The organism is Pseudoalteromonas sp. P1-26 (assembly GCF_001401795.1).
Lineage (GTDB): Bacteria > Pseudomonadota > Gammaproteobacteria > Enterobacterales > Alteromonadaceae > Pseudoalteromonas.
Map to the genome: position 1 here is coordinate 1 of NZ_LKDX01000023.1, position 57,671 is coordinate 57,671.

The window sequence follows — 57,671 nt, forward strand, 5'->3', positions numbered from 1 at the left end:
ATTATAGGGAGATCCGAATTGAGATCAACTGTTTTTTGAAGTTTTTATGAAAAAAATGACTGTTCGCGCAAAATACGAACGAAACGGGTAAAAATAGCACTAAAAAAGGCCCTGAAGGGCCTTTTAACGTTATTTTACTATGAGCTTCCAACCTACTTTTGCTTGTAGCTTGGACTCTAGTTGCAGTTCACTGGCCATTAATGGGTGATATTTTAACCAATCACCATCAAATGTCAGTGTGAGGGTGTTTTCATTAACACTGAGATCTATCGCTGGTAGTACATCATCTTGGCGACGCATTGATAAGATCACAGCGATCCGTACTACCCTTGTTAAACATTCTGCGAGTACTTGATGACAGCCTAAGTGAGCAAAGCTGTTTTTAACAAGATCAGCACGATGTTCACAAGCAACAGCGGTAATTAGTTTATGCTCAGATTGCGAGAAACCTGGCATATCAGTGTTTTCTATAATGTAAGCTGTGTGCTTATGATAAAGCTTGTACTCTATTAGTAAGCCAATCTCGTGCAATTTTGCTACTGTTCTTAGTAATGCGATTGCATTTTCATCGATTGATTGCCATTGCCCCATCACACTTTTTGCCAACTGCTCTGCAAGTTGCGCAACCCGACAAGCCTGTTTTTGATCTACATGATAGCGATTCATTAAACCATCAACTGTACGCTTGCGGATGTCGTGGTTATGAAGCTCTGGCACCATGCTATATAAAACGCCTTCACGCAATGCACCGCGAGCAAGACCCATTTGTCTTATATCTAGCGATTCAAATAAGGCGATCAATATAGCGAGACCAGAAACAAACACTAGACGACGCTCTTCACTCAAGCCTGGAAGCTCAAGATCAGCAATCGTTTCAAATTGCACTGATTGCTCTTTAATAGCGATAAGTTTATCAAGCGTTATAAGCTCATCTTGGTTTTGTGCAACCATTATCTCTTGAATCGCTTGAACTGTGCCTGACGCACCGCTCGCAATTTGCCATCCGGTTGCTTGGTATTCATCGACAATTTCAGCAACCACTTCACTTGCAGCTTTAATTGCAGCAGCAAAGTTTTCGTTACTGAGCTTTTGATCTTTGAAGTAGCGTTCTAGGAAGGTAACACAGCCCATGTGTAGGCTTTTATAATGCAGTGCATCAAAACCCTGACCGATAACAACCTCGGTACTGGCTCCGCCAATATCGATAACCAGTTGTTTACCGCTGCAAGCTGAGGTATGAGCCACGCCTTTATAGATTGTCTTAGCTTCTAGCTCACCACTGATAACATTGATTTTATGACCAAGGATCTGTTCAGCTTTATGCTTGAATACATCAGCATTGCTAGCAAGACGTAAAGTTGCGGTCGCAACAATTGTGATGTTTTTCTGTGGTATGTCTTGCAGACGTTCAGCAAACAAGGCTAGGCATTCCCAACCTCGTTGCATGGCTTCAGTGCTAAGGACGTTGTTTTCATCAAGCCCTGCAGCAAGCCTTACTTTACGTTTGACTCGACCGATCGTTTGTAGACCGCCAGCAATCGATTTAGCGATCAGCATATGAAAGCTATTTGATCCTAAGTCGATTACTGCATACACATTTTTTTGCGGTTGAAGTTGCCCCACCGTTCAAAAACCTCTAGTTACTACTAAGTCTTCAACAACGGCCGTTTATTACGACCGTGATTTCTGGTAACTATTATTTGGTCGACGTCCGTTGTTATTACGATTACGTGGGCCTGTAGAATAGTTCCGCTTTTTCTGAATAGTAGGCTTAGTTAAATCATCAAGCAATGCACTTTTATCATAATGTGATAATGGAATGCTGTGTTCTATATATTGCTCAATTTCGTGGAGATTATAGGCATACTGTTCACAGGCAAAGCTAATAGCGTGTCCTGATGCACCAGCACGTCCGGTACGACCAATACGGTGTACATAGTCTTCACAATCATCTGGCAAATCAAAATTAAATACATGACTTACTTCTGGGATATGCAAACCACGAGCTGCAACGTCTGTTGCTACTAAAAAGTCTAAATCGCCTTTGGTAAATTGAGCCAAAATTGATTGACGCTTTTTCTGGTTTACATCACCGGTTAATAATCCAACTCGGTGACCATCAGCTTTCATCCATGCATAAACATTCTCACAACTGTGTTTCGTATTTGCAAACACAATCGCTTTATCTGGCCATTCTTCTTCTATTAAAGTTAACAGTAACTTAATTTTGTCATCTTGTGATGGATGGAACAGCTCTTCCTGAATACGCTTACCTGTTTTTACATCAGGCTCGACTTGTACATGCTCAGGGTTAGTCATATGTTCAAACGCTAATTCCTGCACGCGATAAGACAAGGTTGCAGAGAATAATAGGTTTAAACGCTCAGACGTTTCTGGCATACGTCTAAACATATAACGAATATCTTTTATGAAGCCTAAATCGAACATACGATCTGCTTCATCAAGCACTACAACCTCGATTTCATTGAGGGTATAACAGCCCTGTTTATATAAATCGATTAGGCGTCCAGTAGTGCCAATTAAAATATCAACGCCTTTTTCTAGTTGTGCACGTTGTTTTTCGTAATCTTCGCCACCATATACTAATCCTAAGTTAAGATTACAGTGTGGCGCTAAAATTTTTGCATCTTTGTGTATCTGAATCGCCAGCTCCCTTGTTGGGGCCATGATCAGGGCTCTTGGATGTTTACTAGATGCTTTGCTAGATTGTAATAACCGATGGCACGTGGCAGTTAAAAACGCCAACGTTTTGCCTGTACCTGTTTGCGCTTGGCCCGCAATATCGCGGCCTTCACAAATAAAAGGTAGGCATTTCGCTTGAATGGGTGTGCAATATTCAAACCCATTTTCGGTTAAACCGGCAACCACTTCCGGTGCGATAGCAAAGTCTGAAAACTTTTTATCGGTCAAATGTGTCTTAGTCATAGCGTTTAAGCATAACGTTTAAACTTGCAATAAGAAACAAGAGTGTTTAAATACGCATTAAATATTTCGCCTAACTAATCGGAGATCGCAATGAGCGAGAAAATTATTCAATTAACTGACGATAGCTTTGAAGCTGACGTACTACAATCAGACAAACCTGTACTTGTTGATTTTTGGGCTGAATGGTGCGGACCTTGTAAAATGATCGCCCCTATTCTTGACGAAGTAGCTGGCGAGTTTGATGGCCGAGTTACCGTTGGTAAACTTAACATCGACCAAAATGCAGGCACACCACCAAAGTTTGGTATCCGTGGTATCCCTACATTACTTCTTTTCAAAGATGGTCAAGTTGCAGCAACTAAAGTTGGTGCACTTTCTAAAACTCAATTAGTAGAGTTTTTAGAAAACAACATCTAATGAAAATATAAAAAAAGGGCTTTTTGCCCTTTTTTTAGCTTTATTTTGTTTAAAGACTGGACGCCTTGCTAGTGACCTGCTAGTTTATAAAGCCAACTAATCCTTAGTTATACCAACAAACCTCACTCATGTATCAAACGATGATTTTGAGTATGACAATTGTAATAAAGAACCCACCAATATGCATTTACGCGAATTAAAAGACAAGTCTATCAAAGAGCTTGTAAACTTAGCTGAGTCCATGGGGCTCGAAAACGTAGCCCGTTTAAGAAAACAAGACATTATTTTCGCCATCCTTAAAGCGCACGCTAAAAGCGGTGAAAATATCTATGGCGGCGGTGTACTAGAGATCTTACAAGATGGTTTTGGTTTCTTAAGATCATCTGAAGCATCTTACTTAGCCGGCCCAGATGATATTTATGTATCACCGAGTCAAATCCGTCGATTCAGCATGCGTACTGGTGACTCAATTTCAGGCCTTATTCGTCCACCTAAAGACGGTGAACGTTACTTCGCACTATTAAAAGTAAATGAAGTAAACTTCGACAAACCTGAAAATTCTCGCACAAAAATCCTATTTGAAAACCTTACCCCACTGCACGCAAACGAACGTTTACGTATGGAGCGTGGTAACGGTAGTACTGAAGACATCACAGCACGTGTACTTGATTTAGCCTCACCAATTGGTAAAGGCCAACGTGCACTTATCGTTGCGCCGCCAAAAGCCGGTAAAACGATGCTACTGCAAAACATTGCGCAATCAATCAGCTATAACCAACCTGATTGTGAGCTAATGGTACTTCTAATCGACGAACGTCCAGAGGAAGTTACAGAGATGCAGCGCCTTGTAAAAGGTGAAGTAGTTGCTTCAACGTTTGATGAGCCTGCAAGCCGTCACGTTCAAGTTGCTGAGATGGTAATTGAAAAAGCGAAGCGCCTGGTTGAGCACAAAAAAGACGTGGTTATCTTACTTGATTCAATCACACGTCTTGCTCGTGCCTACAATACCGTAATCCCATCATCAGGTAAGGTATTAACTGGTGGTGTTGATGCAAACGCATTACACAAACCAAAACGTTTCTTTGGTGCAGCTCGTAACGTAGAAGAAGGCGGTAGCTTAACAATTATCGCAACAGCTCTTATCGATACTGGTTCGAAGATGGACGAAGTTATCTACGAAGAGTTCAAAGGTACAGGTAACATGGAATTACACTTAAATCGTAAGATTGCTGAAAAGCGTGTATTCCCAGCGATTGACTTTAACCGCTCAGGTACGCGTCGCGAAGAATTACTAACCAAACCTGATGAACTACAAAAGATGTGGATCTTACGTAAGATCGTTCATGAGATGTCAGAAATTGATGCCATGGAATTCTTAATTGATAAGCTTTCAATGAGCAAAACCAATGACGAGTTCTTTGACTCAATGAAACGTCAGTAACTATTCCTAGTTTTTAAAAAATGCCTGTTTAATACAGGCATTTTTTTTGCGTAAAACTAAGGACATAACACCTTAAAAGTTATACTTTTACAGAATAAGTTTATTGGTAATTAACAGAAATTTGTTCTATACATTATAGGATTAAAGGTAAGGACCCCTCAATGACTCGCATTAAAGTAGCTGTAGCTCTATTCTTAATAAGCTTACTTAGTTGTATTGCTAGTTTTACCGTATTTGAATTATCTGCAGCAGCAATGGTTGTATTTGCACTAATTGTTGTCGTTCCTTGGCTTGCTTTGATTGGCTACGTTTATACGACTGAGCACAAACAACAAGATCACCTAAGTTTTTTTGTTTCTAACATTACTTCTGAGCAAGGCATCGATTTCACTTTCCGTTTTGACGAAAATGATCGTCAATTACCACAAGCTTGTCATGCCCTAAATGCAAGTCTGACGATAGTTGAGCACATGCTTGGCGAAATATACTCGTCATCTGCCCGCTTATTACCTATGGCTGATGCACTTCGTGATACCTATGCATCGATGACTCAAAAAGCCACCATACAAGATGCTCATGGTATTGATTTAGCAGATACCATTACCCGCACCATTGAAGTATCGAAAGAGCTAGATAGAAGTTTAGAACAAATTTTTAATTCAGTATCTGATGCCACCAAATCAGTACAACAAACCCGTTTAGACACAGATAAAAGCCAGGCGAGTCTTATCAAGCTTGCCGATAATATTAACCTCACCAGTGAGCAGATTATTTTACTTAAGCAAGATAGTGATGCGATTGGCTCAGTTATTGATGTTATCAATAGTATTGCCGAACAAACTAATTTACTTGCGCTAAATGCTGCTATTGAAGCTGCGCGTGCTGGCGAGCAAGGGCGTGGCTTTGCGGTAGTCGCTGATGAAGTAAGAAACCTGGCTGCCCGCACCAGTAAATCAACACAAGAAGTGCGTGAGATGGTAGCTAAAATTCAGCACAGTACAGAGCAAGCATATCAATTAATGCAAACCGCACTGAAAGAAACCGAGCGCACGGTTGAGCTATCTGAGGCATCAACTAAAGAAACCAATAAAATTGAACAAGCGATGCTAGAAATTAATGCGTTTTCTGAGAGTGTTCATGAGCAGGTGGCGATGCAAAGCCAAATGTCAGATGAAGCACAAACCAGTATTGATGCAATGGTTGAGCTCAATTCCGATGCTCTTTCAAGTTCACAAATACAAGCTGTATCGAGTAAAGACTTGGTTCGCCTTGCCCATACCTTAGACGATAAGCTTTCGATGTTTCATATTACACCACCAGAAACCGATCACGAACAGCGCATCGATCGCTCACGCTTCGATACCAATCAAGAAATTGAAAAAATTCAAGACGGTGATATTGAACTGTTTTGATCAACCGAAGCATTATGTAGTTGCTCAAGTAGCTGAGCAACTAAGCTTGTTAAGTCAGTAAGCTTATCTTGCTTTAATGCCGACTCAAGTGCCATTGCACTCATCGCAACGTCATCTAACTCAAACATTTTAGCCGCGCCACCTATACGGTGAGCATCCTGCTGTAAATTAAACAATTCATAAGCTGCAAGGTGCTGTTGTATTAATGCGCTTTCATGCTCAAAGCTATTGATAAAGCTTGCCACTAAGTCACTCATATCATGCTGGGACTTAGTTGTGGCACTGTCTTTTTTGCAATGCTTAGCAAGTTGCGTGTAAAACACTTTTTTATCAATCGGTTTAGCAAGGTAACCTGTAAAACCAGCTTCAAGGTAACTGTCGATTTCGTGGCTAATTGCATTAGCCGTTAATGCATACACAGGCTGGGTAAAGCCACATTCTTGTAATAGCTTGAGCGCCTGTAAGCCATCCAATACTGGCATTTGAATATCCAGCAGCACCACATCAGGGAATTCCTTGAGACAATGCTCAACAGCTTGCTCACCATTTTCAACCGCAATCACCTCAAGGCCCATCGACTCTAAATAACGAGAAATTAAACGGCGGTTATCGGGATGATCTTCAGCAAGCAGCACTTTACCAGACAATCCCTTTGTTACTGGCTGCACAAACTTTGCAAGCTCAACTGTTTCCGTGCTTGGTGTATGCTCTTTACACGGCAAGTAAAACGAAAATATGCTGCCTTTATTTAGCTCACTTTCAACACTGATATAGCCACCCATCATCATCGCAAGCTGTTGCGATAGGCTTAAACCAAGCCCGGTGCCCCCAAAGCGACGGCTGATGCTATTGTCGCCTTGCCTAAAACATTCAAAGATTTGCTTAAGCTGCTCAGCGTTCATACCAATACCGGTGTCAGTTACACGAAACCATACGCCTTGCTCCACTTTATAGACTTTTAACTCTACTTCACCTTGATTGGTGAATTTAATTGCATTCGCGCATAGATTTATAAGAATCTGTTTAATGCGGGTAAAGTCGAGCTGACTGTAAAACTGTTCGCCAAGCTCATTATGAAATGAAAAGTTCAGCCCTTTATCTTTGGCTTGACCACTAAGCATAGAATGAACATCAGTAAGTAATCGAACTAAATCACCTTCCTTTAGGCTTAACTCTAGCTTGTTAGCTTCGATTTTACTGATATCAAGTACGTCATTAATCAGCTCTTTTAAGTGATCGCTTTGTTTTTGAATAACAGCCAGCTCATCGTTTAACTGCTCTGGTTTATAATAACCATTCATAAGATTATCGGTTTGGCCTAGGATTGCAGTTAAAGGTGTACGAATTTCATGGCTAATATTTGCTAAAAACTGACTTTTAATTTCATTAGCGCTGCGTAGTTGATCTGCGGTTTCTTCAAGCTCTTTGGTTCGTTTAGCAACCATTAACGAAAGTTGCTCTTTTGCCCCTTTTTCAATATTACGGCGATAAATAGTAATCCCCGTCACCACTATCATCACAAACAAGATAAATAGCATAATGCCCAACTGACGTTGTTTAGACATTTCGAGCTCTTGCACATTCTGTAGCTGCTTTAATTCAACAATTTCTTGATTAAGCTGACTTGCTTGGATTTGGCTTTGCAGCTCACCCATAGACTTTAATAATTTTAGGCTTTGCTCGCTTTTGAAAGCGCGAACAAACTCATCAAAACTAGCAACGGCTGCTGCATAGTCACCCTTACCTGACTTAATCAGGGCCATCATTCCGGCGCCGTCTTGTACTCTCAAATCATCTTTATATTGTTTAGCCATAAAAACTGAGGTAGTCAGAGTGGCCTCAGCTTCAGTGAGCTTTCCTTGTAATAACTCAATTTTTGCTTGCGACAATAAGCCAGCTAGCTCTAATGTTTTATTATCAATTCTTTTTGCAAACTCAACGGCTTTTTCTGCATGACTTAAGGCAAGCTCTAAATCACCGGTGCGCAAATACACATTAGCAATATTAGCGTGGCGTGAAGAGAGAAAGTAAGCGTTATTTGTTTCTTGGTAGTAGCGCAAGGCACGCTGATAGTAGTGTAAAGAAAGTTGATACTGGCCAAGCTCAGAGTAAGCCACTCCCATATTGCCATACGACTGAGCAACGCCATCTTCATCACCTAATTTTTGGAAAATCTCTAGCGTTTCTCGATACATATCAAGCGCAATATCATAGCTCGACAAACGAATATAAATACCCGCTATATTGTGTAAAATATCGGCTTTATCTTGCTCGCTACCATACTCTTCATATATTTCTTTCGCTTCTTTGTAATATTTAAGTGCTTGATCCATATTGAACATGTCAAAGTAAGCAAGGCCAATATTACTGAGTAAGTTTGCTTCGGCAATTGGCTCTGGTAGTTTTTCTGCAACGCTTAATGCCTTGCTATACGCAAGCACAGCTTGTTGCATCAAGCCTTGATAATAATAAGTGACGCCTTGCATTTTTAGACTACGAAAATAGCGATTTGGCGTTGCTGTAAAACTTGTTGCTTGCTCAGCCAATTGGTAGTTTTTCACAGCCGCCGAGAAATTACCTTTATCTAGAGCAAAGTCGGCAAGCTGCATGTATATATCGAGGCTTAGTTCTTGATTTGTCGTACTTTGGTTAAGCAGCTTTTTGGCAAGCTGTTGCTTTTCTTGCCATTGCTTGGATTGGCTAAATTGCTCAAGTAGCGAAGTGGATGCAAAGCTAGACTGCGAAACAAACAAACTACAGCTGAACAATAAAGCAGTGAGCAAGCTTACACGCAGTGATGTGAACATATGGCGAAATCCCTTAAAATCAACTTAGCCTGAAAATGAAGTTATTTAAGCTCGGCTAAATGCATTCCCTAGTATCTAAAAACATTAGCGTAGTTTCAAAAAAGCAGCTGTGATAGCGTATACCACTGTAGATTACACTAAAGATAGGCTTGCGAACAATGGTTAACCCACTGATTGATGAGATTTTTTACCTTCTTTTGGAACAGCCTATTTGGAAGGTTCATACGCTTGCCTGCGCACTTAGTGAATCAGGAAAAATAGAGCAATTAGACAATGACCCACAAAAAGATCTGTTTAAACGCAACTTTTTAGTTATGAATGGTCTTTATCAACTACAAGCACAACTTGCACCTGAGCAACAGCTACAGATTGCGTCACTTCACATTGAACTTGTTAGTAAGCAAACGGGTAACGCATTAGAAAGTCATGACCCACTACGGGATTACTATTTAGATTGGCAAAACTTTGATACAACGAGCGATGAAATAGATGCGTTGTTAAGTGATTTTTGGCAGCGTTTTTCGTCATTTAGCCCAAACAAGGGCATTCACTCATTACCTCAGCAGCAGCTATTAGAATTACAACAGGCGTGGCAGCTACCTACTGATTTTTCAGAAAAACAGTTACAAAAGCGTTGGCGACAACTGGCATTAAAACACCACCCAGACCGCCAAGGCTGTGCAACTGAGTTTAAGAAAATACAACTCGAATATGCGCAACTTAAAGCAAGCTGCTCATAACTCAACAATTTACCTGCTCAAACGTCGCGCACGGATCTTGCGTTTTTTAATATTACCTTCAGTCAATTTACGTAACGCAGGTTTTGCAGCAGCTCGCTCAACAGCAATAAAGGCCACATTATCAAGTACGTTAATTTTACCTACCTGATGACCGGCAACTCCCTCTTTGCCTGTTAATGCACCTAAAATATCACCGGCACGAATTTTTTGCTTCTTGCCAGCATCAATCATAATGGTTGCCATGGTTGGCTTATAAGCGGGCTTTTCTAGCAAGCTAAATGGCGGAATTGGTTCAGGGTCAAAATCACGCTCGTAGTGGTCGCCAATTTGTGCCACTTTAAATTGCTCAGCTTCACCATAAATAGAACATGCAATACCCTTTTTACCTGCTCGACCAGTACGGCCAACACGGTGTACATGGGTTTGTGGGTCATGCGCTAGGTGGTAATTCACTACCATGTCCATATCGTTGATATCTAAGCCACGCGCGGCAACATCCGTTGCAACAAGAATACAGGCGCTTTTATTAGCAAAGCGAATTAAAGTACGCTCACGTTCACGTTGATCTAAATCACCGTGTAAGGCAACAGCACTAAACCCTTCAGCATAAAGATCATCACAAATCTGCTGTGTTTCAACCTTGGTGTTACAAAAAACCACACAGCTTTCTGGTTGGAACTTCAACAACAACAGCTTCAATGTATTAAAGCGCTGTTTATTATTATCTAGCTTGTAAAAGTATTGCTTGATTGTGCTTTTTGTTTGCTCTTCTTCTACCTTAATCATTTCTGGGTTGCTAAGCACTCGCTCAGCTATCGCAGCAATTGATTTTGGATAAGTCGCACTAAACAATAATGTTTGGCGTTGGGTAGGAATGCACTCAACAATAGCATCAAGGGTATCCTGAAAACCCATGTCTAGCATTTGATCAGCTTCATCTAACACTAGGGTCTCGACATCATCTAAACGCAATGTGCCTTTGCGAATATGGTCATCAACACGACCAGGAGTACCAACTATGATATGCGCACCATGCTCTAATGAGCCAATTTGTGGACCAATAGAGACACCACCACATAAAGTTAAAACTTTAATGTTATGAATACCACGGGCAAGCTTACGAACTTCTTCAGCTACCTGCTCTGCTAACTCTCGGGTTGGACATAAAATGAGAGACTGAATACGAAAGCGTTTCACATTTAACTTAGCCAGCACACCTAAACTAAATGCAGCCGTTTTACCCGACCCCGTTTTGGCTTGGGCAATAATATCTTTGCCTTGCAAGATCACTGGCAAACTTTGCGCTTGCACTGGCGTCATTTGCGTATAACCTAAAGTTGATAAGTTATCGGTTAACTCTCGCGGCAAAGCCAAAGATGAAAAAGCAGTAGCAGTCACAGTAATATTCCAAACTTGATAATTGAGGGACATCCTCGAAGATGCTGTGGATCATAGCAGAGAATGTGCTGTTTCTCTAAACGAAAACACTGTTCAGCATATTTAATTCATATTTGCTTACAGTTTGCTGCTTTCTAACTCTCTGCATTTGTTCTAGTTTATTGATAGCAACCTTCAGGAAGAAACTATGCTTCTATTTAATACCGCTGCAGCTGATGTTTTCTATAAAAAACAAAAAACGTGCCCTCACTGTCATAGTGAACATTATTCTTTAAGCAATCACAGTAAAGTTTTGCGCTTTACTATTTTGCCCATCATGCCACTTTCTATTAATTATCAAAGACAATGTGATGACTGTGGCTATGTTACTCCTGCACCTTGGTATTCACTGCCCGCCTTAGAGTTAGCGTCGTTTATAAAATACTTTATTGGCCTATTCATTATCGTTTACCTATTAACAAATGCATTAATCGGTGCGAATGAACAAACTGAAAATGAGCAAAATTACTTAAACGAGCCAAAGTTATTTGATACCTATTTTGTCTATTCAGATAAATTTACTGGCAAACCAAAACGTATTAACAACTTAAAAGTAGCTCAGCTCGTTGAATTTGATGACAAGGACATGACTTTTAGAGTTGCTAACTACACTTACAAATACAATAAAGACATCGAAATTGCCATGCGTACCAGCATGCTAGTTCAAGATGATTACTTTTCTAGTAAAACCCTGACTTTCAGTAAGTCACAAATACAGCAGCTTTATGATGAAGGCAGCATTTATAAAATTATGCGACCTGAGCTTTATAGTTTATTTGGTGGTTTTGTTATGCACCCCCCTAGGCCTAAGCCTTTATATACGGGCGTTAAGCTCGATAAACATAATCAGGAAGGGATTACTTACTTCAAAGATGGCTTATACGAGGAAGCGTTGAAAAGTTTTACTCTGTCTGCGGAAGATGGTTATGCATGGGGGCAATTAAACTTGGGTCAGATGTATCGTGATGGCCAAGGGACAGAAGTGAATAACGAAAAAGCAGCTTACTGGCTCAACAAAGCTACCTTACAAGGGAATCCTAAAGCAAAGATTGAGCTCGCAGAGCTATGCTTGAGTTACGATTGTAGTAAATTGAATACTCAATAATCTATTACCCATAAATATCACACATAAGAAACCAGCCTAATTATATGGTTCTCACTATTTACTTTGGATTTGTTATGTTATAACATTTTTGTACTGACGTAGTATTTATACTCTTTTAAAGCCGAGTTACTCTCCCTGCTCTGCTTTTGAGATTACGCAGCCTGATGAAAGAATCATCTTTTGAGTTTGTATAACTTGAAGGAAGACCTTGCACACTAGCACGCTTACGTTCCCGTGCTAAATCCTTGCCGGCGAGCTTGCTCGCCGGCACTTTTCTTTTAAAGCTTTAAATGATCATCTAAGAAAGCCAATACTTTTTTATAGTAAAGAGTGCGGTGCTCTTCTTTATAAAAACCGTGGCCTTCATCATCTAGAATAGTGATTTCATATGGGTGCTTAGCTTTTTTCAACGCTGCTTCTAATGATTCTGCTTGCTCAATTGGCGCACGTTCATCTTCACCACCATGCACAATAAGCACAGGTGCTTTTAGCTTATCGACATTATAAGCAGGCGAGAATGCTTTTAACTCAGCCTCATCTGTACCAATCACTGTTTTTAGGAAATTAACACCATAGCTTCGGGCTTGCGTGTCACCTTCTTCATACATAAGAGGCAAGTCGTAAACCCCCATCAGGCCAATTGCACACTTGAACATATCCGGCTCGATAATCGCGCTTTGTAGTGCTGAGTAACCACCGAAGCTGGTTCCCATAATACAAATATTATCTTTATCAACTGTGCCGTCATTAATTAATAGTTTCACACCATCAATAATGTCGTGTTGAATATTTTGCCCCCACTGGCGATAGCCAGCTTCTTGGAAGTTCATACCAAACCCTTTCGAGCCTCGGAAGTTAACCTTTAATACCGCCATACCTTTATTGGCTAACATTTGTACTTCTGGATCGTAGCCCCAGTTATCACGTGCAATTGGGCCACCATGTGGCATAACAACTAAAGGTAAGTTTTTCTCAACTTTGCCATTTGGCACAGTTAAATAAGCAAGAATTGTTAAACCATCGCGGCTTTTAAAACGCAGTGGTGTGGTTTGCGCCATATCTTTTTGGTTTATCCAGCCACGCGCAGAGAATAACGCTCGTAATTTATTGGTATTCGCGTCATATAGATAATATTGCCCAGGGTTTATATCGCTCGATGCGAAAATAATATTTTTTGAATCATCTTCTGTACTGCTAACTAGCTGTACTTGACTGCCTGGCAGTGCGCCCAATAAATCTTTAAGACGCTGCGATTTAGGCGAATTGCTATCAACAAACGCATAGCTTGGGTAGTCAGCCTCGGTTTCTATGGCAAATAACTCTTTAGAGATTTCATCAACCCAAATATGTGACGGTGAAACATGCTTATCTTGAAAGATTTTCGTCACTTCTTTGGTTTTTAGGTTAATCTTAATAAGGCTTTCTGCTTCTCCACCCTTTGATGCAGTGGCATATACAGACTCGCCAGATTTATCAAATGCCTTTAATGAAATATCGGTGTAATTAATACCTTCTAAATCGAGCTCTTTCCAAAAACCGCCTTCGGGCTCTCGTACATGAAGTGTCGCATTGAGGTAATCGTCACTTGATTCAGCGATACGAACGTTACCATCATGGTCCGTTAGAAATTCACCCATAGGTGCTGGTGATCGCGTAATTAAAGTGCGCAGACCGCGATATACATCGACTTCATAAACAACGGTAGTTGGTTCATTGGTTGCAGTCCACGGGTAAGTGACAACCAAAACTTTTTTATCATCATGAAGTAAGGGATCTAAAAGGTATGACGTTCCTTGAACTGGTGTTTGCTTTTTTAACCGAGTACCAGTTTGCTGTTCACCATGGTAACCAATTACGTATGCGCCACGGCTACCATCGACGTTCACGGCAAATAACTCACCATAATAAATAGGGGTATCTTGCCAACCTTTTAAATACTCTTTTTCAAGAATAACACGCTCGTTGTTAACCCAATGGTATTCGCCAACCTGTGCATTACCCGGAAAAGCAACCGCATGGGTTACTGCAAACTTGGTTGTATCAACAATGATGAGTGAATTTTTACCTTCGTGTTTTTTTATAGCTGCGACGTAGTTGCCATCAGGAGAGATAGTTACACGACTAAAGTCATTACCTTTACTAAAGTCTTCTACTGATAATTTTGCAGGTTTAGCGAAGCTGGTAAATGATAGCGTAAATAACGCTAGTCCCAGCACAAAAGTGAGATATCGAGACATGATTAACTCCATTTAACGATTTAATTATTATTTTTAACTGAGCAATAATAAAGCAAAGACCCTATATTTGCTACAAAAATTTAACAAAACAACCCAATAATGGATGCTATTTAGCGACGAATTTTGTGCCAAAGTTCAACCACTAACACAACGATAACCCCGGCAATAACGCCTAATAAACCATCAAATATAATCGGCGTAGCCAGCTCACCCGTTTTACCAAGTAAACCCGTAATAAACTCTGTGCTGCCTTGCTGGGCGTGATGTAAAACGGGGATCCCATGTACCAATATGCCTCCGCCAACTAAAAACATAGCAACCGTTCCTGCAAAGGCTAAAAAGCGCATTAACTTAGGCGCTGCAGCAAGTAAAAACTTACCTACTAACTCTTTAAACTTACCGCCACTTTGCTGCGCTTTTTGCAGTAAATACAAACCAGCATCATCTAGTTTAACAATCCCTGCAACTAACCCATACACGCCAATGGTCATAATAATTGCTATTACACTAAGCACTAAAGCTTGATTCACCAGTGTAGCGCCAGCAACCGTGCCTAGCGTTATCACGATAATTTCTGCTGAGAGGATAAAATCAGTGCGGATCGCCCCTTTCACTTTTTGCTTTTCGTATTCTTGTAAGTCTTGTTGTTCAGCCAGAGTTTCATCTTCTTGTTGAGCATAACCAAACAGCTTTTCGATAATTTTCTCTGCACCTTCAAAGCACAAAAACAGCCCGCCAACCATTAACAGCGGAGTAATTAACCAAGGCAACCAAACACTAATCAATAATGCTGCGGGCACTAAGATGGCTTTGTTAATAAACGAGCCTTTTGCCACAGCCCAAACCACAGGCAACTCTCTATCGGCAGTTACCCCTGTGACTTGCTGAGCATTAAGAGCCAGATCATCACCTAACACCCCTGCTGTTTTTTTTGTTGCGACTTTACTCATCGTCGCAATGTCGTCTAAAAGTGTTGTAATATCATCAAGTAAGGTTAGTAAATTTGTGCCTGCCATGGTGGTTCCTTGCCCATTAAATACACTATCAACATAACTTATCCTGCCATTTTCACCAACGGTTAATTTTTCTTTGTTAGGCTTATAGCTCATTCAAAAATAGAGGTGTTTCTATGATTAAACCACTTCTCTCAGGGCTCGCTTTAGTTACCTTGTGCGCGTGTGCTGAGCAAAGTGCACCAAGCAATTATCTGTGCGATGAGACCCTCAGCGCCAGTATTGTTGAATACAGTGATGAGGAAGCAAGACTGACATTTAAGGAGAGTGAATTTTTACTCAATCGCCAAGTAAGCGGCTCAGGGGTTAAATACAGTGCCGATAATGTGCTGTTTTGGTCTAAAGGCGATGAAGCCATGCTGATTTTAAAAGGTAAAAAGTACCAATGTAGCTTAACTCAGTAATAGCAAAAGCTTTGCTTGCGAAATTAGCTTAATCAGTGGTTTTGAGTATAATAGCGACAGTTTATTCAGCGTTTAAGCGGCTATAATGAAATACAAAGATCTTCGCGAATTTATCGAGTTATTAGAACAAAAAGGTGAATTAAAACGGATCAAACAAGAAATTGATCCTTACCTTGAAATGACCGAAATTGCCGACCGTACTTTACGTGCCGAAGGCCCAGCTCTGTTATTCGAAAACCCTAAAGGCCACACTATTCCCGTTCTTGCCAACCTTTTTGGTACGCCTAAGCGCGTTGCAATGGGCATGGGGCAAGATGATGTTAGTGAACTGCGCGAAGTGGGTAAGTTATTAGCTTTTCTAAAAGAGCCTGAGCCACCAAAAGGCATTAAAGAGGCACTAGGGCAAATCCCAGTATTCAAACAAGTACTGAATATGCCAGCTAAAGAAGTAAAAAAAGCGCCTTGTCAGCAAGTTATACTTGAAGGCGATGATGTTGATTTAACTAAGTTACCTATCCAACATTGCTGGCCAGGTGATGCTGCTCCCTTGATCACATGGGGTCTAACGGTTACCAAAGGGCCTTATAAAAAGCGCCAAAACTTAGGTATTTACCGTCAGCAGCTATTGGGTAAAAACAAAATTATTATGCGTTGGCTATCGCACCGCGGTGGCGCATTAGATTTTCGTGAATGGTGTAAAGAGCACCCAGGCGAACCTTACCCTGTATCTGTCGCATTAGGTGCCGATCCTGCGACAATCCTAGGCGCTGTAACACCAGTACCAGACACCCTAAGCGAATATGCATTTGCTGGTTTACTACGCGGTAGTAAGACTGAAGTTGTTAAATCGGTTTCAAATGACCTACAAGTGCCTGCTACCGCAGAGTTCGTACTTGAAGGTTATATTATGCCGGGTGAAACAGCACCAGAAGGCCCTTATGGCGATCACACCGGTTACTACAACGAAGTAGACGAGTTTCCGGTGATGACGGTCACTCACATTACACATCGTGAAAACCCAATTTATCACAGCACTTACACTGGCCGTCCACCAGATGAGCCAGCAGTACTCGGGGTTGCTCTGAACGAAGTGTTCGTACCAATTCTGCAAAAGCAATTCCCTGAAATTGTAGATTTTTATCTGCCACCTGAAGGCTGTTCTTATCGTATGGCTGTGGTCACCATGAAAAAACAATACCCGGGTCATGCTAAGCGCGTAATGATGGGGGTGTGGTCTTTCTTGCGTCAATTCATGTATACCAAGTTCGTGATTGTTTGCGATGATGATGTAAACGCACGCGACTGGAACGACGTAATTTGGGCCATTACCACACGTATGGACCCTGCTCGCGATACGACGATGATCGAAAACACGCCAATTGATTATTTAGATTTTGCATCGCCAGTTTCTGGCCTTGGCTCAAAAATGGGCATGGATGCGACTAATAAATGGCCTGGCGAAACAGATCGTGAATGGGGTGAGCCCATTGTCATGGATCCAAAAATCAAAGAACGTGTTGATGAATTATGGGACAGCTTAGATATTCTCTAGGCTGTGACTATGTTAAACTGCTCAAAATTTAACGGTTATGAGTGCGATTCATAACCGAATTTGCTTCTGTGCTTATAAAGGTAAACTATGCAAACACTACTCGCTGACGTTGTTGCGATCAGCCCGCTTACAGACCATGTACATAAGGTCATTTTGAAACCACAGCAACCTGTGTCATTCGAGGCAGGCCAATATATGCAACTTGTATTAGGCGAAAAAGATAAGCGTGCCTTTTCTATTGCAAGCCGCCCGTCGCAAACTGAACAGATTGAACTACATATTGGTGCCGCGGGTGCTGATTCGTATGCAATGCAAGCGCTTGACCATTTACGTCAAGCTCATACAGAGCAACAGCAAGTTAATGTTGAAGTAGGCTTAGGTGTATCACAGCTGCGAGTTGAGGGTGAGCGCCCAATTATTCTACTTGCTGGCGGTACAGGTTTTTCTTATGCCAAATCAATGGCTGATCACCTTGCTGAAATCGGCTGTGAGCGTCCTGTATTATTTTACTGGGGTGTACGTGAGGAAGCTGCACTTTATGCTCATGATGAAATGCAAGCATGGGCAAACAGCAACCCACATTTCCAATACATTCCAGTAGTTGAAAATGCGCCGCAAAGCTGGAATGGCAAAACCGGTTACGTCCACAAGGCTGTTATGGAAGATATCGTGTCTTTAGAACCATATGATATATACATGGCAGGCCGCTTCGACATGATTGGCGTGGTTCGCGATGATTTTATTAATCATGGTGCGGTACGTGAGAACATGTACGCCGATGCATTTGCATTCATTAAATAACTAACTCATACCGGTTATTTTTAAGGCATCCAATTGGATGCCTTTTTTATTTGTTTTACCTATCGCCTTAATCCGTCTAAACGATTTCACAAACTGCATTTCCTTGACCATACTCTGATTAGAATAACGATGGGGAGAGACCCAAATGCTAAATACAAAAGTACAAGACTTTATGCAACGTAAGTTGCCACACATTACGCCTGAAACTGAAATGACCACCGCGATTAGCGAGCTGCAAAAGTTTAAATTACTAGGCGCACCTGTATTCGATGACAACAAAAGCCTAGTTGGCTTTATTTCTGAACAAGAGCTGCTGCAACCGCTCATGCAAAACAGTTATTTCTGTGATGGTGTAGTGAAGGTAAAACAGCTAATGCGCACCGATGTTGTCACGGTAAGTAGCGATCAAAACATCATAGAACTGGCAGATGGCATGCAAACTGGAAAGCCAAAAAACTACCCGGTTATCGAGGATGGTAAGGTTGTTGGCATGATCAGCCGAGGAGACGTGCTCAAGGCATTGTATGAAAACTATGTCTCATGCCAAGAGCACCAAGTGTAAGTTAGCTGCTTAACGATTAACAGCTAACTGTTTTAAAGCAGCTTTATCTGCATCGCTTAAATAAGCAATTTCAAGCGCATTAGCTTGCGCTTTTTCCATATCGGCTTGGCTTAAGCCTGCCGCAGGTGCTGCTACTTGATACTCATACGCTATTTCAATACCTTCAACTGCTGGATCATCAGTATTAATTGATGCCAAAATACCATGGTCTAAGAAGGTTTTTAACGGGTGTTTTGCAAGCTCAGCAACAGTGCTGGTTTGAATGTTACTGGTTAAGCAAGACTCAATACCAATGCGATTATCACGTAAGTAATCCATTAGTGCAGCATCTTCAATCGCTTTTACACCATGACCAATACGCGTTGCACCAAGCTCGTTAATTGCTTGCCAAATGCTTTCGCTACCTCGCGCTTCACCGGCATGAATCGTGGCAGCTAAGTATGCATCGTGAACTTGTTTAAAGTGATCAACAAATAGCTCACCCGGGAAACCTATTTCATCGCCAGCTAAATCAACCGCGACTAAATCATTTTTAAAAGCAAGAAGCGCATCAAGCTCTTGCTGACAGATTTTGGTGCCATATGTACGCGACATGATGCCGATTAAGTTAGCTTTAATTGGTGCGTTATGACACGCACTTTTTACACCATCAACCACTGCTTCAACAACACCTTGCGGGTGTAGGCCTTGGCTTTGCGCCATATAATATGGGCTAAAACGAAGCTCAACGTAATCGAGGTTTTGGGCAATCGCATCTTCAACGTTTTCGATAGCAATACGACGACAAGCATCGTAATCACCCAATACTTTTACACCCCAATCTAGCTTTTGTAAAAACGCCACTAAATTTGGTTCAGGGTCGATAACCTGTACGTGCGGAATAAGCGCTTCAATGTTGTCAGCAGGTAATTCAAGATTAAACTGACGACCAAGGTCTAAGATCGTTTGTGGGCGAACATTACCATCTAGATGACGGTGAATATCAAGCAAAGGGAGTTTGTTATTGATCATAATTAGCACTCAGGTTCAGTAAATTTGCGCGGATCATACGTACCCACGGCGATATTTCAAGTTTAGATGATTTTATTTACTTTTTAGAGGTCAAATGTCTGCTTTAATGGCTGCTAGCATTATGCAAAAAATGCCACAAAGTCTTAAAAAGTTTTTCTGCATCAATTGGTTTAGTTAAATAACCATTCATACCACTGGCTAAACCTTTCTTAAGGTCATCATCATGGGCATTTGCCGATAAGCCAATAATCGGTAAATCGGTGATCAGCAACTTATTACGAATAACCTTAGTCGCTTGTAAGCCATCCATATTCGGCATTTGAATATCCATAAGCACAAGGTCATAGCTTTTTTCACTGATCATCTTAATAGCCTCGTGGCCATCTTTAGCGATATCAGGTTGGCAGCCTTTAGTTTTTAAAATCGAACTCGCCACATGTTGATTCAATGGGTTATCTTCAACCAATAAAATTGCATCATTGGCAAATGAAACAGCAGTCACATCGATATCAGCTAACTCATCATCACTATGAATCACCTCTTCAAGAGGGGACTCAAATGGCAGCGAAATTGTAAACGTTGAACCTTGCCCCTCAGAGCTAGTTAGGCTTATCTCGCCTCCCATCATAACAATGAGTTTTTGACAAATACTCAAGCCTAAACCTGTGCCACCAAAGCGACGAGAGGTTGAGCTATCGGCTTGTGAGAATGGTTTAAACAGTCGCTGCTGGGCCTCTTTACTGATGCCGATACCCGTATCAATAACACTAAAATAAGTAAATTCACCCTGCTGCCAAATACGTAATGTAATCGTGCCTTCTTGAGTGAACTTCACCGCATTGTTTAACAAATTCAACAATACTTGTTTTAAACGAATTGGGTCGGTATGGATAAGTAGGTGTTCAGAAGCATCAAGCTCAACTCTAAATTCTAAAGAGCGAGAGTTAAGCTCAAACTGCAATAAGTTAGTCAGCTCACTAACCAACGCATTCACATCTATTGGTTCTTGATGTAGCTCCAATCGCCCCGCTTCTATTTTAGAAAAATCTAAAACATCATTGATTACCCGTAATAGTACATTCAGTGCACCATCGGCTTGATCAATATAACCACGGGCTTGTTGCCAGTCAGGCTCTTGCATTGCTAAATAATGCAAACCCTTAATACCATTAATAGGCGTGCGTATTTCATGGCTCATATTCGCCAAGAACTCACTTTTAATTTGGCTGGCTTTATCGGCTTTTAATTTTTCTTCGCGAAGGCTTTGAGTTTGCTTTGCCACTTGCTGACGAATTTGAATATTAGTACCAGTTACAGAAATCAAAAAGGTGATCAATAACCAAACAAACAGCATACCGACTATTTGCGCCAACCAATAAGGCAACCATGACGACTGTGCAACTGATTCCCATAATTTTACCTGCCAAACGCGCTCACCAATAATAAAGTTGAAGCTCGCAATAGCTGTTGTACCTACACGGTGTGGGCTGTAAATTTCGACAGGATTACTGCCGTCAGTAACGTCATAGAAGCTGGCATCGATATCAGTGTTCTGATTAAAATTAAGTGTTTGTGCTAACACTTCTAAATTGACCACGGCGACAACATAACCTCTAAATCCGACCTGGTGATTAATGTCTGAATAAACTGGGTTGAAGAATAAAACGCCCTTTTCGTTACCATCACCTTGCATCAGGGTAATAGGCTCACTGACGGTGACATTCTTAATTAACCGAGAGTCAGTTAACGCTTGTTTACGTAACTCGTTTGAGGCTAAATCAAAGCCTTGCGCTGGTTCGTTCCCTGCTAAAGGATGAATATATTGCACCGGAAAATAAACCGTTCGCTTACTCACCGGCTGCCACTGCCCTGCAGCATTTTTTTCTTTCACATAATAGTCAGCGCCCAGTTCATCACGCAGTAAATTTTGATAATTATTTAGTTGTGAGTGAATAACCTTAGGTGCCCACTCAAGGGCAAGAATTTCTTCGCTGTATTGTAGTTGCCTTGATGTGAAGCGCTTAAATTCGTCAAAATCAACCATGTCACTACTAGCAAAAAAAGTTGCGAGTAAGGCTAAGTGCGACTTAATTTCATCAACTTGGTGTTCAAGGTTCGTGTGAATAGCACTGACTTTAGCTTGCTGGCGCTGTAAGTCTTTGTCTTTTTTTACACTGGCTGCACCATAAAAGCTGACACAAATAACCACGTAAATTAATAGCGACGGCACAATGATTTGCAGCCGTTGGCGAGTATGATGGTAACTAAATGCCGCTAAAATTAATGGCGTGAATATCAGTACCCCAATGCTATCGCCAATCCACCATGCGATAAAATTATTAAGCGCCGCATAACTCGGAATAATATTGTTAATTACCAGTAAGCCGGTGCCAATTGATGCAGCAATCAAGCTACACAAAGGGCCGCCAATCATTAAACCAAGCATACTTTGCTTTAATGATGATAATTCAATCGGGCGTTTAACGACATGAATGATAATGTAATAGGCAAGCCAAGCTTGGAATGTAGATGCAGTTGTTACGCCAATTGCCTGCAGCATCATTTGCCAGTGAAAAATATCAGTGGCTTTATCAAGGTGAATAAGGTTTACAAAGAATGCCCCTAGCAGAACCCCTGGCAAGGCACGATTTCTAAGTAGCAAGATACTGGCAAGCGCAATACCTGAAGGCGGCCATGCTGCAACCGCATAGCCATCAATCGCCAGCAATGAATTACTTAAGTACCCTGTAAGAAAGTAAGCAAGTGCAATGCTTATTGTCAGTGTAAATAAGTTCTTCAAGCCATCGCTCCTTTGCTGGCTGGAGTAAAATTATTGATAGAGTACCAATGCTTTTTCTGGTTGGGCACTCTTACTGTAGCTTAGCACCGCTTGCTGCAAATAAGCATGGCGATTATCTGCATTAAGCGCTTTATCAAACACTCGCGCGGCTAAGTCGTATTCACCGTGAGCATTAGCTAAACATGCAAGGGCTAGTAATAAGTCTGTATTTTCGGCGTCTTTTTTTAATACATCCTGCAAACTTGATTGCAGCTTGAGTGCATCGCCAGCGCTACTAGTACGTAAAATACGTGCTAAATCTTTATGCTGTAGCGGTTTTTTGATCATTTTAATTAAGCTTAGCTCAATTTTGTTTAACTCACCTGCCTTCGCCATCGCCGTTAAATAGCTTACCTCTGCGTGTGGCTTCAAGTTTTTGGCTAATTGCTCATAACGCTCAGTTAAATCCCCGTTTGACTGAGCTGCAAAGTAACGGTCGAACAATTGTTGCCACTCTTGCTCTGAAAGTACTTTTTTGCGTAATAAACGTGGCATAAAGTCATTAAGTGCCGCCCACTTTTGCTCTTGCACTAAAACATGGGCATACATTTTAAGCTCTAAACGAGAGGCTTTTTTGCGTTCAGCTAACGCTTTAAGGTCAGCAAAAATAGTGCTGGTTTCGCCGCTAGCAATCCATAAATTAGCCACCTTTAGCTGCTTATCTTGGCTTATTTTATCAAGATAGCTAATTGCTTTTTCATTTTCATTATTCGCCAGTGCCGCTTTAGCTAGAAGCGCAAAACGTATATCGCTCCACTTTTGTGCAACACTGTTGTTATCAAGTGCAAGCTCAAGCTCCGTATAATCGTTATTTATTAAGCTCCATACACCTTGCTCAATAGCCGCTTGTTTACGCTCTTCACTGCGCGCAAAGAAACCATGGCGTGTATGGCTATATAAAGATATTACGTAACGGCAAAGCTTATAAAGTAAAAACAGTGCAGCGAATGCCAATATTAAAAGTGCAGTAACGCCCCAAATAGTCCCTTCAATGGTTGTTTTATTAAAGGCAATTAGTACATAACCCTTTTGATCTATAAAAAAAGGGGCAATCCCTAAGCAGACTGCTATTGCAATAATGATTAATAAAAAGCGGATCATTGTGCCCACTCCTTCACCTGCTCAGTACTTTGTAATGACACTTTTGGACTAAAATTGAGCTGCTCTTTCGAAAGCTCAGCAAGACTTTTTAAGGCCGCTTTTGTTTGCGCATCATCTTGTTTGAAGTAATCTTTTACCAAGCTATGAGCAGCATCAACAGCACTAAAATACACACTGCTTTGTTTACTTAATACAGCATCTTGTGCTTGAGCTAAGTATAAACTTAAGCGCTGTTTTACTAGGTGACGCTCTTGCTCACTTAAAAATGGTGCGATAACCATATCTTCACGTGTGCGTACTTCTACAAAGAAGTCTTTAAACTGCTGCCACGACTTCGCAAGGTTTTGACGCCACTCACTCACATTTTCACTTAATTGATTTGGGTCTTCTTTGACGACCTCTTCAGGGAGTGAAATAGCATTAAATACCAGTTCATCAACTTTTTGATTAATGCCATGCAGTTTTAAATAAATTGCTTCAACAGCCACAGGTTCTATGGCATTCAAGGTTTGTAAATCTTGGTGAATTGCTTGGCGAATAGCGCCTGTACCCGGGTGTTCTGCAAGTAAGCTATCTAAGCGAGATAGCACAGCAGCAGCCCCTTGGTAATCGTGCTCTGCCCACAATTTAAACTCGGCCATACGCTGCAGGCTTGTGACTTCTTGCGGATTAAGCGTGAAAGTTTGCTGCTCGGCGCGCTTTAAAGCCGCTTGTAATTGCTGCTGTGTTTGCTCTGCACTTTCATTTAGTGCATCAGAGACCTTTTGTTCACTGTTATAAAGCGAGTGCTGCATTGTTTGTTGGGCACTTTTTAATGCATCAATTTGCTGCTGTAAGCGTAGGTTTTCATCTGTCAGCTCAGTCAATGCCACAGCCGATTGCTGATCGCTATTTAATTTTAGATAAAACTCATAGCCAACTGCACCAGCCACTAAAAGTGAAATAAGTAACGCTAAGCTACCTGTTTTGCTGATGCCTCTTTTAGCTTGTACAGGCGCTTTCGCCCCAATATTTGCCGTTTGCGCTTTTTTCTCTGGCTTTGCAGTCACTGGCTTTGCGGGTTGTTTTGATTCTGCTTCACTCATTTTGCTACCTTGCTGATTAATGCAGGTGAACATAGCGCTGTCGCTCGCCCCTGCAGCAATATGTATCTGTGTTCTTGCGACATTCTGTTGCTTTAAATAATCAGCGATACGCTCACTGGCAACGAAAAATTGTCGCTCTTTCAACCATGCAAGCTGAGGCTCATTTAGGCCATTAAAAATGGCATCCACCGCTGCATTACTGGTAATGACTATACCTTCTACATCAATTGTTTGCCAGTGGTCCATCCACTTGCCCGGTTCGCTCTCAATTGCGCTCCGCTTGTAAACAACCAACTGATTTAATAAAGCACCACGTTGTTTTAAGGTTTTTGCTATGGTCGTGCGCCCACCTTCACCTTTCACTAAAACGATGTTACTTAGTTCAACATCTTGTAGTGTTTTTAATTCAAGCAGACCTTCTGAATCATGCTGTTTGGGCACTGCGGCTCGTCGCCCAAAGGCTTCATAAACCGCATCAGCCGTTTGCTGACCGACCGCATAAAGTTGCGCTGCTTTGTTGATGGTTGGTGTGAGTTTTAATAAGGCATGCACGGCATCTTGCGAGATAAAAATGATTTTATCGGCATTTTCTAGCGGCGCGAGCTCACTACTATTTACGGTGAGGTAATCTAAGGTAAGGACTGGACACAGGGTTGTTTGATAACCCGCCTGCTGAAGCTCAAGAGCAAGCTCAGTGCCTTTTCCTTCTGGACGAGTTATCAAAATATGCATATTAAGCGTCTCTATATACTTCAGCTAAAATTTTATCAGCACCTTGCTCAAGTAGCTTTTCAGCAAGTGTAATACCTAACTGCTCTGCGTCAGCCACAGGGCCTGTCACTTCATCACGCAGCATTTGGCTGCCATCAATAGCGCCCACTAAACCACGTAAATGCACTTGCTCACCATCAACCAATGCAAATGCACCAATTGGCACTTGGCAACCACCTTCTAAACGGCGATTCATAGCACGCTCAGCATTAACACGAATACGTGTTTCATTATGTTCGAGTGGCGCTAACAGTGCTTTTGTCACTTCATCATCAATACGGCACTCAATACCCACAGCACCTTGACCATTTGCAGGTAATGATACCTCTGGCTCGATAAAAGCTGTAATACGCTCAGGCATTTCTAAACGAATTAGACCCGCTGCAGCTAGGATGATTGCATCATATTGACCATCATCTAGTTTTGCTAAACGAGTATTAACATTACCGCGTAAATCACGAATGTCTAAATCTGGGCGAGCTTCGCGAATTTGGCATTGGCGGCGTAAGCTTGATGTACCAACAATAGCGCTTTGTGGTAACTCATCTAAGCTTTTGTAGTTGTTTGATACAAACGCATCGCGCGGGTCTTCACGCTCACAAATTGTGTGTAACGCTAACCCTTCAGGAAACTCAACAGGCACATCTTTCATTGAATGCACCGCGATATCTGCACGACCATCAAGCATGGCTTGCTCAAGCTCTTTTACGAATAAGCCTTTACCACCAATCTTGGCCAGTGGTGTATCAAGGATAATATCGCCTTGCGTCGACATAGGAACCAACTCTACCGTTACATCGTCGTGGAAGTGCTCTAGTTGAGCTTTTACAAATTCAGCCTGCCATAAAGCAAGTGCACTTTTACGGGTAGCGATACGAACTAGTTTTGTTGTCTGTGTCATGAAAAATCCAATTAATTATCAGGCTGATACTAAATATTACTCAGCTAAAATTCTAAATTCTTTTTGGGCCAGTAAGTTGCCATCTGCGTCAATAACTTCAACACGCCAATCACCCAGTTGTTCTGGCATAATGTTTTTCGTTGAATAAGTACGAAAACGTGGACTACTTACGGCCAATTCAATCGAAGCAAGCTGTTGACCTTGGTAATACCATTGGTGACGAACAGCTTGTCCCTGCATATTTCTAAGCTCGCTAAAAAAGCTCAGGCTATTGCTTATTTGCGCTAATTTTACATCGTTTTTTAAAACGTTTACTGGTTCTCGATCAACAACATCGGTTGTTAATACCGCGCGGCTTACTTTATCTGTGTCTATTTTAGCGCCAATTGCGACACTGGCAATATGTGCTGACTGCGAAAACTGCTGCTGAGCATCAGGAGCAGCAGCAATCTCTACTTGCTGTTCAGTTTGTGGTGCTTCTTCACCATCAGGGGTGACAGCTGGTGTTTCAGGTTGTTGCTCATCAACAACCTCTTCACTGTCGAACTCAGTCTCTGCTGTTGTAACGTCAGGTTCTACAATGTTTGAACTCACAACCTCTGCTTTAGTAGTTTCTGTGCTATCAGCCTGCGGTGTTTGCTCATTCATTAACGAAGCATCGACTTCTTTTGGCTCTTCTTGCTCAGCGTCATTTAAAGAAGCTTGTAATTCAGCATTTGTAAACTCTGCTTGCGGTTCATCTTGCGGAGATTGTTCAGCATTTACAGCACCAGTAAAGCTATACACTAAAATAGCCAATGCTACTAAGATAACACTGCTAACCATAAAAATGCGTCGCCAATGCCATTGGTAAGTCACTGCTGTCGGTGTTGAACTTGCCGATTCAACGGCATTCATATTTGCTGTAATTACAAGTTTCTTTGTCATGTTGGCCTCTAAAACCAAAAAATTAACTCAAGCGAGCAATTAACCACTCTCGAATAGCCATCAGTTCTTCACCACAAACTTGGTGCGCCATCGGATAGTCTTGCCAGCTTACTTCCATGTTGTTAGCGCTAAGCACGTCAAATGCTTGTCTGCCTGCACTATGCGGTACCACATCGTCAAATCGACCATGTGCCATAAAAATATTTAACCCCTGCTGCTTGGCTTCATCAGCAAATTTTGCAGGTACACACATATAGGTTGAAAGTGCCATTACACCCGCTAATTTATAATCTAGACGTGGCGCTAAGTGCAGCGATACCACACCTCCTTGCGAAAAACCGGCAAGAATAATTTTGTTTGGGGCGATACCATTTGCTATTTCTTGATCAATAATTGCTGCCACTTTTGCAGCAGATTCACGCACTCCTTGCTCATCAGCACGCTTATCTAAATCCATCGATTTAATATCGTACCAAGAACGCATTGCCATACCACCATTTATGGTGACCGGCTGCATTGGCGCATGTGGAAACACAAAACGTACGCCAAGCTCTTTTGGTAGAGCAAGTTGCGGTGCAACGGGAGCAAAACCATCACCCGAATCACCTAAACCATGTAGCCAGATAACCGTTGCTTTGTGGTCGCCTTGTGCTGAGTACTCAACAAACTCTAAACTCATAGTTCAGAACGCCATTCAATTGTTTGACCTGCTTGGCGAGTTGCCGCATCACACATAAATTGCCAAAACTCTGCACCTGAACGGTTATCAATCCACTTATCGTCGCGTAGTTCAAAATGGTGACCATTAAATTTAGTCGCAACCCAAACTTGGTGTAATGGTGCTTGCTTGTTGATCACAATTTTACTGCGATCAGGAAAGATGATTTCTAAAATACCTGACGCTGATTCATAGTCTAAATCGGCATCACATTCATCGATTTGCTCTTCAATAGTTAGCATTAATGCATCGGCTAGTGTGTGGTATTCATGATCAGTCATTTTAGTGTCCTTTAACTGGCTTTAAGCCTAGATCTGGGGGCAGATTGTGTACATCAAGTGTAACAGGAATAAATTCATCCGCGAATAGCTGCATTTTTTAAATATTCTGTTACTCTGCGATTATAAAGCCAGCAACCGTATTAATCTAATGAAAGAGACTCATAGCCAAAAATTAAAAACCATTTTACCTCTAAGCGCCCTTCTACTAACCCTAGCAGGTTGCGGACAAAGTGGTGCTCTTTATCTGCCAGATGATACTAAGCCGCCTGCAAAGTCTCAGCCGCAAGCTGATCCATCCGAACAACCAGAGCAAAAACAGGACCAATAGATGGACTTTTTTAACTACAATAATAATCAGCTGTTCGCTGAAGACATCGCTGTCAAAGAGCTTGCCGAACAATATGGTACGCCTTGTTATATCTATTCTCGCAAAACCTTTGAACGTCATTATCTAGCATTCGCTGAAGCTGCTAAGTCACATAAGAGCTTGGTGTGCTATGCCGTAAAAGCCAACTCAAATATTGCCGTGCTGAATATTTTAGCGCGACTTGGGTCTGGTTTTGATATTGTCTCAAAAGGTGAGCTTGCGCGCGTTATCCAAGCAGGCGGAGACGCAAGTAAGGTTGTTTTTTCTGGCGTTGCAAAAACCGCTGACGAAATTGCCTATGCACTTGAATTGGGGATCAAGTGTTTTAACGTTGAGTCAGTGGCTGAGCTTGAGCGTATTTCAAAAGTGGCAACGGATCTTAACTTAGTGGCACCGATTTCGATTCGCGTAAACCCAGATATAGATGCAAAAACGCACCCTTATATCTCAACCGGCTTAAAAGAGAATAAGTTTGGTATTGATATTCAAACTGCGGTAACTGTGTATCAACATGCAGCATCATTACCCGGTTTAAAAATTACCGGTGTAGATTGCCACATCGGTTCGCAGCTAACGGAAATAAAACCTTTCTTAGCAGCCCTTGAAAAAGTACTGACTCTTATCGAAGAGTTAAAAGCGGTTGGCATCAAGCTAACTCACCTAGATATCGGTGGTGGTCTTGGCGTGCCTTATAATGGCGAAACACCTCCTCACCCGAGCGAGTATGTTGATAAAATTACCGCTCGATTAGCAGACTACCAAGATTTAGAACTTATTTTTGAACCTGGTCGTGCGATTGCAGCCAACGCAGGTATTTTAGTTACTAAAGTTGAGTTTATAAAACAAAACCAAGATAAGTTCTTTGCTATTGTTGATGCAGGCATGAACGATATGTTGCGTCCATCGCTGTATCAAGCTTGGCAAAGTATTGTACCAGTTGAACCTCGCGCAGATGATACGCCTACTTACAACTACGACATTGTCGGCCCTGTCTGTGAAACCGGTGACTTTTTAGGTAAAGACCGTGAGCTTGCACTTCAAGCCGGTGACCTTTTAGCGCAGCGCAGCGCTGGCGCATATGGTTTCACTATGAGCTCAAACTACAACTCACGCCCGCGTGTTGCAGAGATTATGGTGGATGGTCAGCAAAGCCATTTAATTCGCCAACGCGAAACCTTAGAAAGCCTTTGGCAAGGTGAGAAAATTTTACCATAAACGTTTTTATAACCGCCCTGCTCTGTGGCATGATTAGCTCAGAGCAAACCCGAATTAGAGCGTTATGTTAGTTAATTTTTCAAAAATGCACGGCCTAGGTAATGACTTTGTCGTTATTGATAACATTACTCAAAATGTTTTTTTATCACGTGATCAAATAAAGAAGCTGGCAGATCGCCATTTCGGCATTGGCTTCGATCAACTGCTTATGGTTGAAGCCCCTTACTCTCCTGATCTCGATTTTCATTATCGTATTTTCAATGCCGATGGTAACGAAGTTGAACAGTGCGGCAACGGTGCGCGCTGTTTCGCCCGCTTTGTACGTATGAAAGGCCTGACCAATAAGCATAAAATATCGGTTTCAACAAAATCTGGTAACCTCACGCTTTATATAGAGAAAGATGGCCAAGTAACGGTAAATATGGGCCACCCCAATTTTGAACCGAATAAAATCCCATTAAAAGCCAGCAAGCGTGAGTTGACCTATATTCTTCGCACGGAAGAACATACGGTATTTAGTGGCGCAGTATCGATGGGTAACCCGCATTGCGTGTTAGAAGTTGATGACATTCATAGCGCAGAAGTAACAACCTTAGGCCCACTGCTTGAAAATCATGAACGCTTTCCACAACGCGCAAATGTTGGTTTTATGCAGGTAATTTCGCAAGATCACATTAAACTAAGAGTGTGGGAACGTGGCGTTAGTGAAACCTTGGCCTGTGGTACAGGTGCCTGTGCTGCGGTCGTGGTTGGTCAAATTCAGAGTAAACTTGCTACTACCGTACAAGTTGACTTACCCGGCGGCAGTTTGCAAGTACGCTGGCAAGGCGAAGGCCACCCTGTACGAATGACAGGCCCTGCTGAGCATGTTTTTGATGGACAAGTGGCACTATGAGCAAACTAACAGAACAACAAATTGCTGAATATTTAAAAGCACACCCTGATTTTTTTATTAAAAACCCTGATGTGCTCGCTGAAGTTGAACTACAACAGCAAACGGCTGGAACAACGTCTTTGGTGCATATTCAACAGCGCCAATTACGTGAACACAATACGTTATTAAAAAATAAAATTGAGCAGCTCGTTGAACAAGCAAAAGAAAACGAGTTAATTTACCGCTTATTTAGCGACTGTCATCGTCAGTTATGGACTAACTACGACTTCACGACACTGGCTAGCAACTTGCGCAATATTATCTGCACGAATCCATCCATTAACGAATGCCACTTAGTTAAGTACGATAAAAAGTTTGATGAGTTAATTGCTCACCGCTTACAAAACGACGGCATTTACTTGGGTCGAGTAAGCCAACAAGAAAGAGACTTACTGTTTTCAGACACGACTCAATCGACTGCTTTATATCTAATTGGTAACACGAAACACCCTGTGGCTATTTTGGCGTTTGGTAGTGATGACGTAAATCACTTCGAACCGGCAAAAGACAGCTTTTTTGTCCTTGAGTTTGTGCGCTCATTGCAACTGCGCTTATTGGAACTTGCATGAGCGATGTGACAACGCCAGACATTAATGAATTAAGTGATGCTTGGCGAACACCCATCCAACTTTTTGCAGACTACTTACGCTACGAAAAACAATACTCAGCGCACACAGTAAACCAATATACGAGCCAACTAGGCTTCGCAGCTTTGTACTTTAGTAAACTATGTGAAGACTGGTTTGCTGTTCAAGGTGAGCATATTCGCCGTTACAGCATGCAAATGCGCAGCAAACAATTGAGTGGTCGCACAATCAGTTTAAAACTAAGCTGTATTCGCAGTTTATATAAATTCTTAAAAGCCAAGAATATAGCCAGACAGGTACATTATCACAATCCGGCAGAGGCCATTAAAGGGCCAAAATTTTCCAAGCCTTTACCCAAAAATTTAGACGTAGATCAAATGGCTAAGCTTCTAGAACTGCCAGATGATGAGCCTTTAGCTATTCGTGACAAAGCCATGATGGAATTAATGTACTCTTCGGGTCTGCGCATTAGCGAGTTAGTTGGTGCTAACATACAGGATATAAATCCAACTGAAGGCGAAATTTTAGTCCGTGGTAAAGGTAACAAAGAACGCTTATTACCTGTAGGCAGCAAAGCGCTCAGTGCATTAAAAGCATGGCTGAAAATTCGCCCTCAATTTGCACATCCTGATGAAATAGCCGTGTTTGTTAGCAGCCAAAAAAAGCGAATTTCCGTACGCCAAGTTCGCTTACGGATGCAAGAATGGGGAATTAAGCAAGGGATCAGCTCGCAAGTGCACCCACATAAATTACGCCACTCGTTTGCATCACATATCTTAGAATCATCAGGGGATCTGCGTGCCGTACAAGAACTCTTAGGACACAGTAGTTTGTCTGCAACGCAAGTTTATACGCATTTAGATTTTCAGCATTTAGCTAAAGTGTACGATAACACCCATCCACGCGCTAAAAAGCGCTCAACATCAGAGTAAACCCTTGTCATTATGATCCGATTTAACCGTGCCCTATCGCCAGTTTCTGTTTTAAGTTTTGATTTAGACGACACACTTTACAACAACCATCCGATCATAAAATCAGCCTTGCAAGCACAAGCTGATTACCTCGAAGCGCTAGAACAATGGCCCACCGATAGCATGAGCTACTGGTTAACATGCCGCGATAATGCTTTAAAACATGATGCAACTTTAATTGATGACGTTACACGCTGGCGACAAGCAGCATTACACTATGCCATGACCGATCTGGGTTTTTCAGCAGAGCAAGCTCAATTGCATGCCGTAAACGCTTATCAGGCATTCGCTGATGCCCGCAGTCAAATAACCGTGACTGATGAAGTGCTTGAATTACTTGCTAACCTCAGTAAACACTACCACCTCATCGCCATCACCAATGGTAATGTCGAAGTAGAAAAGTTTAACCTTAATGGTGTGTTTGAGTTAGTTTTACAAGCAGGCCCACACGGAAAAGCAAAGCCGCACAGCGCCTTATTTGATAGCGCAGCCAAAAAATTAGAAGTGCCTCACAAGGAAATTTTGCACATTGGCGATAGCCTAGATACTGATGTCCAAGGTGCCAATAATGCCGGATGCCAAAGCGTTTGGCTAAATAACCAAGCAACGCAATATCGTTATCAAGGATTAGCAGATATTGAAATAAGCAATATCATGGCGCTCAATCATTTGATTAAAAAGTAACGACTTTGAGAAATTTGTTTTATGCTGAGCAAGTAGGCAACGAAGATTTAAAACTGGTGGGCGAAACGGATGAATGCTTTTCTTAAATTAATATTGCTACTTTCTCTTAGTTTAAATGGTTACTTTATTTGGCAGCTTTTTAACCCAGCAAAGCCTATAGAAATAGAAACTGTCGCACCAGCGCCTAAAGTACAAAAAGGCACGGTCTTACCTGCCCACTTCCAGCAAGCAGTTGCACTATTTAGCAATCAGTTATTTGATAAAGCCGTCGCTGAGTACACTCAATTACTTGTGAATGAACCTCGCTATGCAAGGCAGCTAAAGCAAGCTTGGCAACAGCAACTAGAATCATGGCTTTCCCATAAAAAGTTCACTTTAAGTGAGCAATTTTTAACGGCCTTTTTAAATAGCCACCCTTACGATGTCACCATGCTTGAACTTGAAGCTAAGCGTTTAATCGCACAAGGTGATACCCAACAAGGAATCATCAATTTACTGGCTCTTAGCAACCAGTTAGACAGCAATGATAAACAACAACTTAACAAACAAATAGACGAGCTAAGCACATCCTATATTGATGAACTTATTGCGACGCAACAATGGCAAGCCCTGCTTAATATTAGTCAACAATGGCTTGATTACACGCCTGGCAATGCGCAGTACTTATATAACTATGCATTAGCTAACTATCATTTAGAAGATTACGTCGCGAGCCAAATAACCCTAGATCAACTGCCTGAAGATCATGACTATAAACAACAGGCCGAGCAATTACACCTATTGATTCAACAAGCCTTAGCAGGTGTTGAAGTTATAAAATTAACCGCTCGAGGTTCACATTATTTAGTAAACAGTATTATCAACGATGATATTGAAACCGAACTGATGATCGACACAGGCGCTAGCTTTACTGTAATCAACCAAACATTATTAAACTCGCTTAACACTCCAGCAAATTTTCTTGGCGCACTTAAGGTAAACACAGCTAATGGCATTGTTGAAGCACAGCGGTATCAGCTCGAATCCTTTCAAGTCGGACAACAACGTATTCGTAATTTTGAAGTGCTGGTAATAGAAAATCATGCTGGCTATGGCTTATTAGGTATGAACTTTTTAGAGAATTTTAAGTTTAATATCAATCAGCAAGTGAATGAGTTAGAGTTGATAAAGAACAATTTTTAAGGACAAGCAATGACTCTTAACGAATTTCTTTCGAAATTAGCAAGCACACCACAGCAAATTGAGTTTACCGATACCATGGCGGTAATTGACAGCAATTATGATTTTACCCCAAGCGCTTTTAATAATCATGGCTTGCTTAGCGAGGCAAATGAAAATAATGGCTCATGTAAAATTTTTGCCTTTGCAAAGCTTAATCAACTAAGCAAACAAAACACCCTCGATTGTTTTGGCGCGTTTTATCGTGATGATGTGTTGCCCAATCCTGAAGGGCAAGACCACATGAACATTCGAACCTTTATGCTTGCCCCTGAAGCGACTCCTTTCTTAGGAATTACATTTACCGAGCAAGACGTGCTTAAAGCGAAGTGATTAAAACCAATAATTAAAGGGTTTTTTCCATAAAATAACGGCAGCCGTCGAGTGGGTAGTTACTCATTTCGTATTTGACTTGGTAGCCGTTTTTTTCGTAAAAGGGTTTGGCTTGAAAATCGAGCGTATCAAGTTGAGCGGTATTTGCACCAAACGCTTTAGCTTTGCTCTCTAATTCGGCTAACAACCGTGTCGCAAGCCCTTTACCACGCGTCTTATCATCACACCAAAGCCAACTAATAAGCAGCCAATTACCAAATACTTGGCCATGAATACCAGCTACAACACTGTTATGTTTATTAACGAACTTAAAGCCTAAAGGAATACGCTCGGCATTAAAACGCGCGGCGTTGAAAGCCACAATATGTTCTCTTAGCTGATTGTTTAGATCAGCTGAGTCATCACTTTTTAATTGATACATAGCATACCTATAAAATGTTATGACTCAGTATACGCTTATATCGTTAATCAGTATAAGTGGTTCTTGCCATAAGGTACTTCGAGCATGTTACTCGCGAGCTTTTCGGGCTGACCGCACATTTCATCATAAGCACTGGTGTGGCGTAAAACCATATCACCATAACTTAAGTGTTCGAGGCGCTTTTGAATGTGCAACGGGCTAATATCGCGAATAAACTCACCTTGCTCATCAGTGACATAATACTCAACGTTATTTATTAGCACAGACACTTGATACAGCGCCATTTCCAACGAATGAAGGATAACTTTTTGCAGTGGCTGATGGTCTGCAAGCTCTGATAACTTGATAGGCATGTGCGTTCCTCTTTGATGGTGGAACTATCTATACGTGATTTTGGTATACTGTGATCAAATTAATTGTACAAAAATCACTCATGCCAGAAAAAGTACGACTTGCTAAATTTATTGCCCATGCGGGTGTTTGCTCTCGAAAGCAAGCATCGCGTTTGATAGATCAAGGTGAGGTAACAGTAAATGGCCGTGCCGCAAATCATATAGATCATGTTGATGAGCACGATGATGTGATTGTACTTGGCGAAAAAATTTCAGCAAAAGCGCCACTCACCTACTTTGCGTATCACAAACCCGTTGGTATAGATTGCAAATTAAATGCTGACGACCCAACCAGTCTTATTCATAGTCTGCCTAAAACTACCCGGGTTTACCCAATTGGCCGGCTCGACAAAGACTCCCGAGGTTTGTTGATTTTGACCAATGACGGTGAGTTTTGTAATCAACTTATCCACCCTGATTACCACCAACCCAAGCGCTATTTAGTCACCGTAGATAAACCTCTTGATAGTGATTTTTGTAAAAAAATGGCAAACGGTGTGCCTGTAGATAAACAAATAACCCTTCCTTGTGAGGTGGCTCAAGTCACCGAAACACAGTTTTGCATCGTCTTAAAACAAGGTTTAAACCGGCAAATACGTAAAATGGCACGTTTTTGTGGCTACAAAGTCATCGACCTGTACCGCACTGATATCGCAAAACTGTCACTCACCACGCTGAATTTGCCCGAAGGGCAGATAGTCAGTATCAAAAAAAGTGACATTCTCTAACAAAAAAGTTTGCATTAATTGATTACGCGTGTAATCTTAAATCAAAGATTACATCTGTAGGCATAAAAATGATTGAACTTTCTAAAGCTGAATTCGAAGTATTAGATGCGGTATGGCTTGGCTACCCAGCCACGGCTAGTGAAGTAATTGCGCGTTTAAGTGACGATAAAGAATGGCACGAAAAAACCATCAAAACGCTACTAAGCCGTTTAGTTAAAAAAGGCGCACTTAGCTTCGAGAAACAAGGCCGCCAATATAACTACACTCCTTGCATCGCCCGTGAAGAATACACATTAAAAGAAAGCCAAAGCTTTATTGAACGCTTTTTTAATGGCCGTATTGCGCCACTGGTGAGTGGCTTTGCTAAATCAGAGCAACTCTCGCAACATGATATTGATGAGCTGAAAAAGGTCATTGATGATTGGGAAAAACAGCAAAAATAAGGCTTGTTATGTTAGATGCATTTTTTAATTGGCTGTTAGATCAACAACTTTTGATCTCATCTGCAATAATGTTTTTATTGCTGCTAGAGCGAAAGTTGCTAAGCCAGCTGTCGGCACGCTTGGTTTATACACTGTGGGCGCTTTTACCAATTAGTTTATTGTTAGCGAACCTACCAGAACACTTAAAACCAATTCAAAACGACTTTATCAGTAAGCTGACTATCACACCAAACACAGCAATAATGCCGCAGTTTACGCTCACTTGGTTTGCTATTTATGGCTTTATTAGTGCCGCACTGCTGATCACTGCCGTATATTTTCATTACCGTTTTCTAGCAAAACTGCAATTAGTACCAATTACGCTTGATCGTCACAACAACCAAAGTATACGCATATACCAAAGCAACCAAGTGAGCTCACCTATGGTTGTAGGAGTTATAAACACCAAGCTAGTAATGCCTACAAACTATCAAAGCCATTACAACAGCCATGCTTTAGCGCTTATTTTAGAACATGAATCAGTGCACATTAAACGCAAAGATAACCTAATTAATGCCATCGCTTTAAGTGCCACTATTTTGCTGTGGTTTAACCCTGTCGCTTGGCTTGGTTATGCAAGTCTGCGCCGCATTCAAGAGCTTTCATGTGATGAGCAAGTACTCAAAAATAAATCAACTGAACAACGAATTCTATACAGTAAGGCATTAGTGCACTGTGCAAGCTTTAGCAGAACAGGCTTAATGGCTTATTCACAATACGGAGATAAAAACACCATGTTACAACGTCTAAATCAAATAAAGCAGATCGACAACAGCTCATTTATTGCAAAAACAGCGTTAGTTATTTTTACAGCGGGCATGCTTAGCAGCTTTGCGATTGCAAAACAGCCGATGTCCGTTGAAAAGACAAAGGACTATCAAGCGGTTATGCGTGTAGAGCCGATATACCCAATTCAAGCTGCAGAGCAAGGTATTAGCGGTTCAGTCGTTTTGAAATACGATATTTTACCAAGCGGCGCCACCAGCAATGTTAGTGTAGTAAGTGCAGAGCCTGAAGGTGTTTTCAATCGAGAAGCGAAAAGAGCCTTAAAACAATGGCAATATGCGCCGTCTGAATCTGGCTTTCAAAACGCCTTAGTACAACTCGATTTCGCCTTAGACGAAAACTATCAAGCAAAGGATTTAATAGAAAAAATTAAAGTTAGCTCTAAGTAAAAGTAACCACTTAAGACCCTAAAGCAAGCGCCTTATTTAAGCCGCTTGCTTTGTGGTTTTTGAATATTTGCTCTTAGCTAAAGACAAAGAGCAATCATAGCCACAGCACAAACATAGCCAACAAGCCAAACTAATGAACGTAAAATATCCTGGTTTATGTAGTAGAAAATACAATACAACACACGGGCAATAACATGCACAATCGCTAGGGTCTCAGTTACCTGATAGACATTATTGCTACCTATAACGACTGCCAGAGCGACAGCAAAAATAATCAGCGATTCAAAGCTATTTTGATGTGCTGCCAACGCACGAGCACCAAAGCCGGTTAGTTTAGCTTGTTGCTCGCGTGGGTGCTTATTGTCGTAGCCTGCCAACTTATTTTGTGCAAAAGCCACAGGCGCTTTGGCTAAATAGGGTATGAGTACTGCGATGAGTGCACAGATAATCAGTGTGGTCATGATATTTCCTTATCTTTTAACTGTAATACCCTACCCTAGCGTAAACAAAAAAAAGCCGCTACTTAAAACAGCAGCGGCCAGCAATAGCATCATTGTCACTATAGTCTAATGACGGCATAAAAGCCCTGCGGCATATTGTCACAGCTGAGTTTTTCTCAAGTTGGTCGATAAGCTAATGCTCTCATACTTTGGTTTTGTTACTCTAAGCGCCTCTCCTCATTAATTTATTTTCAATATGACTTGGATTTTCTTAACTATTTTTGCGGCATTTATGCAGTCGTGGCGCAATGCACTGCAAAGTAAACTGAGTGCAACAGTGAGCGTTGCAGGGGTAACGCTTGCTCGCTTTATTATTGCCAGCCCGATTGCTGCCCTGTATTTATTTGTACTTTATCAGTATCAAGACGCCGCACTCCCTGACTTTAATCTGGCTTTTATTGGCTACATTGTTGGCGCCAGTATCGTCCAAATCGTTGCCACCGGTTTGATGGTAAAACTGTTTAAAATGAATAACTTTGCAGTCGGTGCCGGGCTTGCAAAAAGTGAAGCGCTGATGGCGGCCATTTTAGGCGTTATGTTCTTCGGCTCAGCACTCTCACTGCTAGGTTGGGTTGGCGTATTTATTGGTGCAATTGCGGTATTGCTATTAAGTGGCATCGCGAATGTTAAACACTTTAATTTGGGCACCGCACTGCTTGGGCTTGCTTGCGGCACTTCTTTTGCTCTTTCATCGTCATGGATCCGTGAGGCAAGTTTAAATTCAGGGCTGACTTTCCCACACTCGGCCGCTTGGGTGTTGTTACTGATTATCAGCTTACAAACCTTGATGCTGTGCGTGTATATTGCATTCAAAGAACGCGATACATTTAAGAAAATGTGGCATCACAAAGGCACTACTACCGCTGTTAGTGTTTGTAGCTGTTTAGGTTCAATCGGTTGGTTTAGCGCTATGAGCTTGCAGCATGTTGCTTATGTAAAAACACTGGGGCAGATAGAAGTATTCTTTACCATTTTGGTATCGATTCTTTGGTTAAAACAACCTTTAAAGCGCCAAGACACGGCTGGGCTTGTGTTGATTGCACTGGCAGCCATCCTGGTAATGCTACCAAATTAGGCTTATTCCTAGTCATTAAAAAAGCGGCTATGCCGCTTTTTTAATGACTAATTTTTAGGGTTATTACACCGCTAATTATCAGCAATACTCCGGCAATACGGCCAAATGTGGCGGCATCCCCATAAAATAAAATACCAACTAAGAAAGTGCCTGCTGCTCCTATGCCTGTCCATACCGCATAAGATGTTCCCATCGGAATATCCTTTTGCGCCAACCACAGCATAAAACCACTAGCGACCATAAATGCGACGGCTATCGCAATGCCTAACCAGCGACTGTCTGCCTGTTGAGACATTTTAAGGCCAACAGGCCAGCCAATTTCTAAAAGACCTGCGACAATTAAATACAACCACGCCATTAGTGATCTCGCTTTTTCAAGATCACGTCATACAGATCTTCACGGCGGTCTTTTAAGTTTCTAACAGTACCTTCACTGTGAAGGATTTTCAGTTTATCCATATCTAAATCACTGAATAACAGCATTTCGGTATTCGGTGTTGCTTCATTCAAGGTTGCATCATGCGGGAACGAAAAGTCAGAAGGGGTAAGCACTGCTGATTGCGAATACTGTACGTCTAAGCTTTCTACTTCAGGTAAGTTACCAACCGAGCCTGCAATCACAACATAACATTCATTTTCAATTGCGCGTGCTTGTGCACAATGGCGTACACGTAAGTAACTATTTTTTGTATCCGTCCAAAATGGCACGAACAAAATATCTAACCCTTGCTTAGCGAGAATACGTGACAGCTCAGGGAACTCTACATCGTAACAAATTTGAATACCAATACGACCCGCATCCGTTTCAAATACAGCAATTTTGTCACCGCCTTGGATCACCCAGTCATTTTGCTCGTGAGGGGTAATATGAATTTTGCGCTGCTCATCAATTTTACCGCTGCGGTGGCACAAATAGCTGACATTATAAATCTTGTCATCTTCTGCGAGTGGCATGGAGCCTGTGATAATATTGGCATTGTATTCAACCGCCATGCGTGACATTGCATCACGGAAGGTTTCTGTGTACTCGGCCAAATAGCGAATAGCTTCCGTTTGATTACTTTGTTCGGTAAGACCCATTAACGGGGCATTGAAAAATTCCGGAAACAGAATAAAGTCACTCTTATAGTCAGACACCGTATCAACAAAGTATTCCACTTGCTTGAGCAGCTCTTCAACAGACTCAACACAGCGCATTTGCCACTGTACAGCACCGACACGCACAATTGATTTAGTCGACTCAAGTACCGTATCCGTCGGCTCAAACATAATGTTATTCCACTCTAGTAAAGTGGCATAACCTACTGACTCCTGATCTTCAGGAAGGTATTTTTTAAGTAAACGTTTAACTTGGAAATCATTAGATAACTGAAAGCTTAAAATCGGATCGTACAGCTCTTTGTGGTCAACTTTTTCGATGTACTCCATCGGCGACATCTCTGCACTGTGATTGTAATAACGCGGAATACGCCCACCCGCTAAAATAGCGCGTAAGTTATACTGACGACATAGCTCTTTACGTGCATCGTATAAGCGACGACCCAGTCGCATCCCTCGGTGAGTTGATGAAATCACCACATCTAAACCATAAAGTGCATCACCTTCAGGATCACTAAATACACGGTCATGACCATCAACAATGTCTTCGTAGGTATGTGGGTTAGAAAAGCGCGCGTAATCAACCTGTACACTCAAGGCAATGCCCACTAAAACACCATCGTCAACAATACCTATTTGCCCTTCCGGAAACTGGTCTATTAGCCTAAAAATAGTATGGCTTGGCCAAGCACCACCAAGCCCTGGGTACGCTTGATCCATGAGGGTCTTTATTTGTGGGTACTGTTCTTTGGTTAGATTACAGATCTCTAAATGCGTTTTTTCCGCCGGCATAGCTACTCCTTTTTAGGCACGAGAGAATAATCACAGCAAACATTGCTCAGCATGTTTCTAGATTAGCTTTAACTAGAGTGGCATCAAATGCCCACTCTGCCAAGCCCCAAGCTTAACAAACATGATGTGAACAGGCGCTTAGCCTCATTCATAAACATCAGTGACATGCGTTTACAAAGCAAAAGCTAGCAATTATAAACCTGCATTGCTCAACTTTTCATCTATAATTACGCTACTCTCCATGTGTATTTGAGGTTGGATTGATCAAACACTTATTAAAACAATCAAAGCAATCTGGCTTAGAAGAGATTGAACACGTTAAATTTCTGATTATTTCTAAAATCGCCTATTTCGCGTTGATTGTTCATGTCTTGCTGATCCCCGTATTTGCTCACATAGGTGCAAATACGCTTGCTTTAGTGAATATTTTGAGTGTGCTTGCTTGGGCAAGCGGCATCTTTTTAATTAAGCAAGGACTAACTTCGCTAGCACTTAGAGTATTTTGTCTTGAAGTAATTATTCATGCAGTAATTGTCTGTGCCACCCTTGGCTTAGGCGCAGGGTTCCAGTTTTACCTTTGGACTGTGTCTTGTATTTTAATGATCGATTATCAATTAACCTTTAAGCGTGCAGCTTTATATAGCTTAGTGATGATTGCGATATTCGCCCTGCTATATGTATTTTTTTCAGATGTTCAGTACAGCTTTGCTTACCCAGAATTACTACCACATGTAAATGTAATCAATATTATTATTGCCGGTTTACCTATGGTCTATGGCATGGGTCTAATCAGAGAAATCACTTTGTCGCAACGGGTTGAGTTAACAGAAATGGCAGCCCGCGATCCACTCACTAAGCTCTACAACCGCCGTTTTGCAAAAAAATTAATCACTGCTGCACATCAAAAAAGTATTGAGCAAGAGAGCAGTCTTTGTATTGTTATGGCTGACATCGATAAGTTTAAAAGTATTAACGACAATTATGGCCATGAAAAAGGTGATACGGTGCTCGTTAATGTTGCAAGGCTAATTCGCCAATTTATTGATGATGAAGATATAGCGGTACGCTGGGGTGGTGAAGAATTTTTAATTTTATTAACTAATACAGATGCAAAGCAGGCCTTTACAAAAATTGAAACCTTACGTTTAAGAATCGCCGAACTAGAGGCGCATCATGAATTCCCCGATCTCAATGTCACGATGAGTTTTGGGCTTATTGAATGGCAACCGCTCGCTTCAATAGAAAAAATGCTACAACACGCTGATGAAGCGCTGTATAAAAGTAAGCATGCAGGGCGCAACCAAACAACTATTGCTAAAGGCCATCGCCCTGCTTTCAAAGATGCTGATGCGGTTAATTAACCGCATCTATAGTGATACTGTGGGCAATCTCCTGCGGTAATAATGGCGTTAAACCATTACTGACATAATCGTTAAACCCGGCACGATAAAATTCTGACAATGGATGCCCCGACTGCCCACCCGGAATAGCCATGATCGCTTCATCTAAGTGCCCAGGTTGAACAATAAAGCGCTGTGAAGCACCAAAGCTACGTCCTTGCACCGAAGGCATAAAAGTATCACCAAACCCAGGCTCCGTAGGCATATTCAATAAGCTTTTCAGTGCGGGTATTTGCTTGGCAAATGGGTGCTCAATCACTAATTCGTTAACCTTGCCCCACTCCCAGCTATGCGGGTTGTTACCGTATTGCTCGGTTAGTTTAGTGATAACGCGATCAAAAGCTCCTATCATTTGCTGTTGCCAGTTTGCATACTCAGGGTTTAACCATGCCTGAGGCTGCGCTTCGATAAGTTGCCAAACAGCAGGTTCTAAGTCTCGTTTTACTGGTTTTAAGCTACTATCGAGAGCTTTTAGCTTATTCTCTAACGGGCTAAATAAGCCGTTAATCACTTCACTGCGGTAGCGCTTTACTAAGGTGTAGCCAATTGAGTCGCTACAAGCACACGCCTGCCAATTATTTAGCTCTTTTAAATACAGGGCATATTTATCGCCTGCAGTGCTAAGCTGTTTGACCAGCAGTTTATGCCAAGCCGTTAAGAAACGCGCTTCGTTATCATGTTGTAAGTCATAAAAATCTTGTTCGTTGAACTGTTGTTTTTCAAATAAGCGGTCGCGAATTTGTGCCGAGCGAGCCCCCATGGCATAAGCACCATTACCAAAGCGCTGGTCATCCTCTGCGGAAACAACTCGTGAGTTGCCCGTCCATAAACGGCCACTTTCTGGGTTTTTAACAAATGGACGCTGGGTTTCGTTTTCGTGCCACTGTGCAGGATACGCTTGCTCAGCCACAGCTAATTGATGGGGCTCTTTACGGGCAGGCACGGCTCCCATATTCTTCCAAGCTGCATTACCTTTATCATCAACAACCATCAGATTTTGTACAGGAATACCCACCTCAGCAGCAAGCGCTAGTGCATCATCAACCGTGTTTGCTTGCTCAAGCTTAAGTAACTCCATATCAACCGCATACTCATGGTGGGCAACCCAACTTAGCGCATAAGGTTTGCCATTAATTTCTTTAACTGGGCCATACTCGCTCATGGTTAAAGCGTAATTTTCGCTGTTGCCGTCATTGAGTAAGATAGGTTCATCTATCTGCCAGGTTTTCTCTTTATTCTCAAGTGCTATCCAATCGGCTGTATCTAAATAACCATTGGTGAATCCCCAAGCTATCTTATTATTGGTACCAACAACAATGGCAGGAGCCCCTGGTAATGACACACCGGTGATTTGCTGCATTTCACCATTGAGTGGGTAATTGAGCTGGGCACGGTACCAAATGATTGGCACAGCAAACGATAAATGCATATCGTCAGACAACATTGCAGCACCAGTTTCAGTTAACTGCCCAGTAACCGCCCAGTTATTACTGCCAAGCTCCTTTCGTTCTGCAATCTCAGTCATAGCCCATTGAGGGTCTTTGAGATTAGGAATACCGCCGTCATAAGGCGCTAATTGGCTGTTGTCGAGTGCCGCTTGATAAAGGCTAGGCTGAGTAATAAAGTCGACCATCGCCTTACCATATAAATCTTCGATTTCGATCAGTGTTTTGTCGCGCTCAAAGGTGGCCGTTTGTAAATCTAAATACATACTAAAAATGATTAGTAAGCTGTCTTCGCTTTGCCAAGGTTTTGCTTCAGCGCCTGTGAGTAAATATTCAAAGCTATCGAAACCCACTTGCGCATGGCCTTCATTAACCCCATTCGCGTACGCTTTTAATAGCGCTTTATCTTTAGCAGGTAACTGCGCGACAGCAATCTGACTGCGTTTACGTAACTGATGAAAGCGCATTTTTTTATCAAGCCCAACGGCAGCTTTACCAAATAACTCACTAAGCTCACCTGCAGCATTACGGCGCAGTAAATCCATTTGAAAGAATCGGTCCTGACCATGAGCAAAACCAAGAGCATAGGCTGCATCTAATCGGTTTTCGGCATGAATAACAGCCTGTCCTAAGGTATCTCGCTCAATCTTAACTGATTGCGAAATAGCGTCGCTTTTACCGCGACCATCAAGTGCCGGTAAACTTAAGTTTAATACGCCATAAACAAGCCCCGTTGCGAGTAACATTACAACGAACAAACCTATTAGTAACCATTTGATTATCTTAAACATGCCAATTATCCTTGCGCTAAAGTAACACTATATTAACCTGAGTTTTGTGAAAGAATAGTGTTGCGATACAAATAATTGAAATTAGGTTTATAGATTTGCTGTTCATTGTTAATTACCACAGAAATTGTCTATAGTAGGTAAATAGTATAAAACCTGATATTTCTCATGCCGCTAGCGACCGAAACAGATAATAAAAAACTACAAAAACTGAAGCTAGCCTTCTGGTTTTCACTTGCCTGGATCATCGTGATTGGTCTTGTAATCGACCAAATTAATTACAGCCGCGAGAAAGATGCTTTTCGTGCACAGGAACTGGCAAAAGTAAGTGCCTATCGTGCAGAGCTCGAAGCAACCTTAATATCTAACATTCAACTTGTGCGAGGGCTTGCAGTTGCTGTAGCTGCCGAACCCAATTTAGACCAAGCCCGCTTCACGCAAATTGCCAGCCCTTTATTTTCAACGTCTTCAGAGCTTAGAAACATCGGCGCGGCCCCTGATATGGTTATTCAGATGACTTATCCTCTTGTGGGTAATGAGAAATCTATCGGGCTAAACTTTTTAGAAAACCCAGCGCAGCGTGACGACGCAATTAGAGCACGAGATGAAAACCGTATTGTTATGGCCGGCCCCTTAGAGTTGGTGCAAGGTGGTCAAGCATTAATAGCAAGAATGCCCGTATTCACTCCACCAGAACTCACTTTTTGGGGGCTCCTCTCTGTTGTTCTCGACATAGATAAAATCTACACAAACTCGGGGTTAATCGCGCTAAGTCAGCATTATGATGTTGCCCTACAAGGCAGAAATGGCCTTGGTGCTAAAGGTGATTTTTTCTTCGGCTCTAAGGACGTGCTCAATACCAACCCTCTGAGCTTTAGAATTAACTTTCCAGGTGGTGAGTGGCAGATGTACGCCACACCAAAATCTGGATGGCAGCCACCAAGTTCTGCTATTTGGCCGCTAAGACTGGCCATTATTTTATTCTGTATCTTGTTTGCTGGCGCCTCTGTATTCTTTTTACGCATGGTTGAAAGACAGTACAAAAGCGAACGTATGTTAGAAACTATGAGTAGCCTTGCTAAAGTCGGCGCTTGGTCTTTTAATCTAGAGACAAGAACCGTCTATTGGTCTGATATGACCAAGCAAATTTTTAAGTTTCCTCTTAATGTACAACCAGAGTGGCCTGCTAACTTTACACATTTTAAGGCTGGTGAAAGCCGGGATAAAATTCGTCGCCTTAACGAGCGTGCAATCAAGTATGGTGAGAGTTTTGAGACTCAAGTGCAAATCATCACTGCTGAAGGTGATGAAGTTTGGGTGCTGCTACATGGTGAAGCCGAGCATAAAAATGGCCGTTGTATAAAGCTTTTTGGTTCACTACAAAATATTGATACCCGTAAACGAGGTGAGCTAGAAAACAACAAAATAGCCTTACATAATGAGATTTTAGCCTCTCTTACCGTTAATGATGCGGTACTGACGGGTAACCTTAACTTATCTAAACATGTGATTGTGCAAGCAATTTGTCACGCTTTTGATATTGATCGCGCGAGTATTTGGCTATTTAGTGACGATCGCCAATCGCTCAATACTTTTGCTATTCACGACCAAAGCCAGCCTGAATTTAACGAGCCGATTTCACTGCAACAATTTGAATTTCAAAATTATTTTGATGCCATTAACAATCATGCTGTAATTAATGCCAGTGATGCACAGCAACATCCACTGACTAGTGACCTACGTAGCAACTACCTTGATTGGTATAATATACGCTCAATGCTGACTGTGATAATCCCCACAGGTAGCAAAACAATGGGGGTTGTGTGCGCCGAAAAATGTCATAACCGCAGACATTGGAGTAAAAATGAAGAAAGCTTTTTAATCGCAGTTGCGGCACTCATTGGTAGTTTACACGCAAGTCAGCGCCGTATAGAGACCGAACAACAACTCGTTCAAGCAAAAGAAGCTGCTGAACAAGCAGTAAAAGCCAAAAGTGAATTTTTAGCAAGCATGAGTCATGAGATCCGCACCCCTATGAATGGCGTGATCGGGATGCTCAATATCATCAAACAAACCAAACTAGACACCCAGCAAAACCACCATATAGATTTGGCGCAATCATCGGCTGAATCACTATTGCATATCATTAACGATATTTTAGATTTCTCCAAAATTGAGGCCGGTAAGCTCGATATTGAAAATGTTAGCTTTAATGTATCAAAACTACTTGGCGATACTATCGAATCGTTTGCCATTAAAGCAGAACAAAACAATACCAAGTTGCTGCTAGATACCACACACCTTAATCACGGCTTTATCATTAGCGACCCTAATCGGATTAGGCAAATCATCAATAACCTAGTTAGCAATGCGGTTAAATTCACGAAAGATGGTGAGATAATTGTTATCGCCAAACTCGAAACAAACAACGAAGAATTGTTCTTGAACTGCTCTGTTATTGATTCAGGTGTAGGTATTAAGCCTGAAAAACAAGCCGCTCTATTTGACTCATTCACGCAAGCTGATGCATCAACTACACGCCAATACGGCGGTACAGGGCTTGGCCTTGCAATAGTAAAACAGCTGTGTCAGTTAATGGATGGTGATGTCAGTGTGGTTAGTTCATACGGGGAAGGCAGCACCTTTAATTTTACTGTAAAAGTTAAACGTGATCATACAAAGCAAGCGCCAGAGCCAAGCCACATTATAGATAAAAAGCATATTTTAATTGCTGATAATTGTAAGCTCAGTATCAATATTGCCAAAAAGCAATTACAACTATGGGGAGCAGAGGTCGAGACCTATACTGATATGCCAAGCTTACTCAATCGTGCTGCAATGCCAACCGATAATGGCTGCGATGCAATTTTAGTGGATTATCTTTTTTATAGCAGCGCAACAAAAGAGCACCAACAAGCATTCTTAAAATACTTTAATGCCACCAGCTGTAAACGAATTTTAATGGCCCCAATGAGCCTTACTGAAAAACAAACGAGACAAACATTAAAAGTTGAGAGTATTATCTTTAAACCATTAACGCAGTCTGATTTATTTAATTCACTGGCGAACGACAAATACATTGAACAGCAGCAGGTTAATAAAGAGGCCTTAATAACCAAGGTCGTGACCAGTAGCGATAATACTGAGTCGCAAGTCTTGCTGGTTGAAGATAATAAAGTGAATCAGATGGTGGCAGGTTCGTTGCTAAAGCAAGCAGGCATTAGTTTTGATATCGCTGAAAATGGCCTTGAAGCGATTGCAAAACTTTCAAGCCGAGAGCAAAGCCCCTACCAATTAGTGTTAATGGATTGCCAAATGCCAGAAATGGATGGTTACCAAGCAACGCGAGCCATTCGGGCAGGTGAAGCAGGCGCAGCTCATCAGGGGGTTAATATCGTCGCACTCACTGCAAATGCGATGCAAGGTGACAAAGAGCGTTGTTTAAACGCAGGTATGAACGACTATGTCACCAAACCCCTTAAATTTGACTCGCTCAATAAAAAGTTAACAGTGTGGCTAAGCACTGAAGAATAAAAAGAGAGTAAAACCATGCAATTATCATCAATTCAACAACGTGTTATTGGCTGTTTACTCGAAAAGCAAAGTACAACACCCGAACATTACCCGTTATCTTTAAACTCACTGACTAATGCATGTAATCAAAAATCTAACCGTGAGCCAGTATTGTCTCTCACTGAAGCACAAGTACAAGATACCCTCGATGAGCTTATTGCATCACGGTTAGTCACTGTTGATGAAGGGCTGTCAGGGCGTGTAAATAAATATGCTCACCGCTTTTGTAATACCGAATTTGGCAGTTTGCAATTTACTGAGCAGCAACGCGCCATTATCTGTTTGTTACTGTTACGTGGCCCGCAAACACCAGGCGAACTGAGAACTCGCAGCAACCGCCTCGCTGAGTTCAGTAATGTAAATGAAGTCGAAGCCGCATTAAATGCACTTATAGAGCAAGAACATGTGGCACGCTTAGCACGAGAGCCTGGCAAGCGAGAGAGCCGCTACATGCACTTATTTGTTGACCCAGACAGCATTACTGAAGAAATGGCTGCTAAAGAGCCTGTTCAAGATAACAGTAGTGAAGTGCAACAATTACGAAGCGAAATCGAAGATCTTAAGCAACAAATTAACGCAATAAAAGCGCATTTAGGTCTTTAATAAAAACCGCGCCCGTAACATAATGTACAAGACGCTGACAACCACAACGAAAATAGGAGCTCTACCATGCGTGCCGACATTCTGGCGGAAATGAAAGTCCAACCAACTATTGATGTAAAAGCGGAAATCACCCGTCGTGTTAACTTTCTTAAAAGCCGACTTATTGCTGCGCACTCTCGCTCACTTGTATTAGGGATCAGTGGCGGTGTTGACTCATCAACCTGTGGCCGTTTATGCCAATTAGCGGTGGATGAATTAAACCAAGAACATAACACGAACGAATATCAATTTATTGCCGTGCGCTTACCTTACGGCGTACAAGCAGATGAAGACGAAGCACAACTAGCCGTAGATTTTATTCAACCAAGTAAGCGTATGACGGTTAACATTAAAGCGGCTGTTGATGGCATGCATGAACAAGCAATGGCAGCTGTAGTTGGTGGTGGTGCTGAATTACCAGAGCAAGCTAAAATCGACTTTATCAAAGGTAATGTAAAAGCACGCCAACGCATGGTTGCGCAGTATGAAATTGCCGGTTTCAGCCAAGGCTTAGTTGTTGGTACCGATCACAGTGCTGAAAACATCACTGGCTTCTACACAAAATTTGGTGACGGAGCATGTGACTTAGCACCTTTATTTGGTTTATCAAAGCGTCAAGTTCGTGCGCTTGCTGAGCACTTGGGAGCGCCAGCTGTACTTGTGCATAAAGCCCCAACGGCCGACTTAGAATGTGATCGCCCAGGTCTAACTGACGAAGAAGCGCTTGGCCTCACTTACGATCAAATTGATGATTTCTTAGAAGGTAAAGAAGTCAGCAATGAAGTAGAAGAAAAGCTAACAGCAATTTACTTACGTACTCAACATAAGCGCCAAGCGATCCCAACGGTATACGACGAGCTTTAAAAACAGTTAAAACACTAAAAGGGCAATAATCATTGCCCTTTTTCCTTCCTCGTACAGACCCTTAGCAATATTCAAAACCTTCAATCACTCATTATCGGCCGCGCTAAATGATCTAGAGCGCTATGCTTGACGTAAAAGTTAGCAACATGATTGCAGTAAAGATGAAATAGTTCTGTAATTTGGTTTATAGTTGTTACAGTTAAGTACATTACATTTCAAATCAAAAATCTAAGGTTTTATATTAGTTTATGTCATCGCCCATTTTAATTACTGGCGCAGGCCAACGTATTGGACTCGCTCTGGCCGAGCACTTTTTAGCGCAAGGGCAAGAAATCATAGTCACTTACCGTACCCGCCATGAAGCAATTGATGTGCTTGCAGGTAAAGGCGCTATTTGCATCCATGCTGATTTTAATAGTGACCAAGCTATCGGGCATTTTATCGAAGAATTAAAAACCCATACCAACCAGCTCAAGGCAATTATCCATAATGCGTCTAGCTGGGATTGCGAAGCAAATAACCACGATTACGCAGACCTATTCGATAACATGATGCGTATCCACGCCAAAGCGCCCTATTTAATTAATTTAGCAGCTTCTGATTTGCTACTGCATTATCAGCAAAACAGTGGCCAAGCCGCAGATATTATTCACTTAACCGATTACGTAGTTGAAAAAGGCAGCCCTAAGCACCTTGCTTATGCAGCAAGCAAAGCAGCGCTTGATAATTTAACCAAGTCGTTTGCCGCTAAATTTGCACCAGCCATTAAAGTGAATGCTATCGCCCCTTCGTTAATTATTTTTAACGAACACGATAGCGACGAATACAAAGCCAAAACATTAAAGAAATCGCTAATGGGCATTGAGCCCGGCTGCGCCGAGATTATTAACAGCGTAGAACTATTACTAAGCAGTCACTACATCACAGGTCGCTCTATGCCTGTTGATGGTGGCAGACATTTAAAATAACGAATTACTGAGAAAGCTATGCACGATGATTTAAAAAATAGTTACCAACAAATAATTACCGCAGTAGGTGAAGATCCTGCTCGTGAAGGATTACTCGACACACCAAAACGCGCAGCAAAAGCGATGGAGTATCTGACTAAAGGCTATCGTCAAACATTAGATGAAATTACCAATAATGCGGTATTCACTTCAGATGCCGATGACATGGTCTTGATCCAAGACATTGAGCTTTACTCTATGTGTGAGCACCACTTGCTGCCATTTGTTGGCCGCTGCCATATCGCTTATATCCCTAACGGCAAAGTGCTTGGTTTATCTAAGTTTGCGCGAATTGTTGACATGTATGCGCGTCGTTTTCAAATTCAAGAGCAATTAACCCATCAAATTGCTAAAGCGGTTGAAGAAGTAACTGGCGCGAAAGGTGTTGGTGTAATCGTTGAAGCAAAACATATGTGTATGATGATGCGCGGCGTTGAAAAGCAAAACTCAAGCATGCGTACATCGGTTATGTTAGGTAACTTCAGAGCCGATCCAAAAACCCGTAACGAGTTTTTACAACTAGTTAGAGGGTAATGATGGCCAATGCAATTATTAATGTCACTAATCTCAGGCTACGAACCTTTATAGGTTTTAACCCTGAGGAACGTGAGAAAAAACAAGATGTAGTGATTAACTTAGAAATTCACTACCCTGCTGATCAAGCTTGTGAAACTGACGCAGTCGATAAAGCGCTAAACTACAAGACCATTACTAAAGAAGTGATCAGCCTTGTCGAAGAAGGCCACTTTTTGCTGTTAGAAAAACTGGTTGCTGAAATTTTAGCAATTTGCCACCAGCATCAAAGTGTTCACTATGCCAAAGTACGCGTCGATAAACCTCATGCGCTGCGCTTTGCAGATTCAGTATCACTGACCCTTGATTGGCAAAAAAGCTAGAATAACTTTTCTAGTCCTACCGCAAAGGCAAGCACAGCTAAATAACGTGCGCCTTTGCCTAGGCTCACGAGTAACAAAAAGATTGAAAACTTAACCCTAAAAATTCCGCCAACAACCGTTAAAGGGTCGCCGACAATAGGCAGCCAAGCAAATAGCAAACTGTAAATACCGTATTTATTAAATTGCTGTTCGGCTTTGTCTATCGACTTTTGTGAAACAGGAAACCATTTACGGTCTTTAAATCGCATAACCTGCGTGCCCAGCCAATAATTCACACAGCTCCCGAGCACATTACCCACAGTCGCACTTAGCCATAACAGCCAAAGTAGATAGTCACCACTGGCTATCATTGCTGTCATCACTAATTCTGAAGAGCTAGGTAATAAGGTTGCGGAAATAAACGCGCTGAAAAATAACGATAAGTAGGCCATAAACATCACATAAAAAAGCTCAGCAAATGGCTGAGCTTTTAGTATATGGCAATTAGTTTACTTTATAAATTCTATCGCCATAGGGTATTTAACTTCTTTACCATCATTGGCTTTAATCGCCGATACTACCACCATAATCAATGAGAATAGCGCTACTAATGGCAGCAGGATGACTCCAACGACAACAAACATCAGCATAAAGCACACAATGTAAGCAATCATCATGGTTAATTGAAAGTTTAATGATTTGCGACCATGCTCAGCAACAAGTGGCATTTCTTCTTTTTTTACAAGCCAAACAATCAAAGGCCCAATCACCGAACCAAACGGGAAAAGCAAGCCTGCTAAGGCACTTAAGTGACAAAACATCGCCCATGTGCGCTGCTCTTTGTCTGCCACAATTATTTCAACTTTTTGATTATCATCCATTTTAAATTCCTTGTTATGGGTCTGTTTGTTTCTCTACTATAAACCGTAATGACTTTTTACCCTAGTTAAATTGGTTAAATTTAAAACTCTCAACCAGCAAAAAAGGCTGTAATCAACGTTGTGATAAAAATGTGATAACTTCGTGAGGGTTTCTGGATATTGCTATTCGATACTGGTTTTGAATCATCAAAAACAGGAATCTCACATGAAAGCTTTACCTTTAACTTTATTCGCTGCATGCGCAGTAACTAGCCTTGCAAGCCAAGCTGCTGAGCTTGATATAAAACTAACTAACCTCACGCAAGGTTTACACTTTACCCCTATTCTCATTACTGCCCATAACAGTGACAGCAAACTTTTCAGCGTTGCTATGCCTGCTTCAACAGCCCTACAGACTATGGCTGAAGGTGGCAATCTCGAGCCATTAATGACTGAAGCCACAGCCGCAAACAGCGACATGGTTGCCAACCCAGCTGAAGGTTTATTAGCCCCAGCAAGCTCAACGGTGGCGAGCTTATCCACCAAGGATGGCAATAACTACTTATCTCTAACAGCCATGCTACTGCCTACCAATGATGGCTTTGTAGGTTTAGATAGTTGGATGATCCCAACAGAAGCTGGTACCTACACTATTTATCTTAATGCCTATGATGCGGGCACCGAAGCCAATGATGAGCTTGTTGTTGAGGGTTCAGGTATGCCGGGTACGCCAGGCATTCCTGCCGCACCGGGTGGTAATGCAGGTATGAATGGTAGCGGCGTCACCAGTAGCGAAACCAATATGATGGTGCATATTCATCCGGGTAATTTAGGTGACGACGATTTAGAAGCAGGTATGAGTGACCTCGACAACACCGTACACAGATGGTTAAACCCAGTTGCGATGCTAACAGTTACGGTTAAATAGGAGGTTATTATGCGCTTTTCAAAAAGCTTAATTATCCTCGCACTGAGTGCCAGCCTTGCGGCCTGTGGGGATTCAGATAATAACGAGGTGGAAGTAACAGATCCTGTAATGCCCGTTATGAGCTATGAATTTACAGTACAAGTTACGAATTTAACCAATGCCCAACCATTGTCACCGATTGCAGCCATTGCTCACTCTGAGGGTATGCTTTGGCAAATAGGTGAACCAGCTTCAGCTGCGCTCGAATTAATGGCTGAAGGAGGAGATAACAGTGAATTATTAGCAACTGATTTTGCTATGGCCTCAAGCTCAGCTGAGAGTCCACTCCCTCCAGGTGAGCAAGTCACTTTAATGCTGAGTACTGAGCAGCTTGATTCATTAAAAATCAGCTTAGCGACCATGTTGGTGAATACAAATGACGCGTTTACCGGTCTTAATGCAATAGACGTGTCTTCGTTAGCGGTTAATGAGTCACTGTCTCGCACTAGTTTTGCCTATGATGCAGGCACAGAGGCTAACTCTGAAGCACAAGGCACGATCCCAGGCCCTGCCGACTCAGGCGAAGGCTACAACGAAATGCGTGACGATATTAACCGTGTTGCAATGCACCCAGGTGTGGTTAGTCAAGATGATGGCCTGACAAACTCAGTGCTCACCAGCCAGCATAAGTTTGATAACCCGGTTGCTCGGATCACGATAACGCGGACGCAATAATAATCGCACTCCTTACACAGAAGGTCATAAGGATGTGCCTCTGTGATTTGGAGTGAGCCATGCGCCAAGAAAAATTATTAATCGTCGAAGATGATAGAGCAATCCGCCAACTTATCAGCACACAATTGCACTGCCTAAACTTACATATTGATGAAGCCTCGAGCGCAGAAGCTGCAATAAAGAAGCTTGCCAGCTCAAGTTATGGCTTAGTACTGCTTGATATTAACCTGCCACAAATGGATGGCTTGAGCTTATGTCGCAAAATTAAAGAGCACTACCCAAGTATTGCCGTTATTTTACTGACCGCACTCAGTAGCGATATGGACAGAGTGATTGGTCTGGAGATGGGCGCTGATGATTACATTTGCAAGCCGTTCTTCGCCAGAGAATTACAAGCACGAATAAAAACACAATTACGGCATAGGTCACAGCTTATAGCAGCTCAATCACACCATGAAGATAACGCTCAAGCGGCAATCCAGTTGGGTGAACTGCACATTGAATTTGCCAGCCACCAAGCATTTTTAGCTGACCAAGCAATTAACTTAACCGCCACCGAATTTGATTTACTGGTCTACTTTGCCAAACACCCAAACCATGTTTTTAGCCGCCAACAGTTACTTGACCAAGTATGGGGTTATCAACACAGCGGCTACGAGCATACGGTTAATTCCCATATAAACCGTTTACGCAGTAAGTTTGAGCAACATCACTCAGCCAATTTTATCGAAACAGTTTGGGGTGTAGGCTATAAATTAAACCCCGGTCAATTGAGTGCAAACTAATGAAATCAATGACGCTTTATCAAAAACTCGCTTGGTCATTAGTGCTTATTTTTAGCCTGTTGTGCGCACTGGTTTTAAATTGGAGTAAGCAGCTAGAGCAAAGCTCGGTACACCATGCTCAGCAAAATTTGCACCTCCAATTAGCCGAACATTTAGTGCATGATAACCCACTGATCCAGCAAGGTGTGTATGACTATAAGGCACTAGAAAACTTATTTCACACGCTGATGATACTTGGTCCGGCATTTGAATTTTATTTTGTAGATCCAGAAGGTCATTTACTGACTTATTCCGCCAAACCGGGGCAAGTCGTGCGGCAACAAATAAACTTAAGCCCGATACAGCAGCTGCTCGACAACCCCACTGCCACGCCAATTTATGGTGACGATCCACGTAGCAACGATGGCGTAAAAATTTTTTCGACCGCACCAGTTTATAATCAGCAACAACTGCAAGGCTATTTGTACGTGATAATTGGCGGGCAAGCTTACGATACAACCCTTAAAAACATTAAAGCCAATGATAACCTTTGGCTAGCCGCAATGTGGTTTGTAGCCGCCTTAGTTGCGCTCTTTATTGCGATGTTGCTGTTGTTTCGGTTTTTCACTTTACCGTTAAAAAAACTCAATAAAGAGCTTAATAAAATAGAAGCAGCGAACTACAGCCTAACCAGAATGTCATTGGATTCTAGCTACAGTGCTGATGATGAAATTGGCAATTTAAGCAAAGGCGTCAATGCCATGCTGGCGCGTATTGATGAGCAGTTTCAGTCATTACAGCAAGCCGATAAGCAACGCAGAGAGTTACTCACTCACTTATCACATGATTTACGTACGCCGCTATCTTCACTGCACGGCTTTTTGGAGGTGATCAATAAACCGGATAGCCACTTAAACGAGCCTGAGCAACGTCATTATCTCAACCTTGCAATGGATAACTGCCAGCAACTAAAACAGCTGATTGAACAAATTTTTGAGCTGGCTAATTTAGAGTGCGGCCAAGTGAAAATACAATCCGAGACCTTTAATTTGGGCGAGTTAATTTATGATTGTGTGGCAAAGCTTGCTCTAACAGCGCAATCAGCGGGAATTTCACTCAAAGTTATTCCTGAAATCTGCGATTTTACCGTGACAGCAGACATTGCAAAATTAGAGCGGGTACTTACAAACTTAATCGAAAATGCCATTCGGCACACCCCACATGGCGGTGAAATTGCCGTTAAGGTTAGCCAGCAAAGTGATCAGTTATACGTAGCAGTGTCTGATACCGGGGTTGGTATTCATGAGGATGAACTCAATGCGATTTTCGAACCTCACTATCAGGCTCGTAATAGTATAAAACGAGGCTCAACTGGCTTGGGACTTGCTATTTGCAAGCAACTGCTCACCCTAATGGATAGTGAAATAAACGTAAAAAGTACCTTAGGAAAAGGCAGTGAATTTCGCTTTAATTTAGCTATGCAGGCACCCGCTTAATCACGGATGCCTGCGTTGTTATTATTTTTCGATACCCGCCAAATCGAGCATAAAGGCGTAATATAAAGCGGTATCTTGCAAGCTTTTAAAGCGCCCAGAAGCACCGCCGTGCCCTGCTTCCATGTCGGTTTTGAACAGCAACAGGTTATCATCGGTTTTATATTCACGTAGCTTAGCAACCCATTTTGCAGGCTCAAAATACTGAACTTGAGAGTCGTGTAAGCCGGTGGTGACTAGCATATTTGGGTAAGCCTGCTTCTTAACTTGGTCGTACGGGGAATATGACAGCATGTAATCGTAATAGACTTTATCGTTCGGGTTACCCCACTCGTCATACTCATTCGTTGTCAGTGGCAAGCTGGCATCTAGCATGGTCGTAACTACATCAACAAAAGGCACAGCAGCAATCACCCCTTTATAAAGTTCAGGTGCTTGATTCACAACAGCCCCCATTAGCAAGCCTCCTGCACTGCCACCCATGGCAAAAATATTATCCTTATCACCATACTTTTGAGCTGCTAATGATTTAGTCACATCAACAAAGTCATTAAAGGTGTTTTGTTTTTTCAGCAACTTGCCGTCTTCGTACCAAGGACGACCCAGCATTTGTGAGCCACGGATATGCGCAATCGCAAACACAAAACCACGATCAAGTAAGCTTAATCGAGAGCTAGAAAAGCTCGGATCCATGGTCGCACCATACGAACCATAACCATATTGCATAAGCGGATTCGAGCCGTCTTTTTTGAACTTGTCTTTACGATAAACAAGGCTCACAGGAACATCGACACCATCCCTAGCCGTCACATAAACTCGCTCAGAGGCATAGTTGTCA

Annotated in this window: 55 protein-coding genes (1 of these 55 running past the window's edge); 32 read left to right on the plus strand and 23 right to left on the minus strand. The window is 41.9% G+C overall.

Going from position 1 to position 57,671, the window contains the following annotated elements; all coding sequences use genetic code 11:
• Positions 1–129: 129 nt before the first annotated feature.
• Both gppA and rhlB read right to left on the minus strand, forming a co-directional pair.
• Positions 130–1,623 carry a guanosine-5'-triphosphate,3'-diphosphate diphosphatase gene (gene gppA, locus AN394_RS12315; protein ID WP_055021644.1) on the minus strand — a complete coding sequence of 498 codons (1,494 nt, stop codon included), beginning with the start codon at positions 1,621–1,623 and terminating at the stop codon, positions 130–132.
• Positions 1,624–1,671: 48 nt separating this feature from the next.
• Positions 1,672–2,946 carry an ATP-dependent RNA helicase RhlB gene (gene rhlB / locus AN394_RS12320; RefSeq protein WP_054554680.1) on the minus strand — a complete coding sequence of 425 codons (1,275 nt, stop codon included), beginning with the start codon at positions 2,944–2,946 and terminating at the stop codon, positions 1,672–1,674.
• Between the two features lie 90 nt (positions 2,947–3,036).
• Here rhlB and trxA point away from each other — a divergent pair, with 90 nt between their 5' ends.
• The 3 genes from trxA (at position 3,037) to AN394_RS12335 (ending at position 6,216) form a co-directional block, all read left to right on the plus strand.
• Positions 3,037–3,363, plus strand: a complete 327-nt coding sequence (trxA, locus tag AN394_RS12325) for a thioredoxin TrxA (RefSeq protein ID WP_054554679.1) — start codon at positions 3,037–3,039, stop codon at positions 3,361–3,363.
• A gap of 181 nt (positions 3,364–3,544) precedes the next feature.
• A complete protein-coding gene (rho, locus tag AN394_RS12330) occupies positions 3,545–4,804 on the plus strand; it encodes a transcription termination factor Rho (RefSeq protein ID WP_054554678.1) in 1,260 nt (419 codons plus the stop codon).
• 161 nt (positions 4,805–4,965) lie between these two features.
• Positions 4,966–6,216 carry a methyl-accepting chemotaxis protein gene (locus AN394_RS12335; protein WP_055021645.1) on the plus strand — a complete coding sequence of 417 codons (1,251 nt, stop codon included), beginning with the start codon at positions 4,966–4,968 and terminating at the stop codon, positions 6,214–6,216.
• Here the strand turns inward: AN394_RS12335 and AN394_RS12340 are convergent.
• Positions 6,189–9,023: a tetratricopeptide repeat protein gene (locus tag AN394_RS12340; protein WP_055021646.1), complete on the minus strand. Its 2,835-nt coding sequence runs from the start codon at positions 9,021–9,023 to the stop codon at positions 6,189–6,191. The two genes, AN394_RS12335 and AN394_RS12340, sit on opposite strands and share 28 nt — an antisense overlap.
• 158 nt (positions 9,024–9,181) lie before the next feature.
• On the opposite strand from AN394_RS12340, the gene AN394_RS12345 reads away from it, so the two are divergent.
• Positions 9,182–9,763 (plus strand): DNA-J related domain-containing protein, encoded by a 582-nt coding sequence (locus AN394_RS12345; protein WP_055021647.1) that lies wholly within the window; start codon positions 9,182–9,184, stop codon positions 9,761–9,763.
• Positions 9,764–9,772: 9 nt separating this feature from the next.
• On the opposite strand, the gene dbpA is transcribed toward AN394_RS12345, so the two are convergent.
• Positions 9,773–11,161, minus strand: a complete 1,389-nt coding sequence (gene dbpA, locus AN394_RS12350) for an ATP-dependent RNA helicase DbpA (protein ID WP_054563669.1) — start codon at positions 11,159–11,161, stop codon at positions 9,773–9,775.
• Between the two features lie 187 nt (positions 11,162–11,348).
• Between dbpA and AN394_RS12355 the strand changes: the two genes are divergently transcribed.
• Positions 11,349–12,305 carry a tetratricopeptide repeat protein gene (locus tag AN394_RS12355; RefSeq protein WP_054563670.1) on the plus strand — a complete coding sequence of 319 codons (957 nt, stop codon included), beginning with the start codon at positions 11,349–11,351 and terminating at the stop codon, positions 12,303–12,305.
• Between the two features lie 278 nt (positions 12,306–12,583).
• Here the strand turns inward: AN394_RS12355 and AN394_RS12360 are convergent, their stop codons facing one another.
• Together AN394_RS12360 and AN394_RS12365 are read right to left on the minus strand one after the other, a co-directional pair.
• The gene (locus AN394_RS12360) at positions 12,584–14,542 is read right to left on the minus strand and encodes a S9 family peptidase (RefSeq protein ID WP_055021648.1); all 1,959 of its coding nucleotides are present in this window, start codon (positions 14,540–14,542) and stop codon (positions 12,584–12,586) included.
• Between the two features lie 110 nt (positions 14,543–14,652).
• A complete protein-coding gene (locus tag AN394_RS12365; protein WP_054563732.1) occupies positions 14,653–15,558 on the minus strand; it encodes a DUF808 domain-containing protein in 906 nt (301 codons plus the stop codon).
• A 113-nt stretch (positions 15,559–15,671) separates the two neighbouring features.
• On the opposite strand from AN394_RS12365, the gene AN394_RS12370 reads away from it, so the two are divergent.
• From AN394_RS12370 to AN394_RS12385, 4 genes are all read left to right on the plus strand, one after another.
• A complete protein-coding gene (locus AN394_RS12370) occupies positions 15,672–15,959 on the plus strand; it encodes an MliC family protein (RefSeq protein WP_054563672.1) in 288 nt (95 codons plus the stop codon).
• Positions 15,960–16,044: 85 nt separating this feature from the next.
• Complete coding sequence (gene ubiD, locus AN394_RS12375) at positions 16,045–17,511, plus strand: 4-hydroxy-3-polyprenylbenzoate decarboxylase (protein WP_054554671.1); 1,467 nt, start codon at positions 16,045–16,047, stop codon at positions 17,509–17,511.
• An 87-nt stretch (positions 17,512–17,598) separates the two neighbouring features.
• A complete protein-coding gene (fre, locus tag AN394_RS12380; RefSeq protein WP_054563673.1) occupies positions 17,599–18,312 on the plus strand; it encodes an NAD(P)H-flavin reductase in 714 nt (237 codons plus the stop codon).
• Between the two features lie 145 nt (positions 18,313–18,457).
• On the plus strand, positions 18,458–18,874 hold the full coding sequence (locus tag AN394_RS12385; RefSeq protein WP_054563674.1) for a CBS domain-containing protein: 417 nt from the start codon (positions 18,458–18,460) through the stop codon (positions 18,872–18,874).
• A gap of 9 nt (positions 18,875–18,883) precedes the next feature.
• Here the strand turns inward: AN394_RS12385 and add are convergent, their stop codons facing one another.
• The 8 genes from add to cyaY all read right to left on the minus strand — a co-directional run bounded on the left by add (position 18,884) and on the right by cyaY (position 28,508).
• Positions 18,884–19,885, minus strand: a complete 1,002-nt coding sequence (gene add, locus AN394_RS12390) for an adenosine deaminase (RefSeq protein ID WP_054563675.1) — start codon at positions 19,883–19,885, stop codon at positions 18,884–18,886.
• Positions 19,886–19,988: 103 nt separating this feature from the next.
• Positions 19,989–22,685 (minus strand): CHASE domain-containing protein, encoded by a 2,697-nt coding sequence (locus AN394_RS12395; RefSeq protein WP_054563676.1) that lies wholly within the window; start codon positions 22,683–22,685, stop codon positions 19,989–19,991.
• Between the two features lie 30 nt (positions 22,686–22,715).
• On the minus strand, positions 22,716–23,825 hold the full coding sequence (locus tag AN394_RS12400; RefSeq protein WP_055021649.1) for a heme biosynthesis HemY N-terminal domain-containing protein: 1,110 nt from the start codon (positions 23,823–23,825) through the stop codon (positions 22,716–22,718).
• Positions 23,822–25,642: a uroporphyrinogen-III synthase gene (locus AN394_RS12405; RefSeq protein WP_055021650.1), complete on the minus strand. Its 1,821-nt coding sequence runs from the start codon at positions 25,640–25,642 to the stop codon at positions 23,822–23,824. The genes AN394_RS12400 and AN394_RS12405 overlap by 4 nt, the downstream gene beginning before the upstream one ends.
• Position 25,643: 1 nt before the next feature.
• Entirely contained in the window at positions 25,644–26,582 is a 939-nt protein-coding gene (hemC, locus tag AN394_RS12410; RefSeq protein WP_055021651.1) for a hydroxymethylbilane synthase, read from the minus strand.
• Positions 26,583–26,618: 36 nt separating this feature from the next.
• On the minus strand, positions 26,619–27,509 hold the full coding sequence (locus tag AN394_RS12415; protein WP_055021652.1) for a DUF2914 domain-containing protein: 891 nt from the start codon (positions 27,507–27,509) through the stop codon (positions 26,619–26,621).
• Positions 27,510–27,531: 22 nt separating this feature from the next.
• Positions 27,532–28,188, minus strand: a complete 657-nt coding sequence (locus AN394_RS12420) for an alpha/beta hydrolase (protein ID WP_055021653.1) — start codon at positions 28,186–28,188, stop codon at positions 27,532–27,534.
• Positions 28,185–28,508 carry an iron donor protein CyaY gene (gene cyaY, locus AN394_RS12425; protein WP_054554661.1) on the minus strand — a complete coding sequence of 108 codons (324 nt, stop codon included), beginning with the start codon at positions 28,506–28,508 and terminating at the stop codon, positions 28,185–28,187. Before cyaY ends, AN394_RS12420 begins: the two co-directional genes overlap by 4 nt.
• Before the next feature lie 148 nt (positions 28,509–28,656).
• On the opposite strand from cyaY, the gene lptM reads away from it, so the two are divergent.
• The 8 genes from lptM (at position 28,657) to AN394_RS12465 (ending at position 34,817) form a co-directional block, all read left to right on the plus strand.
• On the plus strand, positions 28,657–28,836 hold the full coding sequence (gene lptM, locus AN394_RS12430) for an LPS translocon maturation chaperone LptM (RefSeq protein WP_054554660.1): 180 nt from the start codon (positions 28,657–28,659) through the stop codon (positions 28,834–28,836).
• Positions 28,837–30,090, plus strand: coding sequence for a diaminopimelate decarboxylase (gene lysA / locus AN394_RS12435; RefSeq protein ID WP_054563682.1), 1,254 nt, complete (start codon positions 28,837–28,839; stop codon positions 30,088–30,090).
• Positions 30,091–30,154: 64 nt separating this feature from the next.
• Positions 30,155–30,985, plus strand: coding sequence for a diaminopimelate epimerase (gene dapF / locus AN394_RS12440; protein ID WP_055021654.1), 831 nt, complete (start codon positions 30,155–30,157; stop codon positions 30,983–30,985).
• Positions 30,982–31,593 (plus strand): DUF484 family protein, encoded by a 612-nt coding sequence (locus tag AN394_RS12445; protein WP_054563684.1) that lies wholly within the window; start codon positions 30,982–30,984, stop codon positions 31,591–31,593. The genes dapF and AN394_RS12445 overlap by 4 nt, the downstream gene beginning before the upstream one ends.
• Entirely contained in the window at positions 31,590–32,543 is a 954-nt protein-coding gene (locus tag AN394_RS12450) for a tyrosine recombinase XerC (RefSeq protein WP_055021655.1), read from the plus strand. The genes AN394_RS12445 and AN394_RS12450 overlap by 4 nt, the downstream gene beginning before the upstream one ends.
• Positions 32,544–32,555: 12 nt before the next feature.
• Positions 32,556–33,266, plus strand: a complete 711-nt coding sequence (locus AN394_RS12455) for an HAD-IA family hydrolase (RefSeq protein WP_055021656.1) — start codon at positions 32,556–32,558, stop codon at positions 33,264–33,266.
• 69 nt (positions 33,267–33,335) lie between these two features.
• Complete coding sequence (locus tag AN394_RS12460) at positions 33,336–34,448, plus strand: retropepsin-like aspartic protease (RefSeq protein ID WP_055021657.1); 1,113 nt, start codon at positions 33,336–33,338, stop codon at positions 34,446–34,448.
• A gap of 9 nt (positions 34,449–34,457) precedes the next feature.
• Complete coding sequence (locus tag AN394_RS12465) at positions 34,458–34,817, plus strand: HopJ type III effector protein (protein WP_055021658.1); 360 nt, start codon at positions 34,458–34,460, stop codon at positions 34,815–34,817.
• A gap of 13 nt (positions 34,818–34,830) precedes the next feature.
• On the opposite strand, the gene AN394_RS12470 is transcribed toward AN394_RS12465, so the two are convergent.
• Together AN394_RS12470 and AN394_RS12475 are read right to left on the minus strand one after the other, a co-directional pair.
• Positions 34,831–35,238, minus strand: coding sequence for an N-acetyltransferase (locus AN394_RS12470; RefSeq protein ID WP_055021659.1), 408 nt, complete (start codon positions 35,236–35,238; stop codon positions 34,831–34,833).
• Between the two features lie 47 nt (positions 35,239–35,285).
• Positions 35,286–35,591, minus strand: coding sequence for a DUF6482 family protein (locus AN394_RS12475; protein ID WP_055021660.1), 306 nt, complete (start codon positions 35,589–35,591; stop codon positions 35,286–35,288).
• Positions 35,592–35,671: 80 nt separating this feature from the next.
• On the opposite strand from AN394_RS12475, the gene AN394_RS12480 reads away from it, so the two are divergent.
• The 3 genes from AN394_RS12480 to AN394_RS12490 all read left to right on the plus strand — a co-directional run bounded on the left by AN394_RS12480 (position 35,672) and on the right by AN394_RS12490 (position 38,015).
• On the plus strand, positions 35,672–36,358 hold the full coding sequence (locus tag AN394_RS12480; protein ID WP_054563733.1) for a pseudouridine synthase: 687 nt from the start codon (positions 35,672–35,674) through the stop codon (positions 36,356–36,358).
• 68 nt (positions 36,359–36,426) lie between these two features.
• Positions 36,427–36,801, plus strand: coding sequence for a BlaI/MecI/CopY family transcriptional regulator (locus AN394_RS12485; protein ID WP_054554650.1), 375 nt, complete (start codon positions 36,427–36,429; stop codon positions 36,799–36,801).
• Positions 36,802–36,809: 8 nt separating this feature from the next.
• Complete coding sequence (locus tag AN394_RS12490; protein ID WP_054563691.1) at positions 36,810–38,015, plus strand: TonB family protein; 1,206 nt, start codon at positions 36,810–36,812, stop codon at positions 38,013–38,015.
• 77 nt (positions 38,016–38,092) lie between these two features.
• Here the strand turns inward: AN394_RS12490 and AN394_RS12495 are convergent, their stop codons facing one another.
• Positions 38,093–38,476: an MAPEG family protein gene (locus tag AN394_RS12495; RefSeq protein WP_054554648.1), complete on the minus strand. Its 384-nt coding sequence runs from the start codon at positions 38,474–38,476 to the stop codon at positions 38,093–38,095.
• A 235-nt stretch (positions 38,477–38,711) separates the two neighbouring features.
• On the opposite strand from AN394_RS12495, the gene AN394_RS12500 reads away from it, so the two are divergent.
• The gene (locus AN394_RS12500) at positions 38,712–39,590 is read left to right on the plus strand and encodes a DMT family transporter (protein WP_082401736.1); all 879 of its coding nucleotides are present in this window, start codon (positions 38,712–38,714) and stop codon (positions 39,588–39,590) included.
• Between the two features lie 40 nt (positions 39,591–39,630).
• Here the strand turns inward: AN394_RS12500 and AN394_RS12505 are convergent, their stop codons facing one another.
• Positions 39,631–39,948: a multidrug efflux SMR transporter gene (locus AN394_RS12505; RefSeq protein WP_054554646.1), complete on the minus strand. Its 318-nt coding sequence runs from the start codon at positions 39,946–39,948 to the stop codon at positions 39,631–39,633.
• On the minus strand, positions 39,948–41,480 hold the full coding sequence (locus AN394_RS12510; RefSeq protein ID WP_054563693.1) for a carbon-nitrogen hydrolase family protein: 1,533 nt from the start codon (positions 41,478–41,480) through the stop codon (positions 39,948–39,950). Before AN394_RS12510 ends, AN394_RS12505 begins: the two co-directional genes overlap by 1 nt.
• A 260-nt stretch (positions 41,481–41,740) precedes the next feature.
• Here AN394_RS12510 and AN394_RS12515 point away from each other — a divergent pair, with 260 nt between their 5' ends.
• Complete coding sequence (locus AN394_RS12515; RefSeq protein ID WP_235575514.1) at positions 41,741–42,841, plus strand: GGDEF domain-containing protein; 1,101 nt, start codon at positions 41,741–41,743, stop codon at positions 42,839–42,841.
• Here the strand turns inward: AN394_RS12515 and AN394_RS12520 are convergent.
• Positions 42,834–45,116 (minus strand): penicillin acylase family protein, encoded by a 2,283-nt coding sequence (locus AN394_RS12520; protein ID WP_055021661.1) that lies wholly within the window; start codon positions 45,114–45,116, stop codon positions 42,834–42,836. The genes AN394_RS12515 and AN394_RS12520 overlap by 8 nt on opposite strands.
• A 165-nt stretch (positions 45,117–45,281) precedes the next feature.
• Between AN394_RS12520 and AN394_RS12525 the strand changes: the two genes are divergently transcribed.
• The 6 genes from AN394_RS12525 (at position 45,282) to folX (ending at position 52,095) form a co-directional block, all read left to right on the plus strand.
• A complete protein-coding gene (locus AN394_RS12525; RefSeq protein ID WP_055021662.1) occupies positions 45,282–48,647 on the plus strand; it encodes an ATP-binding protein in 3,366 nt (1,121 codons plus the stop codon).
• A gap of 15 nt (positions 48,648–48,662) precedes the next feature.
• The gene (locus AN394_RS12530) at positions 48,663–49,289 is read left to right on the plus strand and encodes a YceH family protein (protein WP_055021663.1); all 627 of its coding nucleotides are present in this window, start codon (positions 48,663–48,665) and stop codon (positions 49,287–49,289) included.
• Positions 49,290–49,355: 66 nt separating this feature from the next.
• Positions 49,356–50,192 carry an ammonia-dependent NAD(+) synthetase gene (nadE, locus tag AN394_RS12535; RefSeq protein ID WP_054563697.1) on the plus strand — a complete coding sequence of 279 codons (837 nt, stop codon included), beginning with the start codon at positions 49,356–49,358 and terminating at the stop codon, positions 50,190–50,192.
• A 248-nt stretch (positions 50,193–50,440) separates the two neighbouring features.
• A complete protein-coding gene (gene folM / locus AN394_RS12540; RefSeq protein ID WP_054563698.1) occupies positions 50,441–51,160 on the plus strand; it encodes a dihydromonapterin reductase in 720 nt (239 codons plus the stop codon).
• A gap of 18 nt (positions 51,161–51,178) precedes the next feature.
• Positions 51,179–51,733 (plus strand): GTP cyclohydrolase I FolE, encoded by a 555-nt coding sequence (folE, locus tag AN394_RS12545; protein WP_054554638.1) that lies wholly within the window; start codon positions 51,179–51,181, stop codon positions 51,731–51,733.
• A 2-nt stretch (positions 51,734–51,735) separates the two neighbouring features.
• The gene (folX, locus tag AN394_RS12550) at positions 51,736–52,095 is read left to right on the plus strand and encodes a dihydroneopterin triphosphate 2'-epimerase (RefSeq protein WP_054554637.1); all 360 of its coding nucleotides are present in this window, start codon (positions 51,736–51,738) and stop codon (positions 52,093–52,095) included.
• Here the strand turns inward: folX and AN394_RS12555 are convergent.
• Together AN394_RS12555 and AN394_RS12560 are read right to left on the minus strand one after the other, a co-directional pair.
• Positions 52,092–52,526, minus strand: a complete 435-nt coding sequence (locus AN394_RS12555) for a YqaA family protein (protein WP_054563736.1) — start codon at positions 52,524–52,526, stop codon at positions 52,092–52,094. The two genes, folX and AN394_RS12555, sit on opposite strands and share 4 nt — an antisense overlap.
• Positions 52,527–52,583: 57 nt before the next feature.
• On the minus strand, positions 52,584–52,955 hold the full coding sequence (locus AN394_RS12560; protein ID WP_054563699.1) for a DUF4870 domain-containing protein: 372 nt from the start codon (positions 52,953–52,955) through the stop codon (positions 52,584–52,586).
• Between the two features lie 205 nt (positions 52,956–53,160).
• Between AN394_RS12560 and AN394_RS12565 the strand changes: the two genes are divergently transcribed.
• From AN394_RS12565 to AN394_RS12580, 4 genes are read left to right on the plus strand one after another with little or no spacing between them, the layout of a single operon-like run.
• A complete protein-coding gene (locus AN394_RS12565; protein WP_054563700.1) occupies positions 53,161–53,862 on the plus strand; it encodes a spondin domain-containing protein in 702 nt (233 codons plus the stop codon).
• Between the two features lie 9 nt (positions 53,863–53,871).
• Positions 53,872–54,576, plus strand: coding sequence for a spondin domain-containing protein (locus tag AN394_RS12570; protein WP_054563701.1), 705 nt, complete (start codon positions 53,872–53,874; stop codon positions 54,574–54,576).
• 59 nt (positions 54,577–54,635) lie between these two features.
• On the plus strand, positions 54,636–55,361 hold the full coding sequence (locus tag AN394_RS12575; RefSeq protein ID WP_054563702.1) for a response regulator transcription factor: 726 nt from the start codon (positions 54,636–54,638) through the stop codon (positions 55,359–55,361).
• Positions 55,361–56,836 (plus strand): HAMP domain-containing sensor histidine kinase, encoded by a 1,476-nt coding sequence (locus AN394_RS12580; protein ID WP_054563703.1) that lies wholly within the window; start codon positions 55,361–55,363, stop codon positions 56,834–56,836. The genes AN394_RS12575 and AN394_RS12580 overlap by 1 nt, the downstream gene beginning before the upstream one ends.
• 21 nt (positions 56,837–56,857) lie before the next feature.
• Here AN394_RS12580 and AN394_RS12585 read toward each other — a convergent pair whose 3' ends face one another.
• Positions 56,858–57,671: the final stretch of a S9 family peptidase gene (locus tag AN394_RS12585; protein WP_054563704.1), read on the minus strand. The gene runs 1,352 nt beyond the window's last position; 814 of the gene's 2,166 nt are visible here — the last part of the coding sequence; the start codon falls outside the window, past its right edge — the gene reads right to left on this strand; its stop codon occupies positions 56,858–56,860.

Coding starts and splice junctions, on each gene's coding strand:
- rhlB (WP_054554680.1), bottom strand. CDS start 2,946: ATGACTAAGACACATTTGACCGATAAAAAGTTTTCAGACTTTGCTATC.
- trxA (WP_054554679.1), top strand. CDS start 3,037: ATGAGCGAGAAAATTATTCAATTAACTGACGATAGCTTTGAAGCTGAC.
- rho (WP_054554678.1), top strand. CDS start 3,545: ATGCATTTACGCGAATTAAAAGACAAGTCTATCAAAGAGCTTGTAAAC.
- AN394_RS12335 (WP_055021645.1), top strand. CDS start 4,966: ATGACTCGCATTAAAGTAGCTGTAGCTCTATTCTTAATAAGCTTACTT.
- AN394_RS12340 (WP_055021646.1), bottom strand. CDS start 9,023: ATGTTCACATCACTGCGTGTAAGCTTGCTCACTGCTTTATTGTTCAGC.
- AN394_RS12345 (WP_055021647.1), top strand. CDS start 9,182: ATGGTTAACCCACTGATTGATGAGATTTTTTACCTTCTTTTGGAACAG.
- AN394_RS12355 (WP_054563670.1), top strand. CDS start 11,349: ATGCTTCTATTTAATACCGCTGCAGCTGATGTTTTCTATAAAAAACAA.
- AN394_RS12360 (WP_055021648.1), bottom strand. CDS start 14,542: ATGTCTCGATATCTCACTTTTGTGCTGGGACTAGCGTTATTTACGCTA.
- AN394_RS12365 (WP_054563732.1), bottom strand. CDS start 15,558: ATGGCAGGCACAAATTTACTAACCTTACTTGATGATATTACAACACTT.
- AN394_RS12370 (WP_054563672.1), top strand. CDS start 15,672: ATGATTAAACCACTTCTCTCAGGGCTCGCTTTAGTTACCTTGTGCGCG.
- ubiD (WP_054554671.1), top strand. CDS start 16,045: ATGAAATACAAAGATCTTCGCGAATTTATCGAGTTATTAGAACAAAAA.
- fre (WP_054563673.1), top strand. CDS start 17,599: ATGCAAACACTACTCGCTGACGTTGTTGCGATCAGCCCGCTTACAGAC.
- AN394_RS12385 (WP_054563674.1), top strand. CDS start 18,458: ATGCTAAATACAAAAGTACAAGACTTTATGCAACGTAAGTTGCCACAC.
- add (WP_054563675.1), bottom strand. CDS start 19,885: ATGATCAATAACAAACTCCCTTTGCTTGATATTCACCGTCATCTAGAT.
- AN394_RS12400 (WP_055021649.1), bottom strand. CDS start 23,825: ATGATCCGCTTTTTATTAATCATTATTGCAATAGCAGTCTGCTTAGGG.
- AN394_RS12405 (WP_055021650.1), bottom strand. CDS start 25,642: ATGCATATTTTGATAACTCGTCCAGAAGGAAAAGGCACTGAGCTTGCT.
- hemC (WP_055021651.1), bottom strand. CDS start 26,582: ATGACACAGACAACAAAACTAGTTCGTATCGCTACCCGTAAAAGTGCA.
- AN394_RS12415 (WP_055021652.1), bottom strand. CDS start 27,509: ATGACAAAGAAACTTGTAATTACAGCAAATATGAATGCCGTTGAATCG.
- AN394_RS12420 (WP_055021653.1), bottom strand. CDS start 28,188: ATGAGTTTAGAGTTTGTTGAGTACTCAGCACAAGGCGACCACAAAGCA.
- cyaY (WP_054554661.1), bottom strand. CDS start 28,508: ATGACTGATCATGAATACCACACACTAGCCGATGCATTAATGCTAACT.
- lptM (WP_054554660.1), top strand. CDS start 28,657: ATGAAAGAGACTCATAGCCAAAAATTAAAAACCATTTTACCTCTAAGC.
- lysA (WP_054563682.1), top strand. CDS start 28,837: ATGGACTTTTTTAACTACAATAATAATCAGCTGTTCGCTGAAGACATC.
- dapF (WP_055021654.1), top strand. CDS start 30,155: ATGTTAGTTAATTTTTCAAAAATGCACGGCCTAGGTAATGACTTTGTC.
- AN394_RS12445 (WP_054563684.1), top strand. CDS start 30,982: ATGAGCAAACTAACAGAACAACAAATTGCTGAATATTTAAAAGCACAC.
- AN394_RS12450 (WP_055021655.1), top strand. CDS start 31,590: ATGAGCGATGTGACAACGCCAGACATTAATGAATTAAGTGATGCTTGG.
- AN394_RS12455 (WP_055021656.1), top strand. CDS start 32,556: ATGATCCGATTTAACCGTGCCCTATCGCCAGTTTCTGTTTTAAGTTTT.
- AN394_RS12460 (WP_055021657.1), top strand. CDS start 33,336: ATGAATGCTTTTCTTAAATTAATATTGCTACTTTCTCTTAGTTTAAAT.
- AN394_RS12465 (WP_055021658.1), top strand. CDS start 34,458: ATGACTCTTAACGAATTTCTTTCGAAATTAGCAAGCACACCACAGCAA.
- AN394_RS12470 (WP_055021659.1), bottom strand. CDS start 35,238: ATGTATCAATTAAAAAGTGATGACTCAGCTGATCTAAACAATCAGCTA.
- AN394_RS12475 (WP_055021660.1), bottom strand. CDS start 35,591: ATGCCTATCAAGTTATCAGAGCTTGCAGACCATCAGCCACTGCAAAAA.
- AN394_RS12480 (WP_054563733.1), top strand. CDS start 35,672: ATGCCAGAAAAAGTACGACTTGCTAAATTTATTGCCCATGCGGGTGTT.
- AN394_RS12485 (WP_054554650.1), top strand. CDS start 36,427: ATGATTGAACTTTCTAAAGCTGAATTCGAAGTATTAGATGCGGTATGG.
- AN394_RS12490 (WP_054563691.1), top strand. CDS start 36,810: ATGTTAGATGCATTTTTTAATTGGCTGTTAGATCAACAACTTTTGATC.
- AN394_RS12495 (WP_054554648.1), bottom strand. CDS start 38,476: ATGACCACACTGATTATCTGTGCACTCATCGCAGTACTCATACCCTAT.
- AN394_RS12500 (WP_082401736.1), top strand. CDS start 38,712: ATGACTTGGATTTTCTTAACTATTTTTGCGGCATTTATGCAGTCGTGG.
- AN394_RS12505 (WP_054554646.1), bottom strand. CDS start 39,948: ATGGCGTGGTTGTATTTAATTGTCGCAGGTCTTTTAGAAATTGGCTGG.
- AN394_RS12510 (WP_054563693.1), bottom strand. CDS start 41,480: ATGCCGGCGGAAAAAACGCATTTAGAGATCTGTAATCTAACCAAAGAA.
- AN394_RS12520 (WP_055021661.1), bottom strand. CDS start 45,116: ATGTTTAAGATAATCAAATGGTTACTAATAGGTTTGTTCGTTGTAATG.
- AN394_RS12525 (WP_055021662.1), top strand. CDS start 45,282: ATGCCGCTAGCGACCGAAACAGATAATAAAAAACTACAAAAACTGAAG.
- AN394_RS12530 (WP_055021663.1), top strand. CDS start 48,663: ATGCAATTATCATCAATTCAACAACGTGTTATTGGCTGTTTACTCGAA.
- nadE (WP_054563697.1), top strand. CDS start 49,356: ATGCGTGCCGACATTCTGGCGGAAATGAAAGTCCAACCAACTATTGAT.
- folM (WP_054563698.1), top strand. CDS start 50,441: ATGTCATCGCCCATTTTAATTACTGGCGCAGGCCAACGTATTGGACTC.
- folE (WP_054554638.1), top strand. CDS start 51,179: ATGCACGATGATTTAAAAAATAGTTACCAACAAATAATTACCGCAGTA.
- folX (WP_054554637.1), top strand. CDS start 51,736: ATGGCCAATGCAATTATTAATGTCACTAATCTCAGGCTACGAACCTTT.
- AN394_RS12555 (WP_054563736.1), bottom strand. CDS start 52,526: ATGGCCTACTTATCGTTATTTTTCAGCGCGTTTATTTCCGCAACCTTA.
- AN394_RS12560 (WP_054563699.1), bottom strand. CDS start 52,955: ATGGATGATAATCAAAAAGTTGAAATAATTGTGGCAGACAAAGAGCAG.
- AN394_RS12565 (WP_054563700.1), top strand. CDS start 53,161: ATGAAAGCTTTACCTTTAACTTTATTCGCTGCATGCGCAGTAACTAGC.
- AN394_RS12570 (WP_054563701.1), top strand. CDS start 53,872: ATGCGCTTTTCAAAAAGCTTAATTATCCTCGCACTGAGTGCCAGCCTT.
- AN394_RS12575 (WP_054563702.1), top strand. CDS start 54,636: ATGCGCCAAGAAAAATTATTAATCGTCGAAGATGATAGAGCAATCCGC.
- AN394_RS12580 (WP_054563703.1), top strand. CDS start 55,361: ATGAAATCAATGACGCTTTATCAAAAACTCGCTTGGTCATTAGTGCTT.